This is a genomic window from Burkholderia sp. IT-111MI5 (genome assembly GCF_949752865.1).
In the GTDB taxonomy this organism is placed as follows: Bacteria; Pseudomonadota; Gammaproteobacteria; order Burkholderiales; family Burkholderiaceae; genus Burkholderia; species Burkholderia pyrrocinia_C.
The window spans coordinates 507,439-562,510 of sequence record NZ_CATKIF010000033.1 but is presented as its reverse complement, the minus strand read 5'-3'; the positions used below and the strand labels follow the sequence as shown (position 1 = coordinate 562,510).

Here is a 55,072-nt window from a genome sequence, read left to right as displayed (position 1 = left end):
CGCAGCGGCGAGCTCGTGTTCGTGAAGGTGCTGCACGAGTTGCTGCACGAAGGTAACCGGGTGCTCACCGAGTATCACGACATCGTCTACAAGGGCGCGACGGGCGCCGGTTCCGCGGCGGCCAATGTCGAGATGCCGGTCGCGCAGCGCAGCCGCCGGATCGAGCCGGATTCCACGATGCTGTTTCGCTATTCGGCGCTGACGTTCAACGGACACCGCATTCATTACGACGCCGATTATTGCCGCGAAGTCGAAGGCTATCCGAACCTCGTGATTCATGGCCCGCTGAATGCGACATGGCTTGCGGCGTTCGCGGAGGAGGTGAGCGGCAGACCCGTTAAAGCATTCGGCTATCGCGGCCTGAAGCCGTCGATTCTCGGCAACGCGCTGACCCTCAACGCCGCGAACGACGGCGATCGGCTCGTGCTGTGGGTTGCGTTACCGGACGGCAGCGTGTCGATGCGCGCCGAAGCCACTTTCTGAGTCGCCCGGCTTACGACGCGATTCGATTCAAAAAAATCAGGAGACAGACGATGCAACAGCAATCCATCCCGTATACATCGCCGTCGGGCGACGTCGGCGCAGCTCGCCGCATCGAGCGCAGGGCCGCGCTCGCGAGCGTCATCGGCACGACGATCGAATGGTACGACTTCTTCATCTACGGTACCGCCGCGGCGCTCGTGTTCCCGAAGCTGTTTTTCGCGCACGGCAGTGCCGACGGCTTGATGGCGTCGTTTGCAACGATCTTCGTCGGATTCGTTTCGCGTCCGCTCGGCGGGGCGCTGTTCGGTCACATGGGCGATCGAGTAGGGCGGAAGTCCACGCTCGTCGCCACCCTGAGCCTGATGGGCATCGCGACACTCGCCGTGGGTTTGTTGCCGACAGCGGAGACGCTCGGTCCGCTCGCGGCCTGGTTGCTCGTGGCGCTACGCTTTCTGCAGGGTATCGGCGTCGGCGGCGAGTGGGGCGGCGCGGTGCTGCTGTCGATGGAGTCGCATACCGGCAAGCGGCGCGGCTTCATGGCATCCCTGCCCAATATCGGCGTGCCGCTCGGTCTGGTGGTCTCGGTGATCGTGTGGAGCGCATGCAGCCATTGGTCCGGCGATGCGCTGCTCGACTATGGCTGGCGGATTCCGTTCCTCGCGAGCGGTGTACTGCTGCTCGTCGGCCTGCTGATCCGGTTTGGCGTGCCGGAGACGCCGGATTTCATCGAGGCGAACAAGCAAGCGGATCGATCGAAGGGACCGCTCGGGGAGGCGATCCGGACGGAGTGGCGCGCGATCCTGTTGTCGGCGCTGATTCGGCCGAGCGAGCAGACCGCCTTCTACATGCTGACGACGTTCGCGGTGTTGTACGGGTCGAAGAATCTTGCACTCGGGAAAGAATTCATTCTCAATGCAGTGCTGATCGCGGCAGTCGTCGCCTGCTTCGCGTTGCCGTTCTTCGGCTACATCGCCGATCGCATCGGCCGGGCCAGAACCTATACGGCGGGTGCGATCTGCATGATGCTTTTCGCGTTCCCGTACTTTGCGATGCTCAATACGCGGCTTCCCGCAGCGGTGGTCGCGGGGACGGTCATCATCATGGTGATCCACGCTTCGATGTACGGATCCCAGGCGTCGTTCATCGCGGAGTCGTTCCCTGCACATATCCGCTATAGCGGAGCCTCGCTGGGCTATCAAGGCGCTTCGATCATCGCGGGAGGCCCCGCGCCGATGATCTCTCTCTGGCTCTACGAGACGTTCCACACGGTCTACGCGGTCGCAGGCTACCTGGCCTTCATGTCGTTCGTGAGCGCCGTGGCGGCACTCTATCTGGGGCGGAGCAACGCGCAAGGCAGCGTTGGCGGTTCGTCATTGAAATAAGTATCCGGATACAGGAATCGGAAATGTCATCCTCATCGGTATGGACTCCTCAGTCTTATCTGTTTGTCCCGGGAAATAGGTCGGAACGGTTTCCGGGCGCCCTGTCGAGCGGTGCCGACGCGGTCATCGTCGATCTCGAGGACGCGGTCGAACCCGCTGCGAAGGACGTCGCGCGAGAGAACGTCGCCGCGTGGGCGTCGCGCAGTCGCCCGGTCCTGGTGCGTATCAACGGGCGAGGAACGCCATGGTTCGAGCACGACGCGATGATCGGCGCGCTGGACGGCATCGCCGGGATAGTCGTGCCGAAGGCCGAGGGGCCGGATGACATTGTCGAGGTCGTGAGAAGGGCCCGGCGCCGGATCCCGATTTTCCCGTTGATCGAAACCGCTCGCGGAATGTGGTCGGCGCTGGAAATCGCGAAGGCGCCGTGTGTCGCGCGATTGATGTTCGGCACGCTGGATTTCATTGCCGATATGGGTACCGATGACCCCGGCGCAGCGCTGAATCCGTACCGCACGCAACTCGCATTGGTGTCGCGTGTGGCGGAAATCGAATCGCCGGTCGACGGCGTGACAGCGGATATCCACGATACGGATCGACTGAGCGCCGACACGCGAAACGGGAAGCAGCACGGCTTCGGCGCGAAGCTTTGCATTCATCCGAAGCAGATCGCGGCCGTGCATGCCTGTTACGGGCCCGGCGATCACGAACTCGACTGGGCTGCCCGGGTCATGGACGCCGTGTCGCGCGAAAACGGCGCGGTCATCACCATCGACGGGAAGATGATCGACCGTCCTGTCGTGCTGCGCGCACAGCGACTGCTGGCGCTCGGGTCGTACCGCCAGCAGTCGTGTCCGGAATGAACGATGCTTGCCGTGCCGGACGCGCCCGTTCGTCGAACCCGGCTCCGGCACCTGTTCGACGCGGGTCCGACAACTGCCCGCACATTGCAGTGCCCGCCGCGCCCGCAACGTCCTTTACGCGCGTGCCAATCGCCGTGCAGCCAGCAACCCGAGCGCGAGCAGCACCGCGACATACGCGGCGACGCTCGCCCACGCGCCGTGTTGCCAGAACGACCCGCCGACCGAACCGAGCACGCTCGACCCGAGATAGTACGCAAGCAGGTACAGCGATGCGGCGTGCCCCTTCGCGGATCCCGCGAGCTGGCCGACCCAGCCGCTCGCGACCGCATGGGCGACGAAGAAGCCGATCGTGACGAGCACGATGCCGACGACGATCGCGGCGAGCGAATGCGACAGCGTCAGCGCGAGGCCCGCCGCGAATACGAGAATGCCGCTGACCAAAACCGGTGCTCGTCCGAGGCGGTCGGCGAGCGCGCCTGCGCTCGATGAAGACACCATCCCGAACAGGTAGGCGCCGAAGATCAGGCCGCACTCGGTCGAACTCAGGTTGAAGGGGGCCGCGGTGAGCCGGAACCCTGCGTAGTTGTAGATCGTCACGAACGCGCCCATCACCAGGAAGCCGATCGCGAACACGAACGGCAGCCGCGCGTGACGCAGTTGCGCGTTCCACAGCCCCAAATGGTGGCGCAGCGTCAGATCGGTGCGCTTCACGAAGCGTCGCGATTGCGGCAGCAGCATCACGAAGGCAACTGCCGCGACGAGATCGACGATGCCGATCGTCAGCATCGCCGTCCGCCACGAGAAGTGCTCTTCCAGTGCGCTCATGCCGATCCGGCCGACCATGCCGCCGAACGCGGTGCCGCCGACATAGAGCCCCATCGAGAAACCGAGCCCGTCGGACGCGATTTCTTCGGCGAGATAGGCCATCGCGACCGCCGGGACGCCGCCCAGCGCGAAACCTTCGAGCGCACGCCAGACCAGCAGCAGGTTCCAGTTGGGCGACAGCGCGGCGAGCACATTGAACAGTGCGGCCAACGTCATCGACGCGAACATCAGCCCGCGTCGTCCGACGCGTTCGGACAGTGCGCCGGCGCACAAAATCGAGACCGCCAGCATCCCGGTCGACAGCGACAACGACAGCGAACTCGATGCCGCGCCCAGCCCGAACTCCCGTGCGAACGCGGGAAGCAGCGGCTGGACGCAGTACAGCAGCGAGAAGGTGGAAAAGCCGGCGAGGAAGAGCGCCAGCGCGATGCGCTTGTACGCGGCCGAGCGCGGGGAAACGCCGGCAGGTAGCGCATCGGGCGCGGCGTTCTGCGTTCCGGGCATGGATCGGGAAATCGAGGGGGAGGACATGGGTGCACTCGATGTGCGTTGGAATGCCTGAATTCTTGCGCACCGTCATGTATATGTCCAATATATGAAAGAAACCGTAGCGATATGTTTAACCACTGGCTGACGAGCCAGCCCGGCTCACCGCGAGGTCACGTAGCGAATGGAACTCAGGCATCTCCGATACTTTCTGGCCGTGGCGGCCACGTCGAATTTCACCAAGGCTGCCGAAACGCTCGGCATCGGGCAGCCGCCGTTGAGCCAGCAGATCAAGGCGCTCGAGAGCGAACTCGGTGTGGAGCTGTTCAAGCGGACCGCGCGCGGCGCCGAGCTGACGCTGGCGGGCGAGGTCTTCGCGGAAGAGGCGCGCCGCGTGCTCGACGATGCCGAGCGTGCGGCACGGGCGGCAAGGCGGGCTGCGCGCGGGGAAACCGGCCACCTGCGGGTCGGCTTCACCGGGACGGCGGCGTTCAATTCGAAAGTGTCGGATCTGATTCGCCGCTTTCGGGAGGCGTTTCCGGATGCGGAGCTGACGTTGCAGGAAGCGACCTCGGGCGTCTTGCTGGACGAGCTGGATGCCGGGCGCCTCGACGTCGCGATCGTGCGGCCGGAACGCCGTGTCGCCGCGACGTTGCGGGTGACCGACTGGGACGAGGAGCCGATGTATGTCGCGCTGCCCGTCGCGCATCGGTTGGCGCAGCGTCGGCGCATCGATCTGGCCGAGCTGGCCGACGAGTCGTTCGTGCAAGTGCCGCGGGAAGCCGGCAGCGCGCTGTTCGACGATATCGTCGCCGCATGCAATGCCGCAGGATTCGAGCCGCGGATGGCGCAACCCGCGCCGCAGATCGCGTCCGCGGTGACGCTGGTCGCGGCCGGACTGGGCGTGTCGGTCGTGCCGAAGGCGATTACGCAGGTGCAGGTCGCCGGGGTCGTCTATCGACCGTTCGCGGGTAATGCGCTGCGTGCAAGGCTGGCCATTGCGTCGCGATGCGACGAGCCGTCGGCGGTCGTTCGCAATTTTCTGTTGCTGGCGTAGCGGGGTGCGCCGAGGTGCTTGGGGCAGATCCGTCCCGCGTTGAATTTCCCGGTGCGCGCCGGGCTTGCATCGGCATCGTGTCGTCGAGTGCGATAAAAACAAAAAACCCGCGAGGCCATGCGCTGTCGCGGGTTTTTGAAAATGCTCGAAACGCGGAGAAACCGCATCATCTGGTGCCGACGGCGAGACTCGAACTCGCACAGCTTTCGCCACTACCCCCTCAAGATAGCGTGTCTACCAATTTCACCACGTCGGCACTGCACTGCAAGGGGCGCAATTCTAGCGTCACATTGCGCGTTTGTGAAGGGGGTATGACACGGTTGCGGTGTGCGCGAAAGCGATCCCGGTAGAATTCGGGCGATCGGTCCGACGATCATCGCAACCGCAACCCGTTTTCTCCCAGTGACCACCACTCTCGAACAACTGCAGGCCGGACAACTGTCGGGCGCCCGGCAACTCAAGCTCGCGTGCGGGCTGACCGAATTTCCGCGCGAGATTTTCGATCTGGCCGACACGCTCGAAGTGCTCGACCTGTCCGGCAATGCGCTCGCCGCGCTGCCCGACGACCTGTCGCGGCTGCACCGCCTGCGCATCCTGTTCGCGTCGGGCAACCGCTTCACCGCCTTCCCCGAGGTGCTCGGCGCGTGTGCGCAGCTCGACATGATCGGCTTCAAGGCGAACCGGATTCGCACGGTGCCGCACGGATCGCTGCCGCGCGCGCTGCGCTGGCTGATCCTCACCGACAACGAAATCGATGCACTGCCCGCCGAGATCGGCGGCTGCTCGCGATTGCAGAAGCTGATGCTCGCGGGCAACCGGCTGCGCGCGCTGCCTGCCGAAATGGCCGCATGCCGTGCGCTCGAACTGGTGCGCCTGTCGGCGAACCGGCTGGACGAACTGCCCGACTGGTTGCCGCGCCTGCCGCGCCTTGCGTGGCTCGCATACTCAGGCAATCCGTTCAGCGCCGCGCCGGAAGCCGCGGCGTCGGCCGGGCCGGAGGTCGCGGACGTTGACTGGGCGTCGCTCTCGTGCGAGCAGAAGCTGGGCGAAGGCGCGTCGGGCGTCATTTACCGCGCGCAATGGCGTGCGGACGGTCATGCGCCGCGCGCGGTCGCGGTCAAGCTGTTCAAGGGCGCGGTGACGAGCGACGGGCTGCCCGACTGTGAAATGGCCGCGTGCCTGCACGCCGGCCGCCACCCGAACGTGATCCCGGTGATCGGCAAGGTGCGCGGTCATCCGGACGGCACGCACGGCCTCGTGATGGAACTGGTCGATCCGGCGCTCGCGAACCTGGCCGGGCCGCCGAGCTTCGCAACCTGCACGCGCGACGTGTATGCGGCCGACGCGCGATTCGAGCCGGAAGAGGCCGTGCGGATCGCACACGGCATCGCGTCGGCCGCACGCCATCTGCACGCGCGCGGCATCATGCACGGCGACCTGTATGCGCACAACATCCTGCACGACGGCGAGGGCGGCGCGCTGCTGGGCGACTTCGGTGCGGCATCGTTCTACGACACGAGCGATGCACGGCATGGCACCCGGCTCGAACGGCTGGAGGTCCGTGCGTTCGGCCATCTGCTCGGCGAACTGCTCGCGCATTGCGCGCCGCGCCCATGGAGCGGGGCGAGTGACCTGGCAGCGCTCGCTGCGGCTTGTGTGAGCGAGGACATCGACACCCGGCCATCGTTCGACGGGATCGTCGATGCGCTGGCCGCGTGGAAGGTCTGACGGGGAGGGGCTGCCCGCCGTGCGTGCGCTTGTTAAACCTGCCGTGCAGTCAGCAGCTTGATCCCGAGCCCGACGAACAGCAGCCCGCTGGCGCGCTTGAGCGCGCGCACCGCGCGGCTCATGCCGAAGCCGCGATGGAACCGGCGCACGCCGGCCGAATAGACGCTGTGAACGACCACGACGGTGCACGCGATCGTCGTGTACATCACGACGAACTGCAGCGCGAGCGGGCGGTCGTGCACGATGAACTGCGGCATGAACGCCGACAGGAAGATCATCGTCTTCGGATTGCTGCCCGACACGAACAGCGCTTCGCGGAACAGCTTCGCGCGGTCGGGCACGGCGCTCTCCGCTGCGCCGGTCGACCCGGCGGCCTTGCGGTCGGCGCGCAGTTGCCGGACGCCCAGCACCATCAGGTACGCGGCGCCGACGACCTTCATCGCGACGAACAGCGGCGGCATCGCGGCGAGCACCGCGCCGACGCCGAGCGCGACCAGCAGCACGACCACGCCCTGCGCGACGAGGTTGCCGGCGATCGTCGCGGCGGTGCCGTGCGTGCCGTAGCGCACCGTGTTGCGGATGACGAGCAGCACGTTGGGCCCCGGCGACAGCGTCGTGGCGAGATAGGCTGCGGCAAACAGCATCCAGGTCTGAATGGACATGCGTCGCTCCGAGAGGCGGTTCCGGCGGGAGGGGTGAAGCGATGATGCCACGCCAAAATGGCGCAGGCACCCGCCGGAACCGGCGCGGTGCGTCAGCGCGCGTCGCGCATGCAGTACGCGGGGATCGACGGCGGCGTATCGATCGCGGCGGGCCGCGTCATCCACGCGATCCACGCGGCCCATAACCCGCAGGCGATCAGCACGGCGACATTCAGCGGCGTCCGGTAGCGGACGATCAGGTCGGCCAGCGGCAGGCGGTTCTTCATGTTCGTCTCCATCGGTAGTTGCGCATGCAACGTTACTGATTACTGGCCGGTATACGACGGCGCCTTCGCGTCGCAGGTCACGGACACCGTCGAGCCGTCCGCGAAATGCAGCCGGAACGGCACCTTCGCGCCGGGCGCGACGGGCTGGCGCGGTTGCTCGAGCATCACGTGATAGCTCTTCGGCTTGAACGTCACGGTGCCGTGCGCGGGCACCACGACCGCGTCGACATGAACCATCTTCGCGGTGCTGCCGTTCGTCTGCGTTTCATGCACCATCGCCATCCCGTACGCGGGGGTGTCGATGCCTGTCAGGCTGGCGGGCGCATCGCCGTCGTTCTTCAGCGTGAAGTAACCGGACGACGGCACCGTCGCCGGCATCGCGCGGATCCAGCAGTTGTCGGCCTGCACGACCGGTGCGGCGAACGTGGCGGGGGCTTGCAGCGCCAGCAGCGCGAAGAGCAGGCCGGTCGGAATCGTGCGTTTCATCGTTTGTTCTCCTTATCGGATGTGCTGCATGGGGCATCGACGGCAATACGATCGGCGCGTCATGCCGAAGCGCATCGCGTGCATCACTTCAGCGTGAACGTGTAGCGGCCTTTCGTGCGATGGCCGTCGCTGGCTACGGCGATCCACGCGACCGTATACGTGCCGGCCGTCAGGCTGGCCAGCGCGACGTGCATCCGTTTCCGGTTGCCGGCGTCGACGGCCGATTTCCCGTCGGCGACCGACTGCCCGTGGCTGTCGGTGACGGCGATCGAGCTGAAGGACGGCTCGAGCGCTTCGCTGAAATCGATCGTCACCGCGTGCGGCGCGCTCGAAAGCGTGGCGCCGGCGGCCGGTTCCTGCGTCTTCGGGAGCGCGTGGGCCTGGGCGGCCTGGATGACGACGAAGCCGAGTGCGGCGAGTGCGCCGCGAACGAAAGGGGTGGTTTTCATGGCTGGTTGTGCGAGTGGCGAATCGGATGGACACACGGATTCGACGGACGGATGCGCGAGCGGGATCGCAGCGGCACCGATGCCGGCTGCGGTCGGCGCGACAGTACGCACCGGAAGCGGCCGACCGCACGCACGGCACGACGCCGCGCGCTACACGGTGACGCATGATCGTCCTTCGAAACGTGACACGTCACGCACGCCGGTGGCGTGCGCGGACCGCGCGATGCGCTACGGCATCACGCGTGACGACGACGGTTCAGGACGCGAGCGGAGGGGCGCGCGGCTGCGCGGCCGTGAGCGGCAGCGCGCGGCGCAGGCTGTCGAAGCGGGTCGCTTCGCGGTGCTGGATGACGCGCACGTTGGCCGCGAACGTCAGTTCGGGTGCGGGCAGTGCGGGCGTATGGGCAAGCAGGCTGCAGTAGCCGCATGCCTGGAGGTGAGCCTGCAGGCTCTTCGACGACGAATCGGCGGAGCGGTCGCCGGTGGTCGGCGCGGCCGTGCAGTAGCCGGCCAGCAGCGCATCGACGCGGCCTTGCGTCGTCAGCGCCTGCGAGATCGTCGGCGCGAGCGCCGTCATCAGGATGGTGAGCATCCCGATCAGACTGCCGATCTTCCGGAGACGACGACTCAGCATGCGATGCGCGGCGGCGTATGGGCGAGGATGGAGCGGATTATGCCACGCACGTCGATCCGCATGTCGGCAGGGGCGTGCGGCATCGCGGCGCGTTATGCGTGCTTCGCCAGATATTTCGTGATCAGCATCATCTGCGCGGCCCAGCCCTGATCGTTCATCTCGCGCGCCTTCGCGCGACGCGCTTCGATCAACTGGTCGAAACCCGTTTCGGTGACCGTCAGCAGTGTGCCGCCGGCCTGTGGGGCAAGCGTGAACGTGACGAGCGTCATCGGCTCGGACGTGTAATCGAAGTTCGGATCGATCGCGAACGGATGCCAGCGAAACGAGAACAGTTGCTTCGGCTCGATGCGGTCGACGACGATTTCGAACACAGTGCCGGCATAGGGCTCCTGTGCCTTGGCGATGTCGTCGTCGACGCGCGTCGGCGTGATGCGGCCGAACAGCGGCTGGTCGGCCGCGAACGGCCCGTCGAACGTGACGCCGAACCAGTGGCCGAATTCCCCGGAATTGCTGACGGCTTCCCAGGCGCGGTCGGGCGATGCCGCGAGCAGGGTCTGCTTTTCGATGCGATCGGTTTGCTGGGTCATCACGTTCTCCATGCAGGATCAACCGTTGCAGGACGGCGCGCGCGACCGTGCGCCGCGTCTAGTCGAGCATGACCGCGTCGGGCACGTCGAGCACGAGGTCGGACGTCGCGACGGCCACGCACGGCAGCGTATAGCCGTCGGCCTTTTCCTCGCGGCTCAACCCCGGCCATTCGATCGTATAGCGTACGCTGCCGCTGACGATCCGGCAAAGGCAGCTTCGGCACGTGCCGTTGCGGCACGAGCGCGGCAGCGACACGCGCGCGAATGCGGCGGCCTCGAGCAGCGTCAGCGAGTCGGGCGCATCGAAGGTCGTGCCGAGCGGCTCGATGCGCACGAGAGGAGGGTGTTCCGGGGTGGTCATGGCTGAAGCGGGCGGCGGTCGGGCAACGCGCCAAGCATACCCGAAGCCGCCTGCGGCCGGCGCCCGCCGGCCGCGGGCATCAGTGCCGGCGCAGGTACCGGTACACGGTATTGCGCGCGAGGCCGAGCTCGCGCGCAGCCGCCGACACGTTGCCGCCGTGCCGCGCGAGCACCGCGTCGATCACCGCGGCCTGATGGCTTTGCAGCGTCGTTCCTTCGCGCGGGTCGGCCGGTGCGGTCGCGGCCGCCGCAGCGGGTGCCGGCGTCGCATCGTCGCAGTCGAGCCAGAAATCGTCGGGCAAATGCGCGAGCGTGATTTCGGCTTCGTCTTCGGCGAGCATGCCGGCCGTGCGCAGCACGTTGGTCATCTGCCGCAGGTTGCCGGGCCAGCGGTGGCGCGTGAACGCGTCGAGCACGTCGGCCGCGATGCGGCGCGGCATCGGCTCGCTGCGGGCGAGCCGCGCGAGAATCCGGTCGACGAGCGCGGGCAGGTCGGTACGCGCGGCGAGCGCCGGCAGCGTGACCGCGAGCCCGTTGATCCGGTAGAACAGGTCTTCGCGGAACGTGCCTTCGGCGATCATCGCGCGCAGGTCGCGATGGGTCGCGCAGACCACGCGCACGTCGACCGGCACCGCGCGCGCGCCGCCGAGCGGCATCACCGCGCGTTCCTGCAGCACGCGCATCAGCCTGACCTGCTGCGCGAGCGGCATGTCGCCGATCTCGTCGAGAAACAGCGTGCCGCCGTCGGCCTGCGCGATCTTGCCGGGGCTGCCGCGCTTGCGCGCGCCCGTGAACGCGCCGTCCTCATAGCCGAACAGTTCGGCCTCGATCAGCGAATCGGGCAGTGCCGCGCAGTTGACCGCGACGAACGGGCCGTCCGCGCGCGGCGAGGCCTGGTGCAGCGCGCGGGCGAGCCATTCCTTGCCGGTGCCGGTCTGGCCGAGGATCAGCAGCGGCAGGTCGCGCCCGCGGATCTTCGCGACGCGTTCGAGCACGGCAGCCATGCGCGCGTCGCCGGTGTCGAGCGTCGCGAACGTGATCGCGTCGGGGTCCGGTGCGCGCACGCGCGCGGCCGGTGCGGGCGGCGTGACGGCGACGGTCGCGCGCTGCGCTTCCGCGAATTCGCAGCGCGCGAGTACGCGTACGCCGGTCGACAGCGTGAGGCGGAACGTCGCGCCGGGCGCGCGCGCCGCCTGCTGCGCGAGCTGGCCGAAGCGCATGCCGAACAGCGCGTCGCAGCCTTGGTGCTGCAATGCATCGAACGGTGCGCCGAGCTGGAATTGTGCGCTGCGGTTCGCGGCGATCAGCCCGCCGTCGGGGCCGAACGCGACGAGCCCCGCGAACAGCGAGTCGACGCAATCCTCGTGCGCGTGAAAGCGCAGCCGCAACGCTTCCGCACACTGGTTCGCGAACAGGTGGTTTTCGATCAGCTGCGCGGACATTCGCACGAGCGCGAGCGTATGCGGGCTCGAGCCGCGCGGGTCGCCGCTGACGTCGAGCGTGCCGAGCGTGCGGCCGAACGGATCGAAGATCGGCGCGCACGAGCAGGTGAGGATGTGATTGGCGCGCAGGAAGTGTTCGGCGCCGTGCACCGCGACGGCCTGGCCCGATGCGAGCGCGGTGCCGATCGCGTTGGTGCCGCGCGCGCCTTCGGCCCACGACACGCCGGTGCACAGCGCGACGCGGTTGGCTTTCTCGATGAAGTCCGCGTCGCCGATGCTGTGCAGGATCACGCCGTCGGCGTCGGTCAGCAGCACGAGGCTTTGCGTGTCGGCGATTTGCGCGTGGAGGTTCTCCATCACCGGGCGGGCGTGCGAGAACAGTGCGTGATTCGTATCGAGCAGTTCGCGCAGCGCGGTGTGCGACAGCGCCGAGAAATCGGGGCGCTCGTGCGCGCGCAGGCCGACCGCGGTCGAACGCGCATGCGCCTGCGCGAGCAGGTCGGTGCGACCCGCGGTGGCGGGCAGCACGAAGGGTTGCGGCATGACTTGTCTCCTGTCGACCAGAGTTGGCGCTTCAGCGCTTACTCTGGTCCCATGCTTCGCGGTCGGCCTCGGTCAGCGCTTCAGCGCTTACTCGGGCCCCATGCTCCTCGATCGGCCAATCCCGTGCCGCGGTACTTGCCGAAGCCATATCGCCGAAACCCTCTGCGGAATCCACGTTTCGCTTGCGGCGCACCATCGGGCACGAAGGCCGACCATCCGGGTACGCATCATCATACAAGCGCCACGTGCGATATGCGACCGCGAACAAAATCCACTTGCTTTTAAATGGCCGCATGCAATGATGGAAATGGAACACGCACGCGCCGTGTTCCGCATCGCAACATGCATGCGACGCGACATGCATCCGTTCGGGAGACGCATCATGGTTCGGACGGAACTGAGAGTCGTGCTGGCGGCCATCGCCACCTTCATCATGCTGGGCGGCATAGCCGTGGCGATCCACGGGTTGCTGTTCGATCTGACCGATGCGGTGCGATACGGGGCGGCCGCGATTGCGGTGGGCGTCACGACGGCCGCGATCGCGCTCAACGTCTGGCCCACCGATCCGCACTGATGCCCGTTTCCGAAACGGTGCCGGATGCCGCGCTGATCTGATGAAATGCGCGTCGGAACGACGCATGCCGGAAAATTTGTCTCCTGCGCGAAACCGTCTAAAGTGGAAAGCAACCAGCAGGCATTGTCCGCGCCATACCCCGCGGACGGTGCTTCCGCTGGCGAGCCCGCGTAGATTTCGTCCGGCCGGTAGCGGACGACGGACGCGGTCATTCGTGTTCTACCGGTCGAGGCGGCTTCATGCAGATCCATTTCACGAACGAGAAGCCTGAATATTCGGGGCGCGACCTGATGCTTGGGTTCACGGCGCTGGTCAATGGCGAGCGCGTCCAATGCCAGATCACTGCCGAGGCGCTGGAAGACCACTTCGGCGCGGCATCGCCGCGCTTCGAGGACATGGTCGGCGCATTCGACCAGCACCGCGATCGCATCGAGGCGGCCGCACGGCGCCTGCTGTCGGAGACGCGCGCGCAATGCGTGACGCTGCGCAGCGGTTATGTGCGCTTCTACGAGGCGAACTGGCGCTGAGCCGGACGACCGGACAGCGACTGAGCGGGCGCCGAATACCGGCGCCCGTGTCGTATCGGCGCATGCTCGTTCGACCGCACGCTGACGCCGCCTGATGCGCGGCCGATCCGATCGTCGTGCGGCGCGATGGCGTGCCCGTTGTTCCGTTTCGCTCAGTCCGCCCCGGTGAGCGCATACGCGCCACCTGTTTCGCCGTTCGTTCGCGCGATGCGTGCGAAGCCGGCTTCGGCGAGGTGCATTCCCGCAATCAGCAGGTTGTCCGAAGCGGCCTCGGCGAGTGTTGCCGCGCGCGTCGCAAACGCCTGCGACGGATCGTGATCGAACGCGATCGAGACGTCCGGGCGAGCCACCTGAATCGGCGCGAAATGCACGAGATCGCCCCAGATCAGCAGGCGCTCGCCACGCGATTCGACGCGGTAGCCTGTGTGGCCGGGCGTATGCCCCGGCAGCGGCACGGCTACGATGCCGGGCAGCACGTCGCCTGCTTCGATGGTGCGCAGCTTCGCCCGATAGACGTCGAAAGTGTGCCGCGCGATCCGGAAGTTGACGCGAGCCCGCTCGTTCGCGCGATCGTACGATTCATCGTCCAGCCAGAACGCGCGTTCCCGTTCGTGAATGACCACCTCCGCATCCGGAAAGGCCGGCTGCCCGCTCGCGTCGAGCAGGCCGCCGATGTGGTCGGGATGCGCGTGCGTCAGCAGGATCGTGTCGATGTCGCGCGTATCGATGCCGGCTCGCGACAGCGACGGAATCAGGTGGCCGCCCCAGTTCCGGATGCCGCCGGCGCCGGCATCGACAAGCACGGTGCGGCCGTTCCCGCGTATCACGTAACAGTTGATGTTCACGCTGGACGGCGTGTGGATGCCTGCCCGGTGCATGATGCCGGTCGCGTCGTCGAGCGCGATGTTCGAAAGCAAGTCGAGGCCGGCCGTCAGCGTGCCGTCGCTTATCGCGGTGACCGAGAAATCGCCGATCCGGCGGCACGGGAACGGGAAGCAGGGAAGTGGTTCGCTCATGGATCAATGTCGGGCGTGAAGGTGGATCGTGTCGTAGCCGAAGCAGCGGATGCGTGCGACGAATCCGGTGTGGCGGAGAATTTCGCGATCCAGCTCGGTCATGAATCGGTCCATTAACTCAGTGGTGCGAAATGATTCGAGGCGATAGCGGATCTCCGCGCTGACGGGATGTCCGCAGCCGTGCCTGACCGGGACATGAACGACATGGACCGTGCCGGGTGCGGCCCGCAACACGTCGGTGCAGAGGGTCGCGCAGGCCGATGAGAGCGCGTCGAGTGCGGCGTTCGACGGCATGCTCGCCTCGGGGATGAAAATCGTGACGCTGGGCATGACAGGGCTCCCGTCAGCGTGCGGCCGCCGACACCGGCGCGCCGAGGAGCTGGTCGCCCATCGGCGCGTAGAGCCGGATCGCGGTGTCGGACGGCTCGGACGCGAGCCGCGCCTGATCGTGCGTCAGGACGGCCAGCCAGCGATGGGCCGGCTGGCGGTCCAGCGCGATCGCATGAATCGCGCTGGCTGCGATGCCGGCTCGCGCGAATGGGGCCGCGTCGTCGCACACGGCCAGCCACTGATGGCCGGACACGGTCGGCGCGGGTGCTGCGCCGTCGTACACGTTGCGTCTCCACTCGACGATATGCGGCTGCCAGCGCGCGAAATTGCCGCCGCCCTTGTCGCGATACTCGGCCGACGTCAGCACGTCGGGGCTGTCGATCGTGTGAAGCGCGAGGTAGACGGGGCCGTCGCCGCCGAGGGCGCGAAAGCGTTGCGACGTGTGGAAGCCGGATACGGAGATCAGCGCCGGAAGTTTGATCCGGCTGTAGAAATCGTTCCACTCGGCTTCGGTGGCACGGTCGGCGAAGCTGCATTCAACGGCATAGATCATCACGCCTCCACGGGGAGCAAGCGGCCTTCGGGATTGATCGCCGCTCGACTGGTTGAGTTTTTGTCATGATAATCAGGCGTCGTAGTGGCGAAAAACGACAATTCGTCACCATTCATTGATATTTGATCAAGCTTTGACCGACGACCGTCGGACCGGGAGCAATCGTGACGCGACGCAGGATTCCGAGCAATTCGGCATTGATGGCATTCGAGGCCGCGGCGCGGCACGGCAGCTTCGCGCGCGCCGCCGACGAACTGGCGTTGACGGAAGGGGCGATCAGCAGGCAGATCGGCCGGCTGGAGACGTTTCTCGGCGTGGCGCTGTTCGAGCGTGTCGGCAACCGCGTTCGGGTTGCACCGAACGGCGCGCGCTATGCGGCGCAGGTTCGCGAAGTGCTGGACCGGCTCGAGCGCGACAGCCAGTACATGATGGGGCAGCCCGGCGACGGCGGCAGCGTCGATATCGCCGTGACGCCGACGTTTGCGACGCGCTGGCTGATTCCGCGGCTCAAGCGGTTCCAGGCGCAGCATCCGAACATCACGGTGCATTTCGCGGATCGCGCGGATCCGTTCGTGCTGGCCGGCAGCGGATTCGACGCAGCGATTCACTTCGAGCATCCTGCCTGGGCCGGCATGCATACGTACCGGCTATGCGAGGAGGTGCTGGTGCCGGTCTGCCACCCGTCGCTGCTCGCGGGCGGGCATCCGGACGCGTTGCTGGGCACGCTGCCGCGCCTTCACAAGCGCCAGACGCCCGACGCGTGGTCGGCGTACGTGCAGGAGACGGGGTTGCCGGTGAGCAATCCGGCCGCCGGCGCGCGCTACGATCTTTACTCGATGCTGATCGCGGCGGCCCAGGCCGGGCTCGGCGTTGCGCTGGTGCCGCGGCTGTATGTCGATACCGAGATTACGCAAGGGTTGCTCGCCGCGCCCTGGCCGGACGGTCGGGGCGTGGTCAAGCGCTTCTGTCTCGTGCTGCCCGAAGCGCTGGATCTTGGCGACGGGCCGCTGCAGACCTTTGCGCGCTGGGTGCTGGGGGAGGCGGGTACATGACGCGGCGTCGTCCGCGCCGAGCGCATTCGCAAACAAAAACGCCACCCGAAGGTGGCGTTTCTCATTGAGCATCGCGCCGAAGCGCATCCGTCATTCGCTGCCGAGATAGAAGTAGCGGAACAGGAACACGGCCGCGATGATCCACACGATCGGCTTGACCGAGCGGGCCTGGCCCGTCAGCAGCTTGAGGCCGCCGTATGCGATGAAGCCGAACGCGACGCCGTTCGCGATCGAGTACGTGAACGGCATCAGCAGCGCGGTCAGCGCGGCCGGCACGGCTTCCGTCGCGTCGTCCCAGGGCACGTCGACCATCTCGCGCAGCATCAGGCACGACACGTACAGCAGCGCAGGAGCCGTCGCATAGCCCGGCACGACACCGGCGAGCGGCGCGATGAACAGGCACGCGAGGAACAGCACCGCGACGGTGATCGCCGTCATGCCCGTGCGGCCGCCGGCCTGCACGCCCGATGCGCTCTCGATATACGCGGTGGTCGACGACGTGCCGAGCACCGAGCCCGCGACGATCGCCGTGCTGTCGGCGAGCAGCGCCTTGTTCAGGCGGTTCATCTTGCCTTCGACGAGCAGGCCCGCGCGGTTCGCGACACCCATCAGCGTGCCGGTCGCGTCGAACAGCTCGACGAGGAAGAACACCAGGATCACGTTGATGATGCCGGTCGACAGCGCGGCGCCGATGTCGAGCTTGAACAGCGTCGCGTCGATCGACGGCGGTGCGGAAAACACGCCGTGGAACTGGTTGTCGCCGAAGAAGAACGACAGGATCGTGACGCCGATGATGCCGATCAGGATCGCGCCGCGCACGCGCAGATGGTCGAGCGTGACGATCGTGAAGAAGCCGACGATCGCGAGGATCGTGTCGTGCTTGTGCAGGTCGCCGAGCGTGACGAGCGTGGCCGGGCTGCCGACGATCACGCCCGACGTCTTCAGCGAGATGATGCCGAGGAACAGGCCGATGCCGGCGGTGATCGAGATCCGCAGCGATTTCGGAATGCCGTTGACGATCGCCTCGCGCACGCGGAACAGCGTGACGAGCAGGAACAGGCAGCCGGAGATGAACACCGCGCCGAGCGCGGCCTGCCACGTGAAGCCCATGCCCTTGACGACCGTGTACGCGAAATACGCGTTCAGGCCCATGCCCGGCGCACATGCGATCGGGTAGTTCGCATACAGCCCCATGATGATCGAAGCCAGCGCCGCGACGAGGCAGGTCGCGACGAACACGGATTCCTTCGGCATGCCGGCGTCGCCGAGGATCGCGGGGTTGACGAAGATGATGTAGGCCATCGTCAGGAACGTGGTGACGCCCGCGAGTATTTCGGTGCGGAAGTCGGTGCCGGCTTCAGCGAAGCCGAAATACCGCTTGATGGATTCCATTAGGGCGTTTCTCCGGTCGGGTTGTCGTGTTGCTTGTTGTGCCGAATTGTTGTAGAGGCGTAAAGGCAGCGGCCGGCTTAATGTAACCAGCCACTATTGCCCGGCTATCGGCGGATTGTAATAGCGCGGATAGCTCGGACGATATAGTTGGAGGGCACGATCGACTGCCTGCGCGCGAACGGTCTGGCAGCCCGGCCGCGCGACGAAGGCGCGCATTTTACCGGTTCGGGCGGAACGGGCAGGCGGAAAGGGTAAAAACGGGAGCGTGACGAACAGGCGGGGGCCGGCCGATGCATGCGCAACGGCACGTCGGCCACATTGCGCGCGGCCGGCACGCGATGACATTCGACTGAAACGGAGCGCACGCATGCTGCACGAATACGGTGCAGGCATGACGTGCACGATGACGTGCGCGCGGACGCGCGTGCATGGCCGATGCGAGAGCGCAGCGGCGTGCAGCAGCCATTCGTCAGTCCGGGCAGTCGCAGATAACGAGCTATCCTGCGCCGAAGCCGTCCCGCCCGCAACTGTCATTTCGCGATGCGTGGGCGACTGTGGTTTCTGTGTAAAAGATTGCAAGACCCCATCGCATAAACCGGCAAGTCTTTCTAGGATAGATACACCGCGCATGCACACGCCGGCCGGTAATTGCCGACGCGGGGGAGTCGCAGTCCGTGCAGGCCAGGCGGTGAATGGCGGTCAAGGCCGTTGCGCGTTTGGGCAGGCACGGCCGATTGCGATTGCCCGATGCGGGTTCGTCCGTAATCACGGAGGTCAGCATGTTGAACTGGATCAGCCGTTGGGCGATGCGACACGCCCCCACGCCGGAAAAAACCGCTGCGTCGATGCTCGTGACGGCGCGCATGGAACTGTTCACTGCGGAACAGCGCGTCATCGATGCGAAATTACAGGCGGATTACTGGCGTACACGTGTGTCATTCCTCGAAGAGGTGCAGAAGCAGGGCATCGATCCGTGGGTGACCTCGCAGGCTGCGCTACGCCCCGAGCTCGATTCAGCTCCCCGAAGCACGGGCCCGCGTCTCGCCGCCAGCACCTGATGCACCTGCTGCATCCGATAGCTGCGCACGGCGCGCGATCGCTCGCGGCACGCATTGGCGTGCCGCGTCATTCGATGCGCACCTGCGGCGGTTAGCGCCGCAGGTGCGTCTGTTTCCGGTCGCGGCCGTTCCGCGTCTCGCGTGCGTGACGGCGCGTCAATCATCCACTCCTTCTCCATACCCCGACGAGCAAACGTTGCACTTGCGCGAGCGTGCGTCTGAAGCGCTCGCCGCGCCGCACGTAGGCGGTCGTGATCGACGCTTCGGCCGATCGGTCGGCATCGGTGCTGAGCCAGATGCGGTCGCCGCGTGCGATGCGCAGCACGTCGCCGGGCTGCACCCAGTAGTCGTCGACGCTCGGCGGGCGCGTGATCCACAGCGCCGCGCCGTGTGCGCGGATTTCCGCGTCTTGCGGCGCGCGCCAGGTCATCGTCGTGCGCGGCGCGACCGCGAAACGGATCACGACGGTCGGTAATGCGATCGTGCCGGCGCGGCGCCGGTCGGGACGGTCAAACAGCTGGCTTGCCTGGTCCATCGTCTTCTCCATTCAGTGAGCCGGACGGATGACGCGCACCAGAACAAAAAGGCCTCATCCGTTTCCGGCGAGGCCTTGTGTGACATGCGGTACTGCTCGATTGCTAACGCACAAGCGCCTCCCGTGATCCATTCTTTCGAATGTTCACCGGGCAATGATTCGCGATGGCGATGAGCTTGAACGTAGGCATGCGAACGAGTGTGTCGTGGCAGCGCGGCGCTGTCAACGACATTTTCGAGAGGCGTGGCGGTTACGCGTCGCGTTGCGCGAGACCGTTCACGAGCAGTTCGGACAGCAGGCCCGTCATCCCTTCGGGATGCGTGGCCGCGCGCGCCTTCAGCTGCTCGACGAGCTCGGCGTTGAGCTTGCACGCAAACGGCACGAGCCCTTGTTCCTGGTCGAGCTTGCGCTGCGCGCGGCGGTCGAGCTTTGCCGCGTCTTCGGCGCCCTTGCCGAAACGGGCGGCGCCCGACTGCTTCATCGCGTGCGTCAGCTTGAGCGCCTTGTTCTTTTCGAGATCGGTTTTCTTCATGGCCATCGCGGCACCTCCGGGAAATGAAGCCGCGATTGTACGCATTTCGGCGGGCGCCGCCCGCCGCGCCCGCCGGAAACCCGGTTACGCGCCCTTCGTGGTGCGCCAGTTGCCGCCGTGCGCGGCCGCCTGCGCGGCCGGCGAGCGCGCGAGGTATTCGAGCGCCTGCTCGGTCGAGCCTTCGTGATGCGGCGTATAGCCCGGCTTGAAATAGCGCAGCGCCGCGCCGATCACCTTCCAGAACGACGGCAGGTGCCCGCGCCGCGAGCCCTGCCACCACGCGAGCACGAAGCCCGGGTAGCGGCCGGCCGCCGGGTCGCGTCTGTACATGAACTTCGCGCCGGTCGTGATGTAGTAGAGCAGCAGCAGGATCACGAACGCCATGTGCACGCAGCGCTCCGGATAGGTGCCGCCCAGGTGCCGGTAGATGTCGAACGCGACGGTGCGGTGCTCGACTTCCTCCGCGCCGTGCCAGCGCAGCAGGTCGACCATCGTCGGGTCTGCCTTGCCTTCGTCGAGCGCGTGCGCGTTGAGCACCCAGTTGCCGAGATAGCCGAAGAAATGCTCGAGCGACGCGATCACCGCGAGCTGCTGCCGCAGCCAGAAACGCGTATGGCCGATCTTCAGCCCGAGCGGCTGTTCGCCGAGCGCGCGCGTGAACAGCCGGTTGAGCTTCTGCGTGAACGGCTTCGTGTCGATCCCGTGCCGGTCGTAATAGTGCTTGAGTACGCCGCCGTGCGAGCGCGAGTGCACGGCTTCCTGCCGCAGGAAGCCTTCGGCCTCGTCGCGCAGGCGTGCATCGGTGATCAGCGGCAGCGCCTTGTTGTACACGCGGCAGAACCACAGCTCGCCTTCCGGGAACAGCAGGTTCAGCGTGTTGATGATGTGGGTGCTGCCCGGATCGTTCGGCACCCAGGTGATCGGCGTGTCGCTGAAGTCGAACTTCACGTGCCGGGCCTTGATCTTGTGGTAGTCGGCGGTAGCGGTCATTTGTGTCTGTCTCCCTGTGCGGCGTCATGCGCCGTCAATGCGATGCCATGCTGACGCGGGCGATCATCCGGCCGAGCCACGGCATGAAGCGGCCGACCAGGCGCATCGCGTGCGCCTCGCCGCCGACCGCGACGACGGGGCGGTTGCGCAGCACGCCGTCGACCATCGCCTGCGCGACGGTCTCGGGTTTCAGGCCGCGCATCTGGTACAGCTTCGTCGCGCGCTTGCGCAGCCGCGCTTCGTCCTGCGCGTTGGCGCCCGCGTATTGCGTGGACGCCATGATTCCGGTTTCCGCGAAGCCGGGGCACACGGCCGTCACGCCGATGCCCTTTTCCGCGAGTTCCGCGCGCATGCATTCGCTGAGCATCAGCACGGCGGCCTTGGTCGTCGCATACGCGGGCAGGTCGCGCGACGGCCCGAACGCGGCGGCCGACGCGGTGTTGACGATGTGGCCGCCGGTGCCGCGCGCGGCCATCTGCTGCGCGAACAGCCGCGAGCCGTGGATCACGCCCCACAGGTTCACGTGCAGGATGCGCTCCCAGTGCCGCGTGCTCGTGTCGAGGATGCCGCCGGCCATGCCGATGCCCGCGTTGTTGATCACGACGTCCGCGCCGCCGAGTTCGCTGCCGACCCATGCCGCGAGCGCTTCCATCTCGTCGGCGGACCCGACGTCGACGCGCTTCGCGTGCGCCTGCGCGCCGGTCAGCCCGATCAGCAGCGCGGTGCGCTCGGCGCTCGCGATATCGATGTCGCAGGCGACGACCGTCGCGCCTTCGCGGGCGAACGCGAGCGCCGCGCAGCGGCCGATGCCGCTGCCCGCGCCGGTGACGACTGCGACCTTGCCGCTGAAGCGCCCGCTCGTTGCGCGGCGGCGTGCATTCGCGAGCGCGGGCGGTTCGTGGCCCGATTCGACCGCGTCGATCAGTTGCCCGGCGAGATCCGCGAAGCGCGCGGGATCGGCGAGCGGCAGCCAGTGGCCGGCCGCAACCTCGCGCCGGTAGTACTGCGGTACCCAGCGCGACAGGTTCTCGGACAGCGCGGGGCTCACGTACTTGTCGCCGAGCGGCACGATCGTCTGCACGGGCGCATGCGCGTAGCGTTCGCGCGGCGCGAACAGGCAGCGGATGAAGTTCGCGCGATAGAGGCGCACGCCGTGCGCGCCGTCGTCGGCCTGCGTCGCGCGCGGCGCGGCGGGCGTCTTTTCGAGGCGGCGCAGCAGGCGCGGCCATGCGCGGCCGAGCCACAGCCGCCAGCCGAGCTCGGGGATGAACGGCAGGTGGAACAGGTACACGTACCACGACCGCACGAGCTGGCCGCCCAGCTTGGCCAGCGACGCGGGCGTGGGGCGCAGCACGCGTTCGCGCAGCCAGAAGCCGACGTGGTCGAGGCACGGCCCCGAGCACGACGTGTACGACGCGATGCGGCCGGAAAGGCGCGGATCGGTGACGAATTCCCAGCCCTGGATCGAGCCCCAGTCGTGCGCGATCAGGTGTACCGCGCGGCCGGGGCAGAGCGCATCGATCACCGCGACGAAGTCGTCGGTCAGCTTCGCGAGGTGGTAGTCGGCCGTGCGCTTCGGCACGCCGGACAGTCCTGCGCCGCGCACGTCGTAAGCGATCACGTAGTGCTTGCACGCGAGCAGCGGCGCGACGTGCCGCCAGACGCTGCTGTCGTCGGGATAACCGTGCACGAGCACGACCGGCGAACGGGCCGGGTCGCCCCAGGTCTTGACCGCGAGCGTCAGGTCACCCGAGGCGACCGCCGTCTCGTTATGAACCGATTCGAACAGGGCCAGCGGCGCTTCGTCGGAAAGAGGCTGCATCGTGAGTCCGTCGTTCAGGGATTCGGGAGGAAAGGCGCGGGTGCGTCAGGCGGCGGCCGGCACGGTCGCGGCGGCCTGCGCGCGTTCGGCCTGGCGGCGCTGCCAGCGGCGCACGTGCGGCAGGTCGTCGTCGAGCCAGTACGCGTCGTCGTCGGTGATCACGAGCAGCTCTTCGAATTTCGCGCCGACGCCGGCGAAGCCGAGGTGCGGCTCGACGGCCCACAGGCCCGGCACGGGCGCATGCTCGGAGCGGCGGTCGATCGACCACAGCGGCGACCAGCCCTGCTGCTTCGCGGCGCGGCCCTGGTCGAGCAGCAGGTTGCGCGTTGCGTTCAGCCCGAAACGCGCGACGAAGCGCGGCTTCGACAGCTTGTGGATCTTCGCGACGCGATGCGCGAGCACCTTGAACGGATAGGCCTTGTGGCGCGGCTCGACGCCCTGGCGGCGGCACAGCGCGTCGACTTCCTGCGCGACCTCGGCCATCGATCGGCGCGCCTTCACGAGCCGCACGATCATGTCGCGATGGTCCATCAGGTCGTCCTGCAACTGTTCGAGGATCGGGTTCTCGCCGAGGCAGTGCGCGTAGCCGACGTCGGCCACGATGCCGTCGAGCACGGGCGCGACGTCGAGGATCACCGGCATGTCGGTTTCGAGCTGCCGGTTGCTCGGGAAGAACGCGAGATTGAAGCCGCCCATGTGCTTGAGGCCCGAGAAGCCCTCGAACGCGGTGCGGTCGCCGAACCACGCGAACGGCTTGTGCAGCCAGTCGTGCACGCCGTTGTCCTGCAGCCATTCGGTCAGCAGGCGCGCGGCCTCCTTTTCGGTGATGCCGGGGTAGAGCATCGCACCGACGGTTTCGACGCAGCGGTAGGCAAGCTGCTGGACCGCGCGGAATTGCGGCAGCTCGGCGAGGTGGACTTCCGGCAGCGGGTGGTGGTCGGCCATGATGCGTCTCCAGAGGGTCGCTGATCTCGAACGCGCCCGCCGGCATCGCAGTCGCGGGTTATTCAGTCAGCATTTAATGTTCCATTGAACAATGTAATCATCATAGACGGTTCCGTGACGCTCGCCAGCTCCCTGGGATGAGGAATTGTCCTAATGAATGAGGGAAATGGAGGGGGCGCTCTAGCGTGCCGGGATTTGCTTTTCGAGCGGGGACGAGCCTAAACTATTCAAAGGTAATACCTCTGGATACTCGTCATCATGGCAACTTCGATCAAACTCGATCCGACCCTTCAGGATCGCGTGCGTCATCTGGCCGAGCAGCGCCGCCGCACGCCGCACTGGATCATGCGCGAGGCCATCGCCCAGTATGTGGAGCGCGAGGAAAAGCGCGAATCATTCAGGCAGGAAGCGATGCAGGCATGGGAAGACTATCAGTCGACGGGCCTGCATGCGACGCATGAGGAAATGGACGCATACCTCGAGAAGCTCGAGGCCGGTGAAGCAGCGGAGCCGCCCGAGTGTCACGACTGATCTGGACTCGACCCGCCCAGCAAGCGATTGTCCGTCTTCATCGTTTTCTCGCCGATCAGGATCCGGCCGCCGCGCGTCGCGCGATCAAGGCGATTCGCGCCGGCGTCAATGTGCTCGTTCGACAGCCTCGACTCGGGCGCCCGGTCGACGAACTCGACACCGTGTTTCGCGAATGGCCGATCGATTTCGGCGATAGCGGATATGTGGTGATATACCGGGTCGACGATGAAGGCGTCGCGATTCTCGCGATACGGCATCAGCGCGAAGCAGGGTACTGAACGCGGGTTCCGAATCGACTCACCCCGACGAAATCGTGCATCGGCCCGTTGCACGATTGGCGGCCCGGCCTCCGACCGAGGGGGCGTCGTCCGGAGGCCGGCACGAGCAGTCCCGGCGCCGACCCGGATGGCGGCGCGTGCAGCCGCGTCGTGACGACCCGGCAGGTCGCACCGGATCAATTCCCCGTCGCGTCTTGGCGAGACGCCGTCATATTGTCGAAATAATTTCGTCACATCATCCGCCCCCAGTTCGGAGCCGTCCCGGCTTCGCTGCGTCGATGAGCCGCCGGTGCGCCGCGCGGGATAGCGACCGAAACCGATTCGACACCCCACGGAGAGAGAGACCATGCAACGCCGCAAGTTCATGAATACCCTTGCCGCGGCGACCGCCGCGACGTCGCTGCTGCTCAAGGCCGGCACGGCCGACGCGAAGAGCGCCACCGCGCCGGATGCGCTGGACCCGGGCCGCTGGTCGCCGTTCAATGCCGCGCGCCTGCAGGCGGTGCTCGACCGGCACGGCGTCGCGAGCGCGCGCTACGACGCAAAGCGCCGCCCGTACGCGGTGTTCGACTGGGACAACACGTGCATCATGAACGACTGCGAAGAGGCGTTGCTGATGTACCAGATCAACCATCTGCAGTACAAGCTGACGCCGGACGAATTCGTCGACGTGATGTGGAAGGACGTGCCGAAGGGCGCGTTCGCGAAGGACTACACGACGGTGGACGGCAAGCCGGTGACGATGGAGGACCTCGCCGCCGACGTCGAATCCGACTATCGCTGGCTCTACGCGAACTACCAGGGCTTCGGCGGCAGCAAGAGCCTCGACGAGATTCGCGAGACCGATCAGTTCAAGGATTTCCGCGCGAAGCTGTACTACATGTACGACGCGATCTGCGATACGCATCCGCTCGAGATCGGCTACAAGTGGATCATCTACTTCTACAAGAACATGACGACCGCCGAGCTGCAGGCGATGGCGCAAGCGTCGAACAACTACGGCATCGGCGACGCGCTGCGCAAGGTGAAGTATGAAAGCCCGAAGACGCTGCCGGGCAAGGCGGGCGTCGTCGCCGCGACGCATTTCCACGGTATCCGCATTCACGAGGAGATCCGCGCGGTGATGCATACGCTGCGCGCGAACGGCATCGACGTGTACGTGAGCACCGCATCGATCGACGATGTCGTGCGCGTGTTCGCCGGCCACCCGAACTACGGCTACGGCGTGCCGCCGGAGAACGTGATCGGCCTGCGTCTCGACATGCGCGACGGCAAGTACGTCAGCCACTACCCGGACGGCTGGCACTTCAACTATGGCCCGGGCAAGACAGTGGGCATCCGCAACGTGCTCGAATCGAAGAAGGGCTACGGCCCGCTGCTGGTGTTCGGCGATAGCGACGGCGACGCGTGGATGCTGCGCGACTTCAAGGACACCGCGGCCGGCGTGATCGTCAACCGGATGAAGAAGGGCGAGATCGGCGCGGACAGCAAGCTCGCGGCCGAGCAGATCGGCAAGCCGGACGCACGCTTCCTGCTGCAGGGCCGCGACGAGCACACGGGCCTGATGATCCCGGACGAGAAGTCGATCAAGTACGGCAAGACCGAGCGCAAGCTGCTGGCCTGACGTATGCACCGTACGCCGGGCGCCGGGCCGTCGCGGCCCTGCGTCCGGCGGGATCGACGGCCGCGTCGCGCGGGCCGGGAAACGCGCGTGTCAGCGCTCGTGCGGCTTGCCCAGCCGCTCCAGCATCGCCCCCAGAAAATCGACCGGCAGCGGAAACACGATCGTCGAGTTCTTGTCCGCCGCGATCGTCGTCAGCGTCTGCAGATAGCGCAGCTGCATCGCCTGCGGCTCCTGCGCGAGCCGCTGCGCGGCCTGCAGCAGCTTCTCGGACGCCTGCAATTCGCCTTCCGCATGAATCACCTTCGCGCGCCGCTCGCGCTCGGCCTCGGCCTGCCGCGCGATCGCGCGCACCATCGTCTCGTTCAGGTCGACGTGCTTGATCTCGACCGTCGATACCTTGATCCCCCACGCATCGGTCTGCGCGTCGAGCGTCTTCTGGATGTCGGCGTTCAACTGCTCGCGCTCGGCCAGCAGCGCATCGAGCTCGTGCTTGCCGAGCACCGAGCGCAGCGTCGTCTGCGAGAGCTGGCTCGTCGCGTCGAAGAAGCGCGCGACCTGGATCACGGCCTTCTCCGGATCGACGACGCGGAAATACACCACTGCATTCACCTTCACCGACACGTTGTCGCGCGTGATCACGTCTTGCGGCGGCACGTCGAACACGACGGTGCGCAGGTCGATCCGCACGACCTGCTGGACGATCGGGATGATCAGCACGAGCCCCGGGCCCTTCACTTTCCAGAACCGGCCGAGCATGAACACCACGCCGCGCTCGTACTCGCGGAAGATGCGGATCGACGACGCGACGAGCACCACGACGAAGACGATCAGGACGCTGCTGAAGCCGAAGGTGTAGCCCATCATGTTGGTTCTCCGTGGTGTTGTTGTTCCTGAACCGGCACGTCGTAGAGCGGTGAGACGGTGAGCAGCAATCCCTGGCGGCCGGTGACGCGCACGCGGCAGCCCGCGGCGAGCGGCACGCTGCTCGCGACGCGCCAGCGCTCGCCATGCACGCGCGCCCAGCCCGCGGCCGATGGCGCGGGGCCGGCCGCGCCGTACGGCTGGTCGGCGCACAGGCCGTCGTCGAGCACTTCGCCGATGCTGCCGACCATCGCCTCGGCGCCCGTCACGACCGGCCGCCGCCGTGCGCTCAGCGCAACGCTCGACACGCCCGCGACGAGCAGCCCGCCGCCGAGCGCGAGGCTCGCGATCACGGGCCACGGAATCCCGTAGCCGGGCACTTCGGTATCGATCAGCATCAGCGCGCCGATCGTGAACGACACGATTCCGCCGAAACCGAGCACGCCGAAGGTCGGCAGGAACGCTTCGGCCACCAGGCAGCCGAGACCGAGCAGCACGAGGCCGAGACCCGCATAGCTGATCGGCAGCAACTGCATCGCGAACAGCCCGATCAGCAGGCAGATCGTGCCGGCGACGCCCGGCAGCACGAAGCCGGGGTTCGCGAATTCGAAGAACAGGCCGTAGATGCCGATCGTCAGCAGGATCAGCGCGACATTCGGATCGGTGATGATCGACAGGAAGCGGCTGCGCCAGTCGGGTAGGACCACGACGAGCGGCGCATGCGCGGTCGCGAGCCGCAGCGTGCCGGCGGTGGTCGTCGCGCTGTGGCCGTCGAGCTGGCGCGCGAGGTCGGCCGGATCCTGCGCGATCAGGTCGACGACGTGCTGCGCGCGCGCCTCGGTCGCCGACAGGCTGACGGCCTCGCGCACCGCGCGCTCGGCCCATTCGGCATTGCGCCCGCGCAACTGCGCGAGGCCGCGGATGTAGGCGGCGGAGTCCTGCATCGCCTTGCGGATTTCGGTCGATTGCGTGTCGGTCGGCAGCGCGACCGGCAACGTGCCCGAGGCTCCCGATGCACCCGGCGTCCCGGCCGGCGGCGCTCGCGGCGCAGCGGGGTTGGTGCCCGGCGCCGGCGCGCCGCCGCCGATGCCGAACTGCACGGGCGACGCCGCGCCGAGATTGGTGCCGGGCGCCATCGCCGCGAAGTGGCTCGCATAGACGATGTAGGTGCCCGCGCTCGCGGCCCGCGCGCCGCCCGGCGCGACGAACGCGGCGACCGGCACCGGCGAGCCGAGGATGGCCTTGATGATCTGCCGCATCGACGTGTCGAGGCCGCCGGGCGTGTCGAGCTGCAGGATCGCGAGCGGCGCGTGCTCGTGCGCGGCGCGATCGAGCGAGCGAACGATGAAGTCGGCGCTGGCCGGCCCGATCGCGCCGTTGATGGGGATCACGACGACCGGGCGCACGGCTGCGGGTGCCGCGGCGGGCGGCGCTGCGGCGACGGCCGCACATACGACGAGCAGCGCCGCGAACAGCGCGGCGCGCGCGACCCGCGCGGGCAGCGGGTGAAGGGGGCGGCCGTCTGGCGCGGCAGGCGCCGGCGGCGGCCCGTGACGGTGGAGGCGCATCGGGGCGTCCGGGCGGTGCACATGCGCACGCCGTCCGGCTCGCGGAAAGGGCGTTGGCCCGATGCTTAAAGATTAGGCGGTTTCGGCGGAAAGCGCGAAGGCGGGGCCGGATTCAGCCCGCGCCGCCGCCCCGCGCGAGCACTTCGTCGCGATAGTCGGCCGGGCTGCGCCCGCTCCATTTGCGAAACGCACGATAGAACGCGCTCGGCTCCGCGAAGCCGGTCGCGGCCGCGACGTCGGCGATCGTGCGCGCGGGGTCGGCCAGCGCCTCGAACGCGAGATCGCGCCGCAGCGCGTCCTTGATCGACTGGTACGCATGGCCTTCCTGGTGCAGCTTGCGGCGCAGCGTGGCCTCGGCCACGTGCAGCCGCGCGGCCATCCCGCCCGCGCCCGGCCACGCGGCGGGCGGCATCCCGCGCAGCACCGCGCGCACCCGCTGCGCGAGCGCGTTCGGGTTGCGGTACTTGACGATGAAGCTCGCCGGCGCGTTGCGCAGGAACGTCTTCAGCGTCTTCGCGTTCTGCACGACCGGCAGCGTCGCGAATTCGGGATCGAAATCGACATACGAATCGGGTTCGTTGAAACGCATGTCGTCGCAGAACATCGACGGGTATTCGTGATCGGCGGGCGGCGTGTCGCAGCGGAAGCTCGCATGCAGCAGCGGGATGCGCCGCCCGATCAGCCAGCAGGTCAGCCCGTAGACGATGATGAAATAGGTCGCGTACGTGAACATCGCGGGCGTCGCGCCGTTGTTGCGGTGCACGAAGCGCAGCCGCACGCGCTGCGGGTTCGCGTCGAGTTCCGCATGCAGGTCGTCGAGCACGCAGTGCATGAAATTCACCGCGCGCGCCATTGCATGCAGCCCGTCGCGCGCGGACAGCGCGGCCTGGCTCATCGCGATGAAGCTGCCGCTGCGCATCGGGTGGCGATCCTGCCCGAAAAACTCGTCGTCGAGCGCGCGCGCAATTGCGTTCCACAGCGCGCCGTATTGCTGCGCGGATACACGTGCGCGCGGCTGCCCGAGCAGCGCGGGCGCGATGCCGGCCCGCGCGAGCAGCGGCTCGGCCGCGACGCCGCGCCGGGTCGCGAGCGCGACGCTGTAAGCGACGAGGCTGATCGCGACGGTTCCCTTGTCTTCCTGCTTCATCGTGCCGCCGGTGTGGCAAAAACGCTCAGTGTAAATGAGCGACGCGAGCATCGAACAGTCGCGCGCGCTTGCCTACACTTGTTGCATCGAAACGCAAGGACGGTCGCGCCCGGCGGCCGCGGGAGACAGCAGCACCATGGACGAGCTTTACACCGAAGACCAGCGGATGATCCGCGACGCCGCACGCGCTTTCGCCACCGAGATGCTGGCGCCGAACGCCGCGCAGTGGGACCACGATGCGCAGTTGCCCGACGCCGTCGTCGCGCAGCTCGGCGAACTCGGCCTGCTCGGGATGATCGTGCCGCAGGAGCTGGGCGGCTCGTATACGGACTACGTCGCGTATGCGCTGGCGATGGAGGAAATCGCCGCCGGCGACGCCGCGTGCGCGACGCTGATGAGCGTGCACAACTCGGTCGGCTGCGGCCCGATCCTCGGCTTCGGCACGCCGGCGCAGAAAGAGCGCTGGCTGGCCGACATGGCGTCCGGCCGCGTGATCGGCGCGTTCTGCCTGACCGAGCCGCAGGCCGGTTCCGAGGCGCACAACCTGCGCACGCGCGCGGAGCTGCGCGACGGCAAATGGGTGCTGAACGGCGCGAAGCAGTTCGTGACCAACGGCAAGCGCGCGGGTGTCGCGATCGTTTTTGCCATGACCGACCCGGAAGCCGGCAAGCGCGGCATTTCCGCGTTCCTGGTGCCGACCGACACGCCGGGCTTCATCGTCGGCAAGCCCGAGAAGAAGATGGGTATCCGCGCATCGGATACGTGCCCGATCACGTTCGAGAACTGCGCGATTCCGGAAGAGAACCTGCTCGGCAATCGCGGCGAAGGGCTGAAAATCGCGCTGTCGAATCTCGAGGGCGGCCGGATCGGCATCGCCGCGCAGGCGCTCGGCATCGCGCGCGCCGCGTTCGACAAGGCGCGCCGTTATGCGGGCGAGCGCGTGCAGTTCGGCAAGCCGATCGCCGAGCATCAGGCGATCCAGCAGAAGCTCGCCGACATGGCCACGCAGATCAACGCCGCGCGCCTGCTCGTGCATCACGCGGCGAAGCTGCGCACGGCCGGGCTGCCGTGCCTGTCGGAAGCGTCGCAGGCGAAGCTGTTCGCATCCGAGATGGCCGAGCGCGTGTGCTCGGACGCGATCCAGATCCACGGCGGCTACGGCTACCTGGTCGATTACGAAGTCGAGCGTCATTATCGCGACGCGCGCATCACGCAGATTTACGAAGGCACCAGCGAAGTGCAACGGATGGTGATCGCGCGGCAGCTTTGAGTCGCGGCGGTCGCGTCGACAGAACGGAAGCATCACGCAGGGCACGAGGGCAGCGCGGTGAACGCGGCACGCAACGACGTGACCGTGCGCCGCGCGACACGGAATCGGGCATGGGCATGCTGCGCATGCGCCGGTTGACCGCGAGGCATGGAGACTGGAGGAAACGATGACGGTACAGGCATTCCTGGACGCACGCGACTTTCTGCTGCGCCATCGCACCGACTACGAAACCGCGTATCGCGATTTCGAGTGGCCGGTGCTCGATGCGTTCAACTGGGCGCTCGACTACTTCGACCCGATGGCGCGCGGCAACGACCGGCCCGCGCTATGGATCGTCGACGCGGCGACCGGCACGGGCGATCCGTATTCGTTCGCGCAGATGTCCGAGCGTTCGGCGCGGATCGCGAACTGGCTGCGCTCGATCGGTGTCGTGCGTGGCGATCGCATCCTGCTGATGCTGCCGAACCGTGTCGAGCTGTGGGACGCGATGCTCGCCGCGATGAAGCTCGGCGCGATCGTGCTGCCCGCCACCACGCAACTGTCGGCCGACGACGTGCGCGACCGCGTGCAGATCGGCGGCGCGAAATACGCGATCGTCGACGAGAACGAAACCGCGAAATTCGAACAGCCCGACCTCGGCCTCGCGCGGAAGATCGTCGCCGGCGCGCCGCGCGCGGGCTGGCTCGCGATGAACGACGGCTATGCGGCGAGCGCCGCGTTCGAGCCGGACGCCGTCACGCACGCAAACGATCCGATGCTGCTGTACTTCACGTCGGGTACGACGTCGAAGCCGAAGCTCGTCGAGCATACGCATCGCACCTATCCGGTCGGCCATCTGTCGACGATGTACTGGGTCGGCCTGCAGCCAGGCGACATCCACTGGAACATCAGCTCGCCGGGCTGGGCGAAGCACGCGTGGAGCTGCTTCTTCGCGCCGTGGAATGCGCAGGCGTGCGTGTTCGCATTCAACTACGCGCGCTTCGAGCCGAAGGTCGTGCTCGATGCGCTCGTCAAATACCAGGTGACGACGCTGTGCGCGCCGCCGACGGTATGGCGGATGCTCGTGCAGCAGCCGCTCGCGTCGTTCGACGTGAAGCTGCGCGAGATCGTCGGCGCGGGCGAGCCGCTGAATCCCGAGATCATCGAACGCGTGAAGAAGGCGTGGGGCATCACGATCCGCGACGGCTACGGCCAGACCGAGACGACCTGCCTGATCGGCAACTCGCCGGGCCAGCCGGTCGTCGCGGGCTCGATGGGCCGGCCGCTGCCCGGCTACCGGATCACGCTGCTCGATCCGGACGGCGCGCCCGTGACCGAAGGCGAGGTCGCACTGCCGATCGGCCCGGACGTCGCGCGCCCGGTCGGGCTCATGAACGGCTATGCGAACAACCCCGACGCGACGGCCTATGCGATGCGCGACGGCCATTACCGCACGTCGGACATCGCGATGCGCGGCGACGACGGTTATTACGTGTATATCGGCCGCGCGGACGACGTGTTCAAGTCGTCCGACTACCGGTTGAGCCCGTTCGAACTCGAGAGCGTGCTGATCGAGCATCCGGCGATCGCCGAGGCGGCGGTCGTGCCGAGCCCCGACCCCGTGCGGCTGTCGGTGCCGAAGACCTTCATCACGCTGCGGCAGGGCTACGAGGAAAGCCCCGCGCTCGCGCTGGAAATCTTCCGCTTCTCGCGCGAGAAGCTCGCGCCGTACAAGCGCATTCGCCGCCTGCAGTTTGCGGAGCTGCCGAAGACGATCTCGGGGAAGATCCGCCGCGTCGAGCTGCGCCGCCGAGAAATCGAGCGCGGCGACGACGCGGCCGCGCGAATGCCCGGCGAATACTGGGAAGAAGATTTCGCCGCCGAACTGAAATGAAATGACCGACCGCGGGCCGCGCGCGCTGCATTCCGCGGCCGCCGCCCGCAGCCGAATTGAACCGGCCGCGCGGCGGGATTGCGCTTCGCGGCCCTCTGCAAGGAGAAACGATCGATGAACGCGAATCCGACGCCCCGAACGGGGCAAGACGTGCCGACGGTCAAGCTGCTGATCGACGGCGCCTTCGTCGAGTCCGCCACGAAAGAGTGGCGCGACATCGTCAACCCGGCCACGCAGCAGGTGCTCGCGCGCGTGCCGTTCGCGACCGTCGAGGAAGTCGACGCGGCCGTGCAGGCCGCGCACGCCGCGTATGCGACGTGGAAGAACACGCCGATCGCCGCGCGCATGCGCATCATGCTGAAGTTCCAGGATCTCGTGCGTACCAACCAGCAGCGCATCGCGAAGACGCTGACGGCCGAGCAGGGCAAGACGATTCCCGATGCCGAAGGCGACATCTTTCGCGGCCTCGAAGTAGTCGAGCACGCCTGTTCGATCGGCTCGCTGCAGCTCGGCGAATTCGCGGAGAACGTCGCGGGCGGCGTCGACACGTACACGCTGCGCCAGCCGCTCGGCGTGTGCGCGGGCATCACGCCGTTCAACTTCCCCGCGATGATTCCGCTGTGGATGTTCCCGATGGCGATCGTCTGCGGCAACACGTTCGTGCTGAAGCCGTCGGAGCAGGACCCGATGTCGACGATGGAACTCGTCCAGCTCGCGATCGAGGCCGGCGTACCGAAAGGTGTCCTGAACGTCGTGCATGGCGGCAAGGAAGTCGTCGATGCGATCTGTACGCATCCGCTCGTGAAGGCGATCTCATTCGTCGGCTCGACGGTGGTCGGCACGCACGTGTACAACCTCGGCAGCGCGCACGGCAAGCGCGTGCAGTCGATGATGGGCGCGAAGAATCACGCGGTGGTGTTGCCCGATGCGAACCGCGAGCAGACGATCAATGCGCTCGTCGGCGCCGGCTTCGGCGCGGCGGGGCAGCGCTGCATGGCGACGTCGGTCGCGGTGCTGGTCGGCGAAACGCGCGACTGGCTGCCCGATCTCGTTGCGAAGGCGAAGCTTCTGAAGGTGAATGCGGGCGCGGAAGCCGGCACCGACGTCGGCCCGGTCGTGTCGAAGGCCGCGAAGGAACGCATCCTGTCGCTGATCGAAGCGGGCGTGAACGAAGGCGCGAAGCTCGAGCTCGACGGCCGGGGCGTGACGGTGCCCGGCTACGAAAGCGGCAACTTCATCGGCCCGACGATCTTCTCGGGCGTGAATACCGACATGTCGATCTACACGCATGAAATCTTCGGCCCGGTGCTCGTCGTGCTCGAAGCCGACACGCTCGACGAAGCGATCGCGCTCGTCAACCGCAACCCGATGGGCAACGGCGTCGGGCTGTTCACGCAAAGCGGCGCGGCCGCGCGCAGGTTCCAGAGCGAAATCGACGTCGGCCAGGTCGGCATCAACATCCCGATTCCGGTGCCCGTGCCGTTCTTCAGCTTCACCGGTTCGCGCGGCTCGAAGCTCGGCGATCTCGGTCCGTACGGCAAGCAGGTCGTGCAGTTCTACACGCAGACGAAGACGGTCACCGCGCGCTGGTTCGACGACGACACGACGGCCGGCCCGGTGAATACGACGATTCGGCTGCATTGAGCGGCGGAGGACACGACCATGAAAATCGGATTTATCGGCCTCGGCCACATGGGTGCGCCGATGGCGCTGAACCTGTTGAAGGCCGGCCACGAAGTGCATGCGTTCGACCTGAGCGCCGATGCATTGCGCGCGCTGCAGGACGCCGGCGCGCAGGTTGCCTCGTCGCCGCGCGACGCTGCGTCGGGCGCGACGTTCGTGATCACGATGCTGCCGGCCGCGCCGCACGTGCGTTCGGTGCTGTCCGGCGAGAACGGCGTGCTGGCCGGCCTCGACGCGGGCGCGACCGTGATCGATTCGAGCACGATCGACCCGGCGAGCGCGCAGGCATTCGGCGCGCTGGTGCGCGAGCACGGCGGCGCGTTCGTCGATGCGCCGGTATCGGGCGGCACCGGCGGCGCGGCGGCCGGCACGCTGACCTTCATGGTCGGCGGCAGCGACGCCGATTTCGAGCGCGTGAAGCCGGTGCTCGCGGGCATGGGCAAGAACATCGTCCACTGCGGCGCGACGGGCATGGGGCAGGTCGCGAAGGTCTGCAACAACCTCGTGCTCGGCATCTCGATGGCGGCCGTGTCGGAGGCGATGTCGCTCGGCGTCGCGCTCGGCATCGACCCGAAGGTGCTGGCCGGCATCGTCAACACGTCGACGGGCCGCTGCTGGAGCTCGGACACGTACAACCCGTATCCGGGCGTGATCGACACGGCGCCGTCGTCGCGCGGCTATTCGGGCGGCTTCGGCACCGACCTGATGCTGAAGGATCTCGGCCTCGCGAACGACGCGGCGAAGCAGGCGCGCCAACCCGTCTATCTCGGCGCGCTCGCGCAGCAGCTGTACCAGACGATGAGCAGCCGCGGCGACGGGCAGCTCGATTTCTCGGCGGTGATCCGCCTGTACCAACCGGCAACGAAGAAGGACGCGACATGATCGAACTGGACTACGTCGACGACGGCGCGATCGCGTGCGCGACGCTCAAGCGTCCGCCCGCGAACGCCTTTACCGCCGACGGGCTGCAGCAACTGCAGGAAACCGTCGCCGAACTGAATGCGAACCCGCGCGTGCGCGCGCTGGTGATCACCGGCGACGGCCCGAAGTTCTTCAGCGCGGGCGCCGACCTCAACACGTTCGCCGACGGCGACCGCGCGGTCGCGCGCGCGATGGCGTCGCGTTTCGGCGCGGCGTTCGAGGCGCTGCACGATGCGCGCGTCGTGACGATCGCGGCGATCAACGGTTATGCGATGGGCGGCGGCTTGGAATGCGCGCTCGCGTGCGACCTGCGGATCGCCGAGGCGCATGCGCAGATGGCGCTGCCCGAGCCGTCGGTCGGCCTGCTGCCGTGCGGGCTCGGCACGCAGACGCTGCCCTGGCTCGTCGGCGAAGGCTGGGCGAAGAAGATCATCCTGACCGGCGCACGCGTCGACGCGGCGACGGCGCTCAGGATCGGCCTCGTCGAAGACGTGGTGGAAAGCGGCGCCGCCCGCGACGCGGCGCTGGCATTGGCGCGCAACGTCGCGCGGCAAAGCCCGCACGCGGTTGCATACAGCAAGGAGCTGATCGGCCTCGCGCGCCGCGGCGTGCCGCGCAGCGCGGCGCTCGCGGTCGAGCGCGAACGCTTCGTCGACCTGTTCGACACGAACGATCCGCGCGAAGGCGTGGCCGCGTTTCTCGGCAAGCGCGCGCCGCAATGGCACACCGACGGAGAGCCGCAACGATGAGCACGCCGGTCACGAATCACGACGCGTTCGCGGAAGCCGCGCCCGAGGTGCTGTTCCGCGTGGTGAACCGCGTGGCGCTGATCACGCTGAACCGTCCGGCCGCGCTCAACGCGCTGTCGTACGCGATGATCGGCGAGCTGGCCGCGCTTTTCGAGCGCTGCCGTCACGACGACCAGATCGTCGCGGTCGTGCTGCGCGGCGCGGGCGAGAAGGGCTTCTGCGCAGGCGGCGACGTGCGCGCGCTGTACCGGATGGTGGCGCAGCGCGACACCTGGCTGCCGTTCTTCGTCGACGAATACCGGCTCGACCATGCGATCCACACGTTCCCGAAGCCGGTGGTCGCGCTGATGGACGGCGTGACGATGGGCGGCGGCATGGGCCTCGCGCAAGGTGCGGCGCTGCGCGTCGCGACCGAGCGCAGCAAGATCGCGATGCCGGAAACGCGCATCGGCCTCGTTCCCGACGTCGGCGCGACGCATTTCCTGTCGCGCATGCCCGTCGAGCTCGAGCTGTACGTGGGGCTGACCGGTGCGATGCTGTCGGGCGCCGACGCGCTGACCGCGAAGCTCGCGGACCTGTGCGTGCCGTCCGCGTGGCTCGACACGTTCGAGACGCGCATCGAAAGCGTCAAGTGGGACGGCGACGTGCTGCCGGCGCTGCGCAAGGTGTTCGAACCGCCGTGCAATGTAGTGCCGCATGCGGCGCTCGACAGCCAGATGCCGTGGATCGTTCGTCACTTCGACAAGCGTTCGACCGTCGAGCGGATCGTCGCGACGCTGACGCAGGAGTTCGCACGCGACGAGCTGACGCGAGAGCACCGTCAATGGCTGCAGGCGACGCTCGATGCGCTCGCCGGCCATTCGCCGACGATGCTGCAGGTGACGCGCGAAGCGCTGCTGCGCGGCCGGCAGATGACGCTTGCCGAATCGTTCCGGATGGAGCTCGGCATCGTCGCGCGCGCGATCGAGGAAGGCGACTTCTGCGAAGGCGTGCGCGCGCATCTAGTCGACAAGGATCGCAAGCCGCGCTGGGCGCCCGCATCGCTCGTCGAGGTGCGTGCCGAACGCGTGCGGCATTTCCTGACGTCGCCGTGGAAGCTGTTCGCGCATCCGCTCGCCGATCTCGGCGTGGCGTGATGCACCCGACGCGCCGTGCGGCGCGTCGGTTTCATTTCATCTCGTTGAGCTCATCGCGGCGCTCGATCATCGGCGGAATCGCCTGTGCGAGCGCGTCGATCACGCAGCGCGTCTTGCGCGGCAGGTAACGCGTCTTCGGCCAGATCGCGTGAATGTCGCCTTCGCAGACGAAACAGCGGTCTAGCACGACCGCCATTTCGCCGCGCTTCACGTAGTAGTCGAGCAGCCAGCTTGGCACCCATGCGATCCCGAACCCCGCCGCACCGGCCGCCGCGATCGCCTGCACGTCGTCGAAACTCAGCTGGTGCTGCATGTCGACGCGCACCGTCGAGCCGTCCGGCGCGCGCAGGTCCCACGGCTGCGGCACGCCCGAGCGTGAATACGCGATGGTCCGGTGGTGCTTCAGATCGTCGAGCGACTTCGGCATCCCGTAGCGCGCGAGATACGACGGCGCTGCGCCGAGGCTGCCGTATTGCGTGCCGAGCCGCCGCACCGCGAGGCTCGTGCTGTCCGCGAGCGTGCCGATCCGCACCGCGAGATCGATGCCTTCCTCGACGAGATCGACGAAGCGGTCGGTGATCGACACGTCGATCCGCAGATGCGGATAGGTGCGCGCGAGGTCGAGCACGATCGGCGTCACGCAGTGATGCCCGAACGCGAGCGGCACGCTCAGCCGCAGCTTGCCGCGCGCCTCGTTGCGGCCGCAGTCGAGATCGGCTTCCGCCGCTTCCAGTTCCGCGAGCGCGCGCACGCAGCGGTCGTAGTACGCCTGGCCATCGTCGGTCAGGCTCTGGCTGCGCGTCGTGCGCTGCAACAGCCGTGCGCCGAGCCGCTTTTCGAGCCGCGCGATCGCCTTGCCGACGGCCGAGCGCGTCATGTCGAGCCGCTCCGCGGCGAGCGCGAAGCTGCCCGATTCCACCACCTGGACGAAGGTCGTTACGCCGTCGAGTCTGTCGGTCATGACTGGTTGGGTTGATTGGGTCCTGTAATTCCCCAGTTCGTGGAAACGTGTGCGTCAATGGGGAGTGAAATTCTCACTATAGTACCGATTCCCGTTCAGCGTGCGTCGCCGGCCGCGCGCGGCGAACCCTTCTCACCTGGAGGCGCGCGGCCTGTTGCCGGGCCGCCGCGCAATACGCATGACGCTATCCGACTCCCGCAGGAATGCGGTCGCGCTCGCGGCCGTCTGTCTCACGTCGCTGATGTTCGGCCTCGAAATCTCGAGCGTGCCGGTGATCCTGCCGACGCTCGAACACGTGCTGCATGGCGATTTCAACGGCATGCAGTGGATCATGAACGCGTACACGATCGCGTGTGCGACGGTGCTGATGGCGGCCGGCACGCTCGCGGACCGGTTCGGCCGCAAGCGCGTGTACGTGATCGGCACCGTGCTGTTCGGCGCGACGTCGCTGCTGTGCGGGCTCGCGCCGAACGTGCCGGTGCTGGTCGCGGGCCGGCTGCTGCAGGGTGCGAGCGGCGGCGCGATGCTGATCTGCCAGATCGCCGTGCTGTCGCATCAGTTCCGCGAGGGCCGCGAGCGCGGCCGTGCGTTCGGGATCTGGGGGATCGTGTTCGGCATCGGGCTCGGCTTCGGGCCGATCGTCGGCGGCGCGATCGTCGCGCTGGCGAGCTGGCCGTGGGTGTTCCTCGTCCATGCGCCGCTCGCGGCCGTCGCGCTCGCGCTGATCGGCGGGGCAGTGCAGGAGTCGCGCGATCCGCATGCGGGCACGCTCGACGTCGCGGGTATCGTCACGCTGTCGCTCGCGGTGCTCGGCCTCGCGTTCTACATCACGCAGAGCGCGGAGCTCGGGCTGACGAGCGCGGCCGGCCTCGGCGTGCTCGGCGCGACCGTGCTGGCGCTCGTGGGTTTCTTCGTTGCGGAACGCGCCAGCGCGCGGCCGATGTTCGATTTCTCCGTGTTCCGGATTCGCGCGTTCACCGGCGCGATCTTCGGGTCGATGGGGATGAACTTCAGCTTCTGGCCGTTCATGATCTACCTGCCGATCTGGTTCCAGGTCGCGCTCGGCTACGACAGCGTGACGGCCGGCGTCGCATTGCTCGCATACACGCTGCCGACGCTGGTCGCGCCGCCGTTCGGCGAACGGCTCGCGCTGCGCTACGGGCCGGGCGTCGTGATCCCGGGCGGCCTGTTCACGATCGCGGCCGGCTTCGCGCTGATGCGGGTCGGCAGCGCGGCCGAACACGCGAGCTGGCTCACGATGCTGCCCGGCTGCGTGATCGCCGGCATCGGGCTCGGGCTCACGAACACGCCGGTCACCAACACGACGACGGGCGCGGTGCCGAGTTCGCGGGCCGGGATGGCATCGGGCATCGACATGAGCGCGCGGATGATCTCGGTCGCGCTGAACATCGCGACGATGGGCTTCGTGCTGGTCGCGGGGATTGTCGCGAGCCTGAAGGGCGGCGCTGCGGGCGCGATCGGCGACGCAGCGCTGCGCCGGCTTGCGCAGGAGATCGCGTCGGGCCGCACCGACGGGCTGCAGCAGATCGCACCGGCGCTCGCGCAGGCCGACCCGAGCGGCGCGGCGCTGCACGCGGCGCTCGTGCACGGGTTCGGCTGGGTGATGGTGTACGGCGCGGCGGGCGTGGCCGTGCTCGCGACCGCGAGCGCGGTGGCGTTCGCGCCGGCGCGGCGCAGGGCGGCCGTGTGCGAGTGATACGGCCGGCCCGTTCCGCGAGCGCGGTGGCATTCGCGCCGGCGCGACGCAGGGCCGCCGTGTGCGAATGACGCGGCGTGCCTATTGCGGCGTTTGTACGCCGGTCAGGACGTGCCGCCGCCGAGCGCGCGATACAGCGTCATCTGGTTGTTGAGCCGGTTCAGCCGCGTCAGCTCGTCGGCGCTTTGCGCGTCGCGCAGCCGCTGCTGCTGGTCGAGCCACGGCTGCACGGCGGTCGCGCCGGCCGCGAACCGGGCGGCGGCAAGCTGCTCGGCGCGCTGCGCCTGGGCCAGCGACAGCGCGCGCTGTTCGGCCTCGCGTTCGAGCTGCACGCGCGCCGACAGCGCATTCTCGACTTCCGCGAGCGCCGTGTAGAGCCGCTGGCGGAACCCGACCACCGCTTCCTCGTACTGCGACTTCGACACCTTGATCTGCAGTTGCATCGTGTTCCACTGGATGAACGGCAGTGCAAGGCCGAGCCCGAGCGTGCCGACCGGATTCGTCAGCACGCGCTCGAGGCTCGTGCTCGTCGTGCCGGCGCTGCCGGTCAGCGTGAAGGTCGGGTAGAAGCTCGTGCGCGTCGCGTCGACCTGCGCGAGCGATTCGCGCAGCCGGAATTCCGCCGCGCGCAGGTCGGGGCGCCGGCCGAGCAGGCTGGCCGGCAGGCCGGCGGCTACTTCCGGTGGCGGCGCGTCGGGCAGCGCCGACGGTTCGGCCGCGAGTTGCTGCGGCGGCCGGTCGAACAGCAGCGCGAGCGCGTGGCGCTTCTCGGTGCGCTGCTGGATCAGCTGCGTCTGCGCGGCGCGTTGCGCGGACAGGCTCTGCTCGGCCTGCGCGAGATCGAGCCCCGACACGGCGCCGGCCGCATGCCGCGACCGGACGACCGCGAGCGTGCGCACCGCATACGCGATGTTCGCGTCGCCGAGCGCGATCTGCCGGTTCAGATAACCGATCTGCCAGTACAGCGACGACGTCGTGCCGATCAGCGACAGCCGCGCGGCCTCGAGATCGGCGGCCGTTGCGTCGGCTTCCCAGTGCGCGGCATCGCGCAGCGCGGCCAGTCGGCCCCACAGGTCGATTTCATAGCTGAGCGAACCGTTGATGCCGCTCGACCGGCTCGTCCGGTGCGTATCGAGCGTGCGCGACACGGCGCCGTTCGCGCCGAGCGATACGGCGGGCGTCAGGTTCGTGTCGACGAGCCCGGCCTGCAGTTGCGCGCGGTACACGCGAATCGCCGCGATCGCGAGGTCGTTGTTGGCGCGCAGCGCGTCGTCGATCAGCGCGTCGAGTTGCGGATCGCCGAAGCTGCGCCACCAGTCGCGCGTGGTGGCCGGCGCGTCGGCCGCGACCGGCGCGGCCCAGTTCGCGGGCATCGCGACGGCCGGCAGCGGCGCGTGGCGCGCGGATGTGCAGCCGGCCAGCAGGGCGGCCGCGCATGCGAATGCGCCGAGGCGGCGAAGCGGTGAGGAATGCGTCATGGCAGGGCTTTCGTCAGTCGCGCGCGAGCGCATCGATCGGATCGAGCCGCGACGCGTTGCGCGCGGGCATGAAACCGAATATCACGCCGGTCAGCGTCGAGCAGACGAACGCCGTCACGATCGCGCCGACGGAGAACACCATCTTCCATTGCGTGACGAACATCGAGAACACCGCGCCGAGCCCGAACGACAGCACGATGCCGATCGTGCCGCCGAGCAGGCAGACGAGCACGGCCTCGACGAGGAACTGCTGCAGGATGTCGGACTGGCGCGCGCCGACCGCCATCCGGATGCCGATTTCGCGCGTACGCTCGGTGACCGACACGAGCATGATGTTCATCACGCCGATCCCGCCGACGACGAGCGAGATCACCGCGATCAGCGACAGCAGCAGCGTCAGCGACTGGCCGGTTTTCTCGACGGTCTTGACCACGCTGTCCATGTTGTACGTGAAGAAGTCCTTGCGGCCGTGGCGCTGGATCATCAGCTTTTCGAGGCTTTTCTCGGCGGCGGCGCTCGGCTGCCCGTCGCGCACGCGCACGGTGATGCTGTCGAGATGGCGCTGGCCGAACAGGCGCCCGCTCGCCGTCGTGTACGGCACCCATACGTTCAGGCTCTTCACGCTGCCGAACGCGCTCTTCTTGTCGGCCGTGACGCCGATCACGACGCACGGCACGTTGTCGACCAGGATCGCTTCGCCGACCGGATTGCGCGTCGCGCCGAACAGCTTGCGGCGCGTGTTCTGGTCGATCACGGCCACCTGCGCCTGGCGGCGCACCGCATCCTCGTCGAACGCGACGCCCAGCGCGAAACGCATCCCGCGCGCCTGGAAGAAGCGGTCGCCGACGCCGCTCACGAGCGCGTTGACGTCGATGTTGCGGTAGCGCAGCAGCAGCGTGCGCGACGTTTCGGGCGTCGCGCTGTCGACGTACGGCTGCTCGGCGAGCGCGGCGACATCGGCGGGCACGAGCGTCTGGATCGCGTCCGCGCGGCTGTCGCCCCAGTCGGTGCCCGGATAGACGTTGATCGTGTTCGTGCCGATGCTGCCGATCTCGTCGAGCATGTAGCGCTTCGCGCCTTCGCCGATCGCGACGATCGACACGACCGACGTGATGCCGATGATGATGCCGAGCATCGTCAGCAGCGTGCGCAGCCGGTGCGACACGAGCGCGATCCACGCCATCCGGCAGGCTTCGGCGAAGCGGCCGGTGCCTGCCGCGAAGCGGCGCGCGCGCGTGTCGGTATCGGCATGGGCGTCGGCGGGCGGCCCGTCGTCGTGCCGATCGTGCGCGGACGGCGCGCCGGCCGTCGCTTCGGCCGCGTCGACGAAGGCTTCCGCGAGCGCTTCCGCATAGTGGCGATTCCGCCGGTCGGCGACGATTGCGCCGTCGCTGATCTCGATGATGCGCCGCGCATGGCGCGCGACGTCCTTGTCGTGCGTGACGATGACGATCGTATGGCCGAGCGCGTTCAGCTCGTGCAGGATGCGGATCACGTCCTGGCCGCTTTTCGTGTCGAGCGCGCCGGTCGGTTCGTCGGCGAGGATCACTTGGCCGCCGTTCATCAGCGCGCGCGCAATGCTCACGCGCTGCTGCTGGCCGCCGGACAGTTGCCCGGGCCGGTGGTGCGCGCGATCCGCGAGCCCGAGGCGCGCGAGCAGCCCGCGGGCGCGTTCGTGCCGCTCCGCGCGCGTGGTGCCCGCGTAGATCGCCGGCATTTCGAGGTTCGCGGCTGCGTCGACGTGCGGCAGCAGGTGATAGCGCTGGAACACGAAGCCGAAGTGCTCGCGGCGCAGCTGCGCGAGCTCGTCGCTGTCGAGCATGTGCGTGTCGCGTCCGCCGACCGTGTAGGTGCCTTCGCTCGGATGATCGAGGCAGCCGAGGATGTTCATCAGCGTCGACTTGCCGGAGCCCGACGCGCCGACGATCGCGACGATCTCGCCCGCGTCGATCGACAGGTTGACGTTGTTCAGGACGACGACATCCTTGTCGCCGGCCGGAAAGCGCCGCGTGACGCTCGAGAGTTTCAGCAGGGGCCGGCTCATCGTCACACCACGTCCGCCAGCGGCGCGTGCTCGTCCGCGGCGGCTTCGCCGATCACGACGCGCTCGCCGTCCTTCAGGCCGGCCAGCACCTCGACGCGTACGTTGTTGTTGATGCCGATGCGGATGTTGCGCGTTGCCGTGCTGCCGTCGGCGCGCAGCACGCGGACCGCATAGGTGCCGTCCTTGCGCTTCTCGCCGAGCGCGGCGGCCGGGATGCTGAGCGCGTTGCGCGCGTTGCCGAGCACGATGCTGACCTGCGCGGTCATCGCGATGCGCAGCCGGTGCTCGGGATTCGGCACTTCGAACAGCGCGTTGTAGAACACCGCGGCGTTCGGTTTCGTGCCGCCGCCCGTGCCGCCGCCGAGCGTGCTCTGAGCGTCGGCGAAGTTCTGCGGCGCCGGCTCGATCGCGCGCAGCCTGCCGTAGTGGCGCTTGTCCGGTTCGCCGAGGATCGTGAAATACGCGGTCTGGCCGGCGCTCACGCGGATCACGTCGGCTTCCGACACCTGCGCCTTCACGGTCATCGTGTCGAGATCGGCAAGCTTCAGGATCACCGGCGCCTGCTGCTGCGCGATCACGGTCTAGCCTTCCTGTGTGACGATCGCGACGACCTCGCCATCGATCGGCGCGACGATGCGCGTGTAGCCGAGGTTGGCCTGAGCGGTCTCGATCTGGATGCGGGCCGAGCGGATCTGCGCGGCGAGCGACGCGAGCGTCGCGCGCTGCACGTCGAGCGTCGCACGCGCGGCCTCGAACGACTCGCGCGACGTCGCGTCGTCGGGCAGCATCGCCTGCTGGCGCCGGAAGGCGAGTTCCGCCTGCGTCAGTTGCGCGGCGGTCGATTGATGCTGCGCGCGCAGGCTTTCTTCGCTCGCGCGCGCCTGGCGCAGCGCGTTTTCGGAGATCACGGGATCGATCTCGGCGAGCCACTGGCCCTTCGCGACCTTGTTGCCGAGCTTCACCTTCAGCGACTTCAACTGCCCCGACACTTGCGCGCCGACGTCGACCTGCTTGAACGCCTGCAGCGCGCCGGTCGCGAGCACCGCGTTCTCGAGATCGCCGCGCGTGACGGGCGCGGACAGGTACTGCGGATGCTTGTCGGGCGCGAATACCATTAACGAGACGCCGGTGACGATCGCGACGACGGCGATGATGGCCAGCACGATGCGCCGGCGGCGATGGGGCTTCTGAGTCATGAGAATGCGGCGAGGGTGAAGCGATGCCGGCGATGCGTGCGGCCGGGCGGGACGATCCGGTCGGCGTCGCATGCCGGGCGTGTTGCCCGCGACGGCATCCGCGTACGCATCGCGCGGGCGTGCCGAGTCGAATCAGGCGCTCATGGTAAGCGAGGATTTCGCGACAAATCGTGTGGAAATTGTGCTGAATTGTGCGAGCGCCGTGCCGGAGCGGGGGGCGGGCGATGCGTCATTGTTGCGATCTGTGAAAAGGGGCGAGCGGTGCCGCGCGCCCGATTCCGCGAGCTTATGCGCGCGACCCGCCTGCGTCGATCCGGCGTTGCGTGTCGGCGTCGACGATGTCGCGGATCGCGCTGAACAGCGGCGCGGCATCGGTATAGCGCCGGCCGTAGCCGAGATTGAACGCGTAGTCGAAATCGGGCGGATTGCTGCCCTGGTTGTGCTGCAGGATCGTCTCGAGCTTGTCGAGCGCCTTCGCCGCGCGGGCTTCCGGCGACGCCGCTGCCTCGTATTCATCCCACAGCGTGACGATCTCGTCGCGCAGCGTGCGATCGAGCGACGCTGTCAGCGTCAGCAGGTCGTCGCGTTCGTGCGCGCTTTTGTCGGGGTGCGCGGCCTGCTCGATCGCGGGAATGTCGCCGTGCAGCGCCTCGCCGAGATCGTGGACGACGCACAGTTTCAGCAGCTTCAGCGTATCGATGCCGGGCAGTGCGTCGGCGAACACGAGCGCCATCAGGCACAGCCGCCAGCTATGCTCGGCCGTGCTTTCCGCGCGCCCGGCCGACGTGTGGCCGCTGCGCAGCACATCCTTCAGGCGTTCGGCTTCGCGCAGGAAATCGAGCCGCGCGTGGATCGTGTCGGGGTTCATGGTCGGCGTCCTTGCGATGAGTCTTCGAGCGTAAGGTGGCCAGGCGAGGTTCGTCCACGCATGAAATATGCGCGGTGCGCTAAAGCGTTTCCACCAGCCGCGCAGCCGAACCGTCCGACAGCGTCATCCGCGTCCACCGGCACCTGCTGCCGCGAATCGGCACGACGCGCGACGCATTCGCGCCGGTATCGAATTCGACGCTCGGCGGCCCCGCGCGGTCGTGCCAGCCGAGCGTGTCGAGCGCGGCTTCCATGCGGACGATTTCAGGCGTCGCGTAGCGCCACAGCGACGTGCCGAGCAGCATCGAAAGCGGCTGCGAGAACTCGGCCGCGCGCGCCGGCGAGCTTGCGAGCAGGCGGTGCGTGAGGTCGCACACCAGATGCATGCGGCCCGCGCTGCCCGCGATGAGCCGCGCGAGCGCGTGGTCGCCCGCGGAATCGAGGCGCGCGGCGAGCAGCCGCTCGGCCGTCGCGCGCTCGTCGGGCGACATCTGCTGGATGCCGGCTTCCCAGCGGGAGATCGTCGATTGCGCGACGCCGAACAGTTCGGCCGCGTGGCTTTGCTTCACGCGGTGCAGCGCGCGCCAGCGCTTGAGCTGCGGGCCGAGAGGTGGCGTGTGAAGCGGTGAGGCGGGCATGGCGATGCTCCGGTTGCGGTCGTTGTGTGCGCTCGCGTGTCGCGGGTTGCTGCCGCCGGCGCTGCAGGGGCGCCGCGCGCCTTTACATGATCCGGATGCCGCCGTTTGCCTGGATTGCGATGGCCGCGAACGGCACGAGCACGATGCCGCCCAGCACAAGCACGCCGTCGGCGGCAACCGTGATCGGCGTGGCGAGAATCCGCAGACCCATGCCGACAACGGATGGCGACTCCTTGATGTAAACCGAGTACGGCCGGTTGAACGGCTGCGCGGCCGCCTTGTCCTTCGCGGCGAAGCCTTCCGTCGAATAGCGCTTGCCGTCGATGTCGCCTTCGAGCACGAGGCCGGCCGGCGCAGTGGTGAATCCGTCGGTTGCTGCTGCCTGTCGATCGTCTTCCGACGCGTCCTTCGGCAACACGATCCGGTAGTGGCCGGTGACGCCGCCGCCGCTCGCATGAAAGCCGGCAAACGTCGTGCGCAGCGATTTCCGGTAGCCGGACTGCAGTACCGGCCGCAATTGGGCCGGCAGATCGAAGATGTAGTGGTAGCGCGTGCCGAGGACGACCAGCTTCTTGCCGTCCTCGGTGATCATGAATCCGGACACTTCTTCGCTGTATGCGTCGTCCTTGTACAGCTTCGGCGTGAAACAGCCCGACAGCGCGACGCTGCTCGCGGCGATGCCGGCGGCCAGCAGGCGCCGGCGCGTGATCGATATGCTCATTCTTGTTGTCCCGTCTGGTGCGGTTCGGTTCAGTGGCTTTCGCCCTCGGAAGCAGGATTCTGGCGCATCCGCCGCGTGTTGTCGAACGGGAAATCTGCCATGGCAGCGTTGTCGATCGCACCGCATCCGGCGGAGCGCCGGGACGCCCGGGCCCGCCGAAAACGTTTTCGGCAGGCTTTCACCCGACTCCGCCATATCTTATTATTCGGCCAGAGCGGCGTGCGCCGGCCGCCATCGGTCATGTCGACAGCATGACGCGCCGGCAACGATTGCCGCGTTCCGACAGGCGCGTCGCACAACGCACGGTCGACAAGACAGGAAACGCGAGGCCGCGCGTTTCCCAAAAATGACACGAGGGCACGATGGTACGACTGATCTTGCTGCTGCTGGGCATCGAATACCTGCGAACCCGCTGGCGCGGGCTGACCGTGCTTGGCTGGCTGTGGGTCGTCGCGGGCGTCGTCATCTTCGTCGACGCGCTCGACGGCGCGCTGCATTTCCCGATCGAGCTGTTTGCGTGGCTGTTCCTGATCGAGGGGCTCGCGACGCTCGCGGTGGCCGGCAGCGGCGTCGGCGGGCAGCGCATCCTGCGCTACGTGAAAGGCATCGTGGTCGTGGCGGCCGCGGGGCTCGTGTTCGCCGGGCATCACCATGGCCACTTCCTGCTGTCGATGATCTTCGGCACGCTGTTCCTCGTCGACGGGCTGCTGCAGTGCACGTCCGCATGGATGGTCCGCTACCGCCGCTGGAACGTCGCGTTCGCGTGGGGTGTCGTCGAGATCCTGCTGGCGATCTTCTTCTTCCAGCCGTACCCGACGCACTACGTGGGCACCGTGCCGTACTGCCTCGGCCTCCTGCTGATCTTCGGCGGGATGCACATGCTGAACCTCGCCGCGCGCGTGCGGCGGCTCACGCGCAATCCCGCGTTCGCGACGTCGCCCGCACCGGCACTCGCGCCCGACCTCGACGATGCGCGCGGCCAGCCGAGTTTCGCGCAGTCCGAATGGGACGGCCCGCCGGCCGACGGCGAGCGCGCGCTCACCGTGCACGTATGGACGCCGACCGGCACGTCGAAGGCCGAAGCGCAGCGCTATCCGGTGATCGACCGCTATATCGCGGCAGTGGACGTCAACGGCGTGATCTCGACCGGGCACGCGGCGCTGGAGTCGCCGGAGGGCATCTATATCAGCCTGTATCCGGGCGTCGAAATCGATCGTTCTCCGGACGAATTCACGCGCATCCTGCGCGCCACGCGCGAAAACGACGTGCCGGGCCTGTTCCAGCCGGACTACGCGACCGAGTCGAAGGCGTGGTGCCCGTCGACCGTGCGCGTGCGCATCCGCAACTACGATCCGGCGAAGCTCGACGCATTCTGGTCCGCATACCGGCAGAACGTGACGTACAACCTCACGCACCGCAATTGCTCGAGCACCGTGTCGAACGCGCTCGAGGCCGCGCTCGACGGCGCGGTGTGGCGGCTCAAGGGCGCGCGGGCCGGGTGGGGCGCGTTCGTGCGGCTGCTGCTCACGCCCGAGCTGTGGGTCGCCGCGCAGATCCGCAAGCGCGCGGTGACGATGGCATGGACGCCCGGCCTCACGCTCGACTATGCACGCGCGCTCAGCATGCTCGCCGACCCGCGGCCGTTCGCGTGGTGGAAGGTCGCACGCTCGGCGGTGAAGGCGATCGTGGCGTCGCGCCGCGCGTGGCGCGAGCAGGACAGCGCGGCGCTGTCGTCCGGCGGATCGGAAGCCGCGTCGATGAAGTGATCGCGTGGCGCCGGACGAGGGCCCGGCGCCGCAGGAGCCGCGACCGTGCGGCCCGGCGAGGTTGCCCGCCATCAGAACCCACAGACAAACGACGATGAACAAGACGAGCGCTTTCCGCATCCTGATTCCCGCTGCGCTGGCGCTGGCAAGCGCCGGCCTCGCGCAGGCGAGCACGGACGAAGTGCCGCGCATGAGCAACGACGTGTACCGGGTTTCGGTGTCGTTCTGCTCGAAAGTCGCGGCCGCCGAGAAGATCGAGTGCCAGGGCGACATGATCGCCTCGGGCAGCCGGATCGTTGCGGCGATGGGCGGGCTGCCGCCGGCGTCCGCCACGTCCATCGACGAAGGCGCGCGCAGCAAGCTGCCGGAGGCGGAGCGCAACGGGCTCGCACCGGTCGAGCCGGGTGCGATCGACAAGGACGACGACGCGGCCGGCCTCGCCGGCATGGTGCGTCTGTGCGACGTCTACGAATCCGGGCCGGCGTCGCGCGCGCGGCATCACGCGGCGCTGAAGCAGCAGGCGCCGGATGCCGCGCCGCGCGTCGAGGCGTTGCTGGCGGATGCGTCGACGGCGGCGCGCCGGCGCATCAGCATCGGCGTGTGGCAGATCCTCGTGCTCGAAGGTCCCGAATCGGTTGCGCGCGCATGCAAGCAGCTGGGGGCTGGATCGTGAGCAACGGCGTGCGGCGGCCGGAGTCGCGGCACGCGTCGGCCGTGAGCGATATCGGGAAGGCCGCGCCCGTGCCTGCTTTTCTCGATGGTTCCACGCGACGTGACGGTGCGTGCCCGCGCCACCGCACATAATTCGTCCACCTTCACATTCGTGCCACGTTGCGGCAGCAACAATCGCGGGCAGACATTCGACAATCTTGCGGCGCATCCCGCGACCGCAAGCCTTTTCCGAGGAAACGCCATGCTCAAGACGCTCGCCCGCGCCGTTGCCGCACTCGCCGTCGCTTCCGCTTCACTGCACGCCACCGCGCAGACCAGCTACGACTACCTGTTGCTCGCCGCGTCGTGGGAGCCCGGCTTCTGCGCGTCGCACGACACGCCCGAATGCACGAACCTCGCCGGCTCGTATGCGGCGACGAGCCTGTCGCTGCATGGCCTGTGGCCGAACCGGTACGACGGCAACCAGCCGTTCTACTGCGGCGTGCCGCAGAACGACGTTGACCTCGACAACGCGCACCAGTGGTGCAGCATGGATGCCTACCCGATCAGCAGCGCGACCCGCAACACGCTGTCGACGTACATGCCGGGCGTCGCGTCGTGCCTCGACAAGCATGAATGGTTCAAGCACGGCACCTGTTCGAATTCGGCGTCGCCCGATGCGTACTGGAACCAGGCGTCCGGCATGATCAGCCGGCTCGGCAACACGTCGTTCAATGCGTACCTGCAGGCGAACGCGGGCAAGACGGTCACGCGTAACCAGTTGCTGTCCGCGTTCGAAGGCGCGTTCGGCAGCAATACGCGCAGCGCGGTGTCGCTGAAGTGCACGAAGACGAATGGCGTCAGCTATTTTACGGAAGCGTGGATCGCGGTGAAGACGAATGCGACCACGCAGTTCCCGAGCGCCGCGTCGCTCGTGACGGATGGCAATACGCAGGGCACGTGTCCGACGTCGGGGGTTTATATCGCGAAGTAAGAGGGAAGGCGGTCGACGTGCGTGATATCGCGCACGTCGTCGCCCGTTGCGGTTTCGACGGGATGACTGACCACGCAGCAGCCGGGCCGGTTCCGGCGCGTCGAGTGGTGCTCGTGGTCGTCGATCATGTCGGGCAGCGCATGTCGCGACACCGCCCCATGAGACATCCGCGACGCGCTGCTGGCCGGCGGTCGGTACCGTTCCCGCCAGCAGCGAGCTCTACGTGACGAACAATCGGTCCGCTACCCGAGCAGCCGCAACGCATCCGCGAGCGCCAGCACCGTCGTGCGCGATTCGAACGCGGTGGAGAACAGATGCTCGTGGACGATCGGGTCCGGGTCGTAGCAGCAGTCCTTGACCGTATACAGGCGGAAGTCCGCGTCGCTCGCATGCGCGATCGACGACAGCATCACGCCGGTCGACGCGATGCCGACCATGATCAGCGAATCGACGCCTTGCGCGACCAGCCGTGCCTGCAGATTGGTGCCGAAGAACACGCTCGCGCGATGCGCGGCGATCAACGGTTCGTCGGGCTGTCGCGCAAGCTCCGGGCACGTGTCGTCGTCGACGAACAAGCCGAGCTGTTTGATGCCTTGGCCGTTCTTGTTGCGCGGGCTGACTTCCGGATAACCGGGGCTGAACCGGAGATTGGCGAACCAGACGCCGATGCCGCCGGCCCGCGCCGCGTCGCACAGCCGGCGCGTATTGGCGAGCAATTCGAGGGCAACCGACGGAAAGAGTCCGAGGATGTCCGTCTGGTAATGCATGACGAGCAGCGCGGTTTGGGACGGCACGATGGCCGTTGCGTGATCCGATGTGTTTTCCTGATTCATGACTGACGGCCCTCGATCATTGTTGGTTTTACCGCTGCATTTCTCGGTATCTGCGAATGCGTGCATCAGCATAGCAGCGGTCGCCGTCGCGCGAGTTCCGACTGGCGATCGATCCGCCGTGCGTTGACCGGGCTTGTCGAACCATCGCGTCACAGCCCGAGCGGCATCTGAAGCGTTCTGCTTCGCCTCTCGTGGAAGCTGGCGTTTCGCGCCTCAAAAGATCGACCGTCCCGAATAGGTCGTCAACCACTCCAGCGCCAACGTGCTGGAACTCCGGCAATATAAACTGACATGTAATCCGTCCTGCACTGACCGCGCGCAAGTGCCACGCCTCTCTCGATGACCGAATTCGGCTGCGGATTCAACCCGAGCCGTTGGAAGGTCATTCGAGAGTCCGTTTTCGCGCCGGTCGCAGACGCTATAGGGGACGCGTTGTGGCGCCTATGCCGAGGATTGTCCGACGACGTTCTGTCAAAATATCCGCCTAATCCTTCTGACCGGTCACGGAATGGAACTCAGACAGCTACGCTATTTTCTCAGCGTCGTGGAACACGGAAGCATGGGCAAGGCAGCGCTGGAACTCGGCGTGGTGACCTCGGCATTGAGTCAGCAGATCAGCCGTCTCGAAGGCGAACTGTCCACGCGTCTGCTGCAACGCACCTCGGGCGGCGTCGTTCCGACCGACGCAGGTCTGGCGTTCTGGCGTCAGGCGCAACTCGCGCTGCGTCATATCGACGATGCAGCGCTCGCTGCACGCTCAGCACGTCTTTCGGGCCATGTCAGCGTCGGCATGGCGCCGAGCACGGCGAGCGTGCTAGGTGTCGCATTCATGCAGGCCATGCGCTCGCGCTATCCCGATGTGCGGCTGCACATGGTCGAAAGTCTCTCCGGCTATCTTGCGTCCATGCTGAGTGCGCGTCAGATCGATCTCGCCGTGCTGTTCCGTGAGGAGTCCGCGCAACGCTGGAGCGTGCTGCCGCTGCTGGACGAGCGGCTGTTCCTGATCGGCATGGGCGATCTCGATGGCATGCCGACGAGCGCATCCGTCCGGCTGAAAAATCTCGGCAGGCTTCCGCTCATTCTTCCCAGCGGCACGCACGGGCTGCGTTCGCTGCTGTTATCAGCGTTCAGGCGCGCCGAATACGAGCCGAACATCGTCGCCGAAGTCGATGGCCTTGCGCTCCTGATGGACTTCGTTCGCACCGGCATCGGCGCGACGATACAGCCGGGCGCGGCGCTCGCAAGGCCCGAGAATGTGATACTGACGAGCGTGCCCGTCGCGGAGAAATACGCCACGCGGCCCAACATGCTTGCCAGCATCTCCGACGACGAACTGTCTCCCGCCGGTCTCGCTGCGCGCGTGGTGCTCGCCGATGTCGCCCGTCAACTGGTGCGGGAAGGCCGTTGGCCCGGTGCGCGGCTGCGGGAGCCTCCGCCTTCACAAAAAGTGAAGACCCCTTGACGGCTGGCTGGTAGCGACGCGGGCACGAGACCTTTACGATTTGTCCAAAAGGAGACAAGTCTGATGGTCGATGTGCTCGTAATCGGAGGAGGCAATGCCGCGCTGTGTGCCGCATTGATGGCGCGCGAAGCGGGCGCCTCGGTCCTGCTTCTCGAATCCGCGCCGCGCGAATGGCGCGGCGGCAACTCGCAACACACGCGCAATCTGCGCTGCATGCACGATGCGCCGCAAGACGTTCTCGTCGATGCCTATCCGGAAGAGGAATTCTGGCAGGACCTGTTGAAAGTCACCGGCGGCATCACGAATGAGCATCTCGCACGCCTGACGATCCGCGCGTCGTCGTCGTGCCGACCGTGGATGCAGAAGCACGGGGTGCGCTTCCAGCCGCCGCTGTCCGGCGCGCTGCACGTGGCACGCACCAACGCATTCTTCATGGGCGGCGGCAAGGCACTCATCAACGCGTATTACCGCAGCGCCGAAGCGCTCGGCGTCGATATCCGCTATGAAACGCCCGTCGATTCGCTTGAACTCGACGGCAGTCTCTTCATCGCGGCGCGCAGCGGCAGCCAGCGCTTCGAGGCGCGCGCCTGCGTGCTAGCGGCGGGCGGCTTTGAATCAAATCGCGAATGGCTGCGCGAAGCGTGGGGGAAAAACGAGCGCGGCGAGTGGCCCGCTGACAACTTCCTGATTCGCGGCACGCGCTTCAACAAGGGCGTGCTCATCAAGCATATGACCGACGCCGGTGCGGACATGATCGGCGACCCGTCGCAGTCGCACTGCGTCGCCATCGATGCACGCGCGCCGCTGTATGACGGCGGCATCTGCACGCGCATCGACTGCGTGTCGCTGGGCGTCGTGGTGAATCGTGACGCCGAGCGCTTCTACGACGAAGGCGAGGATTTCTGGCCGAAGCGCTATGCAATCTGGGGACGGCTCGTTGCGCATCAGCCGGGGCAGATCGGCTATTCGATCATCGACTCGAGGGCAATCGGCCGCTTCATGCCGCCGGTGTTTCCGGGCGAAAAGGCCGACACGCTGCCGGAACTCGCGCGCAAGCTCGGCCTGCCGGAAGCGCGCTTCATGGAAACGCTTACGCGCTATAACGATTCATGCCGCGACGGCACCTTCGACCACACCGCGCTTGACGACTGCCACACCGAAGGCCTCGCGCCGCCCAAAACACACTGGGCGCGCCGCATCGAGACGCCGCCGTTCTACGGTTATGCGTTGCGGCCAGGCATCACGTTCACGTATCTCGGACTAAAGACCAATGACCGCGCGCAGGTGCACTTCGGCGGCAAAGCCAGTGAGAACCTGTTCGTGGCCGGCGAAATGATGGCTGGCAACGTGCTCGGTAAGGGCTATACAGCGGGCGTCGGCATGTCGATCGGCACGGCCTTCGGGCGCATTGCCGGGACGCAGGCCGCGCGCGCCGCACTCAAAACAACGGAGGCAACCAGTGCAGCAGTCTGACCCGCTCGCGCCCGAACGCACGCGCACGGCGTTATCGGTCGATACGAAAAAAACTTCACACGGCAGCACGGCGCGCGTGATCCCCATTGTGGCGATGAGCGCCGGCGAAACCGAAGTGGCACGGCAGATGCAGATCTGCAACGCCTGCCGCTACTGCGAAGGCTTTTGCGCCGTGTTCCCGGCCATGACGCGCCGCCTGGAATTCGGCAAGGCGGACGTCAACTATCTGGCGAATCTCTGCCACAACTGCGGCGCGTGCTATCACGCGTGCCAATACGCGCCGCCGCACGAATTCGGCGTGAATGTGCCGAAAGCGATGGCCCAAGTCCGGCTCGAAACCTACACCGAATACGCGTTTCCCGCGTCGTTCGGTGCGCTGTACAAGCGCAACGGCCTGACTTTGTCGGTTGCACTGGCGGCCGGACTCGCGCTGTTTCTGCTGCTCGGTACTGCATTGCACGGCGGCTTGTCGGGCGATGTCGCACCAGCGAACTTCTACTCGATCTTCCCGCACAACCTGCTCGCGGCGATGTTCGGCATCGTTTTCCTGTTCGCCATTCTCGCGCTCGGTATGGGCGTCACGCGCTTCTGGCGCGACGTGTCGGCAGGAACGGCGAGCGCGAGCGCGCCGGCCGTCGCGGAAGCGGCCAGGAACGCGCTGACGCTCAAGTACCTGGACGGCGGCCACGGCGACGGCTGCAACGAAGAGAACGATGCCTTCACGCTGGCGCGGCGCCGTTTCCATCACCTGACGTTCTACGGCTTCATGCTGTGCTTTGCGGCAACCGCAGTCGCGACGCTCTATCACTATGCATTCGGTCTGGAAGCGCCGTATCCGTTTCTGAGCGTGCCGGTGCTACTGGGAACGGTGGGCGGCATCGGACTGATTGCGGGGCCGGCGGGACTGCTGTGGCTGAACCTGAAACGCGTTCCGGAGCGGGGCGATACCCGTCAGCGTCCGATGGACCGCGGCTTCATCGCGCTCCTGCTGCTGACGAGCGCATCCGGTCTCGCGCTGCTCGCGCTCCGCACGACCTCGGCGATGCCGTCG

At 67.4% G+C, this 55,072-nt stretch carries 53 protein-coding genes, 1 tRNA gene and 1 pseudogene (2 of these 55 running past the window's edge); 25 read left to right on the top strand and 30 right to left on the bottom strand.

Annotated elements, in window-relative coordinates:
• The 3 genes in view from ACM6JT_RS24480 to ACM6JT_RS24470 are tightly spaced (at most 50 nt apart) and all read left to right on the top strand, a layout consistent with a single transcriptional unit that may run on beyond the window.
• Positions 1-483 carry the 3' portion of an FAS1-like dehydratase domain-containing protein gene (locus tag ACM6JT_RS24480; RefSeq protein WP_034180663.1) on the top strand. It extends 357 nt beyond the left edge of the window, so the window shows 483 of its 840 coding nt (coding positions 358-840); the start codon falls outside the window, past its left edge; it ends in the stop codon at positions 481-483.
• Between the two features lie 50 nt (positions 484-533).
• A complete protein-coding gene (locus ACM6JT_RS24475; protein WP_414857478.1) occupies positions 534-1,865 on the top strand; it encodes an MFS transporter in 1,332 nt (443 codons plus the stop codon).
• A 23-nt stretch (positions 1,866-1,888) separates the two neighbouring features.
• Positions 1,889-2,728, top strand: coding sequence for an HpcH/HpaI aldolase/citrate lyase family protein (locus tag ACM6JT_RS24470; protein ID WP_131946037.1), 840 nt, complete (start codon positions 1,889-1,891; stop codon positions 2,726-2,728).
• Between the two features lie 114 nt (positions 2,729-2,842).
• On the opposite strand, the gene ACM6JT_RS24465 is transcribed toward ACM6JT_RS24470, so the two are convergent.
• Positions 2,843-4,084 carry an MFS transporter gene (locus ACM6JT_RS24465; protein WP_414857477.1) on the bottom strand — a complete coding sequence of 414 codons (1,242 nt, stop codon included), beginning with the start codon at positions 4,082-4,084 and terminating at the stop codon, positions 2,843-2,845.
• Between the two features lie 139 nt (positions 4,085-4,223).
• Here ACM6JT_RS24465 and ACM6JT_RS24460 point away from each other — a divergent pair, with 139 nt between their 5' ends.
• The gene (locus ACM6JT_RS24460) at positions 4,224-5,096 is read left to right on the top strand and encodes a LysR family transcriptional regulator (protein WP_034180660.1); all 873 of its coding nucleotides are present in this window, start codon (positions 4,224-4,226) and stop codon (positions 5,094-5,096) included.
• A gap of 171 nt (positions 5,097-5,267) precedes the next feature.
• Here ACM6JT_RS24460 and ACM6JT_RS24455 read toward each other — a convergent pair.
• Positions 5,268-5,352: transfer RNA gene (locus ACM6JT_RS24455), tRNA-Leu, on the bottom strand.
• A 146-nt stretch (positions 5,353-5,498) separates the two neighbouring features.
• On the opposite strand from ACM6JT_RS24455, the gene ACM6JT_RS24450 reads away from it, so the two are divergent.
• A complete protein-coding gene (locus ACM6JT_RS24450) occupies positions 5,499-6,824 on the top strand; it encodes a leucine-rich repeat-containing protein kinase family protein (protein WP_105392217.1) in 1,326 nt (441 codons plus the stop codon).
• Between the two features lie 32 nt (positions 6,825-6,856).
• Here ACM6JT_RS24450 and ACM6JT_RS24445 read toward each other — a convergent pair whose 3' ends face one another.
• The 8 genes from ACM6JT_RS24445 to ACM6JT_RS24410 all read right to left on the bottom strand — a co-directional run bounded on the left by ACM6JT_RS24445 (position 6,857) and on the right by ACM6JT_RS24410 (position 12,253).
• A complete protein-coding gene (locus ACM6JT_RS24445; RefSeq protein WP_414857476.1) occupies positions 6,857-7,486 on the bottom strand; it encodes a LysE family translocator in 630 nt (209 codons plus the stop codon).
• 92 nt (positions 7,487-7,578) lie between these two features.
• Complete coding sequence (locus ACM6JT_RS24440) at positions 7,579-7,752, bottom strand: hypothetical protein (RefSeq protein WP_165948044.1); 174 nt, start codon at positions 7,750-7,752, stop codon at positions 7,579-7,581.
• A gap of 39 nt (positions 7,753-7,791) precedes the next feature.
• On the bottom strand, positions 7,792-8,238 hold the full coding sequence (locus ACM6JT_RS24435) for a copper chaperone PCu(A)C (protein ID WP_034180653.1): 447 nt from the start codon (positions 8,236-8,238) through the stop codon (positions 7,792-7,794).
• An 83-nt stretch (positions 8,239-8,321) separates the two neighbouring features.
• A complete protein-coding gene (gene copC, locus ACM6JT_RS24430) occupies positions 8,322-8,687 on the bottom strand; it encodes a copper homeostasis periplasmic binding protein CopC (protein ID WP_175747217.1) in 366 nt (121 codons plus the stop codon).
• Positions 8,688-8,943: 256 nt separating this feature from the next.
• Positions 8,944-9,321: a DUF2946 domain-containing protein gene (locus ACM6JT_RS24425; protein WP_414857475.1), complete on the bottom strand. Its 378-nt coding sequence runs from the start codon at positions 9,319-9,321 to the stop codon at positions 8,944-8,946.
• Positions 9,322-9,413: 92 nt separating this feature from the next.
• A complete protein-coding gene (locus ACM6JT_RS24420; protein ID WP_034181004.1) occupies positions 9,414-9,908 on the bottom strand; it encodes an SRPBCC family protein in 495 nt (164 codons plus the stop codon).
• Positions 9,909-9,966: 58 nt separating this feature from the next.
• Positions 9,967-10,269 carry a 2Fe-2S iron-sulfur cluster-binding protein gene (locus ACM6JT_RS24415; RefSeq protein WP_034180650.1) on the bottom strand — a complete coding sequence of 101 codons (303 nt, stop codon included), beginning with the start codon at positions 10,267-10,269 and terminating at the stop codon, positions 9,967-9,969.
• 79 nt (positions 10,270-10,348) lie between these two features.
• Positions 10,349-12,253: a sigma-54-dependent Fis family transcriptional regulator gene (locus ACM6JT_RS24410; RefSeq protein ID WP_414857474.1), complete on the bottom strand. Its 1,905-nt coding sequence runs from the start codon at positions 12,251-12,253 to the stop codon at positions 10,349-10,351.
• 298 nt (positions 12,254-12,551) lie between these two features.
• On the opposite strand from ACM6JT_RS24410, the gene ACM6JT_RS24405 reads away from it, so the two are divergent.
• A complete protein-coding gene (locus ACM6JT_RS24405) occupies positions 12,552-12,827 on the top strand; it encodes a DUF2964 family protein (RefSeq protein WP_235212474.1) in 276 nt (91 codons plus the stop codon).
• A gap of 239 nt (positions 12,828-13,066) precedes the next feature.
• Entirely contained in the window at positions 13,067-13,354 is a 288-nt protein-coding gene (locus tag ACM6JT_RS24400) for a DUF1488 domain-containing protein (protein WP_034180648.1), read from the top strand.
• Between the two features lie 152 nt (positions 13,355-13,506).
• Here ACM6JT_RS24400 and ACM6JT_RS24395 read toward each other — a convergent pair whose 3' ends face one another.
• From ACM6JT_RS24395 to ACM6JT_RS24385, 3 genes are read right to left on the bottom strand one after another with little or no spacing between them, the layout of a single operon-like run.
• Positions 13,507-14,370, bottom strand: a complete 864-nt coding sequence (locus ACM6JT_RS24395; RefSeq protein WP_414857473.1) for an MBL fold metallo-hydrolase — start codon at positions 14,368-14,370, stop codon at positions 13,507-13,509.
• Between the two features lie 3 nt (positions 14,371-14,373).
• The gene (locus ACM6JT_RS24390) at positions 14,374-14,700 is read right to left on the bottom strand and encodes a hypothetical protein (RefSeq protein WP_105392210.1); all 327 of its coding nucleotides are present in this window, start codon (positions 14,698-14,700) and stop codon (positions 14,374-14,376) included.
• A gap of 13 nt (positions 14,701-14,713) precedes the next feature.
• Positions 14,714-15,253: a sugar ABC transporter gene (locus ACM6JT_RS24385; RefSeq protein WP_414857472.1), complete on the bottom strand. Its 540-nt coding sequence runs from the start codon at positions 15,251-15,253 to the stop codon at positions 14,714-14,716.
• 200 nt (positions 15,254-15,453) lie between these two features.
• On the opposite strand from ACM6JT_RS24385, the gene ACM6JT_RS24380 reads away from it, so the two are divergent.
• A complete protein-coding gene (locus ACM6JT_RS24380; protein WP_034180644.1) occupies positions 15,454-16,305 on the top strand; it encodes a LysR substrate-binding domain-containing protein in 852 nt (283 codons plus the stop codon).
• A 90-nt stretch (positions 16,306-16,395) separates the two neighbouring features.
• Here ACM6JT_RS24380 and ACM6JT_RS24375 read toward each other — a convergent pair whose 3' ends face one another.
• A complete protein-coding gene (locus ACM6JT_RS24375) occupies positions 16,396-17,697 on the bottom strand; it encodes an NCS2 family permease (protein WP_034180643.1) in 1,302 nt (433 codons plus the stop codon).
• A gap of 779 nt (positions 17,698-18,476) precedes the next feature.
• Here ACM6JT_RS24375 and ACM6JT_RS24370 point away from each other — a divergent pair.
• A complete protein-coding gene (locus ACM6JT_RS24370; protein WP_414857471.1) occupies positions 18,477-18,755 on the top strand; it encodes a hypothetical protein in 279 nt (92 codons plus the stop codon).
• A 160-nt stretch (positions 18,756-18,915) separates the two neighbouring features.
• Here the strand turns inward: ACM6JT_RS24370 and ACM6JT_RS24365 are convergent, their stop codons facing one another.
• The 5 genes from ACM6JT_RS24365 to ACM6JT_RS24345 all read right to left on the bottom strand — a co-directional run bounded on the left by ACM6JT_RS24365 (position 18,916) and on the right by ACM6JT_RS24345 (position 23,579).
• Complete coding sequence (locus ACM6JT_RS24365) at positions 18,916-19,290, bottom strand: DUF2917 domain-containing protein (RefSeq protein ID WP_105392206.1); 375 nt, start codon at positions 19,288-19,290, stop codon at positions 18,916-18,918.
• 250 nt (positions 19,291-19,540) lie between these two features.
• Positions 19,541-19,828, bottom strand: coding sequence for a hypothetical protein (locus ACM6JT_RS24360; RefSeq protein WP_105392205.1), 288 nt, complete (start codon positions 19,826-19,828; stop codon positions 19,541-19,543).
• Between the two features lie 78 nt (positions 19,829-19,906).
• The gene (locus ACM6JT_RS24355) at positions 19,907-20,812 is read right to left on the bottom strand and encodes a metal-dependent hydrolase (RefSeq protein WP_414857470.1); all 906 of its coding nucleotides are present in this window, start codon (positions 20,810-20,812) and stop codon (positions 19,907-19,909) included.
• Positions 20,813-20,846: 34 nt separating this feature from the next.
• Positions 20,847-22,634, bottom strand: coding sequence for an SDR family oxidoreductase (locus ACM6JT_RS24350; RefSeq protein WP_414857469.1), 1,788 nt, complete (start codon positions 22,632-22,634; stop codon positions 20,847-20,849).
• Positions 22,635-22,679: 45 nt separating this feature from the next.
• Complete coding sequence (locus ACM6JT_RS24345; protein ID WP_414857468.1) at positions 22,680-23,579, bottom strand: M24 family metallopeptidase; 900 nt, start codon at positions 23,577-23,579, stop codon at positions 22,680-22,682.
• Positions 23,580-23,837: 258 nt separating this feature from the next.
• Here ACM6JT_RS24345 and ACM6JT_RS24340 point away from each other — a divergent pair, with 258 nt between their 5' ends.
• From ACM6JT_RS24340 to ACM6JT_RS24330, 3 genes are all read left to right on the top strand, one after another.
• Positions 23,838-24,110 (top strand): CopG family ribbon-helix-helix protein, encoded by a 273-nt coding sequence (locus tag ACM6JT_RS24340; RefSeq protein ID WP_034180637.1) that lies wholly within the window; start codon positions 23,838-23,840, stop codon positions 24,108-24,110.
• Positions 24,098-24,388, top strand: coding sequence for a type II toxin-antitoxin system RelE/ParE family toxin (locus tag ACM6JT_RS24335; RefSeq protein ID WP_414857467.1), 291 nt, complete (start codon positions 24,098-24,100; stop codon positions 24,386-24,388). Before ACM6JT_RS24340 ends, ACM6JT_RS24335 begins: the two co-directional genes overlap by 13 nt.
• A 346-nt stretch (positions 24,389-24,734) precedes the next feature.
• On the top strand, positions 24,735-26,012 hold the full coding sequence (locus tag ACM6JT_RS24330; protein WP_131946291.1) for an HAD family hydrolase: 1,278 nt from the start codon (positions 24,735-24,737) through the stop codon (positions 26,010-26,012).
• Between the two features lie 90 nt (positions 26,013-26,102).
• Here the strand turns inward: ACM6JT_RS24330 and ACM6JT_RS24325 are convergent, their stop codons facing one another.
• From ACM6JT_RS24325 to ACM6JT_RS24315, 3 genes are all read right to left on the bottom strand, one after another.
• Positions 26,103-26,876, bottom strand: a complete 774-nt coding sequence (locus ACM6JT_RS24325; protein ID WP_034180634.1) for a slipin family protein — start codon at positions 26,874-26,876, stop codon at positions 26,103-26,105.
• Entirely contained in the window at positions 26,873-28,441 is a 1,569-nt protein-coding gene (locus ACM6JT_RS24320) for an NfeD family protein (RefSeq protein WP_414857466.1), read from the bottom strand. The genes ACM6JT_RS24325 and ACM6JT_RS24320 overlap by 4 nt, the downstream gene beginning before the upstream one ends.
• A gap of 112 nt (positions 28,442-28,553) precedes the next feature.
• Positions 28,554-29,588 carry an AraC family transcriptional regulator gene (locus ACM6JT_RS24315; protein ID WP_407972063.1) on the bottom strand — a complete coding sequence of 345 codons (1,035 nt, stop codon included), beginning with the start codon at positions 29,586-29,588 and terminating at the stop codon, positions 28,554-28,556.
• A 136-nt stretch (positions 29,589-29,724) separates the two neighbouring features.
• Between ACM6JT_RS24315 and ACM6JT_RS24310 the strand changes: the two genes are divergently transcribed.
• The 6 genes from ACM6JT_RS24310 (at position 29,725) to ACM6JT_RS24285 (ending at position 37,220) form a co-directional block, all read left to right on the top strand.
• Positions 29,725-30,858, top strand: a complete 1,134-nt coding sequence (locus ACM6JT_RS24310; RefSeq protein WP_131946287.1) for an acyl-CoA dehydrogenase family protein — start codon at positions 29,725-29,727, stop codon at positions 30,856-30,858.
• Positions 30,859-31,024: 166 nt separating this feature from the next.
• The gene (locus ACM6JT_RS24305) at positions 31,025-32,731 is read left to right on the top strand and encodes an AMP-binding protein (RefSeq protein ID WP_407972064.1); all 1,707 of its coding nucleotides are present in this window, start codon (positions 31,025-31,027) and stop codon (positions 32,729-32,731) included.
• Positions 32,732-32,845: 114 nt separating this feature from the next.
• Positions 32,846-34,375, top strand: a complete 1,530-nt coding sequence (locus tag ACM6JT_RS24300; protein WP_034180630.1) for a CoA-acylating methylmalonate-semialdehyde dehydrogenase — start codon at positions 32,846-32,848, stop codon at positions 34,373-34,375.
• Between the two features lie 18 nt (positions 34,376-34,393).
• Positions 34,394-35,296: a 3-hydroxyisobutyrate dehydrogenase gene (mmsB, locus tag ACM6JT_RS24295; RefSeq protein ID WP_034180629.1), complete on the top strand. Its 903-nt coding sequence runs from the start codon at positions 34,394-34,396 to the stop codon at positions 35,294-35,296.
• Positions 35,293-36,084, top strand: coding sequence for an enoyl-CoA hydratase (locus tag ACM6JT_RS24290; RefSeq protein WP_105392196.1), 792 nt, complete (start codon positions 35,293-35,295; stop codon positions 36,082-36,084). Before mmsB ends, ACM6JT_RS24290 begins: the two co-directional genes overlap by 4 nt.
• Positions 36,081-37,220 carry an enoyl-CoA hydratase/isomerase family protein gene (locus ACM6JT_RS24285; RefSeq protein WP_414857465.1) on the top strand — a complete coding sequence of 380 codons (1,140 nt, stop codon included), beginning with the start codon at positions 36,081-36,083 and terminating at the stop codon, positions 37,218-37,220. Before ACM6JT_RS24290 ends, ACM6JT_RS24285 begins: the two co-directional genes overlap by 4 nt.
• A 31-nt stretch (positions 37,221-37,251) precedes the next feature.
• Here ACM6JT_RS24285 and ACM6JT_RS24280 read toward each other — a convergent pair whose 3' ends face one another.
• The gene (locus ACM6JT_RS24280; RefSeq protein WP_414857464.1) at positions 37,252-38,181 is read right to left on the bottom strand and encodes a LysR family transcriptional regulator; all 930 of its coding nucleotides are present in this window, start codon (positions 38,179-38,181) and stop codon (positions 37,252-37,254) included.
• 178 nt (positions 38,182-38,359) lie between these two features.
• Between ACM6JT_RS24280 and ACM6JT_RS24275 the strand changes: the two genes are divergently transcribed.
• Complete coding sequence (locus tag ACM6JT_RS24275; protein ID WP_414857463.1) at positions 38,360-39,898, top strand: MFS transporter; 1,539 nt, start codon at positions 38,360-38,362, stop codon at positions 39,896-39,898.
• 104 nt (positions 39,899-40,002) lie between these two features.
• Here ACM6JT_RS24275 and ACM6JT_RS24270 read toward each other — a convergent pair whose 3' ends face one another.
• The 6 genes and pseudogenes from ACM6JT_RS24270 to ACM6JT_RS24245 all read right to left on the bottom strand — a co-directional run bounded on the left by ACM6JT_RS24270 (position 40,003) and on the right by ACM6JT_RS24245 (position 46,842).
• Positions 40,003-41,376, bottom strand: coding sequence for an efflux transporter outer membrane subunit (locus ACM6JT_RS24270; protein WP_414857462.1), 1,374 nt, complete (start codon positions 41,374-41,376; stop codon positions 40,003-40,005).
• Between the two features lie 13 nt (positions 41,377-41,389).
• Positions 41,390-43,420: a MacB family efflux pump subunit gene (locus ACM6JT_RS24265; RefSeq protein ID WP_414857461.1), complete on the bottom strand. Its 2,031-nt coding sequence runs from the start codon at positions 43,418-43,420 to the stop codon at positions 41,390-41,392.
• Between the two features lie 2 nt (positions 43,421-43,422).
• A pseudogene (locus tag ACM6JT_RS24260) lies at positions 43,423-44,616 on the bottom strand (efflux RND transporter periplasmic adaptor subunit).
• Positions 44,617-44,902: 286 nt separating this feature from the next.
• Positions 44,903-45,484: an HD domain-containing protein gene (locus ACM6JT_RS24255; protein ID WP_034180621.1), complete on the bottom strand. Its 582-nt coding sequence runs from the start codon at positions 45,482-45,484 to the stop codon at positions 44,903-44,905.
• A gap of 79 nt (positions 45,485-45,563) precedes the next feature.
• On the bottom strand, positions 45,564-46,121 hold the full coding sequence (locus ACM6JT_RS24250; protein ID WP_105392190.1) for a helix-turn-helix domain-containing protein: 558 nt from the start codon (positions 46,119-46,121) through the stop codon (positions 45,564-45,566).
• 82 nt (positions 46,122-46,203) lie between these two features.
• On the bottom strand, positions 46,204-46,842 hold the full coding sequence (locus ACM6JT_RS24245) for a hypothetical protein (protein WP_131945971.1): 639 nt from the start codon (positions 46,840-46,842) through the stop codon (positions 46,204-46,206).
• A 362-nt stretch (positions 46,843-47,204) separates the two neighbouring features.
• Between ACM6JT_RS24245 and ACM6JT_RS24240 the strand changes: the two genes are divergently transcribed.
• The 3 genes from ACM6JT_RS24240 to ACM6JT_RS24230 all read left to right on the top strand — a co-directional run bounded on the left by ACM6JT_RS24240 (position 47,205) and on the right by ACM6JT_RS24230 (position 50,253).
• On the top strand, positions 47,205-48,608 hold the full coding sequence (locus ACM6JT_RS24240; protein ID WP_414857460.1) for an HdeD family acid-resistance protein: 1,404 nt from the start codon (positions 47,205-47,207) through the stop codon (positions 48,606-48,608).
• Between the two features lie 94 nt (positions 48,609-48,702).
• Positions 48,703-49,281, top strand: a complete 579-nt coding sequence (locus tag ACM6JT_RS24235; RefSeq protein ID WP_414857459.1) for a hypothetical protein — start codon at positions 48,703-48,705, stop codon at positions 49,279-49,281.
• A gap of 240 nt (positions 49,282-49,521) precedes the next feature.
• Complete coding sequence (locus ACM6JT_RS24230; protein ID WP_034180616.1) at positions 49,522-50,253, top strand: ribonuclease T2; 732 nt, start codon at positions 49,522-49,524, stop codon at positions 50,251-50,253.
• A gap of 242 nt (positions 50,254-50,495) precedes the next feature.
• Here the strand turns inward: ACM6JT_RS24230 and ACM6JT_RS24225 are convergent, their stop codons facing one another.
• Positions 50,496-51,086, bottom strand: a complete 591-nt coding sequence (locus ACM6JT_RS24225) for an isochorismatase family cysteine hydrolase (RefSeq protein WP_414857458.1) — start codon at positions 51,084-51,086, stop codon at positions 50,496-50,498.
• Positions 51,087-51,594: 508 nt separating this feature from the next.
• Between ACM6JT_RS24225 and ACM6JT_RS24220 the strand changes: the two genes are divergently transcribed.
• The 3 genes from ACM6JT_RS24220 to tcuB form a co-directional block, all read left to right on the top strand.
• Positions 51,595-52,548 (top strand): LysR family transcriptional regulator, encoded by a 954-nt coding sequence (locus ACM6JT_RS24220; protein WP_034180607.1) that lies wholly within the window; start codon positions 51,595-51,597, stop codon positions 52,546-52,548.
• Between the two features lie 63 nt (positions 52,549-52,611).
• Positions 52,612-54,021, top strand: a complete 1,410-nt coding sequence (tcuA, locus tag ACM6JT_RS24215; RefSeq protein ID WP_414857457.1) for an FAD-dependent tricarballylate dehydrogenase TcuA — start codon at positions 52,612-52,614, stop codon at positions 54,019-54,021.
• Positions 54,008-55,072 carry the 5' portion of a tricarballylate utilization 4Fe-4S protein TcuB gene (gene tcuB / locus ACM6JT_RS24210; protein ID WP_034180605.1) on the top strand. Its footprint extends 150 nt past the window's final position, so only the first 1,065 of its 1,215 coding nucleotides appear in the window; its start codon is at positions 54,008-54,010; its stop codon lies off the right edge, out of view. The genes tcuA and tcuB overlap by 14 nt, the downstream gene beginning before the upstream one ends.

What these genes read in the sequence shown, in the direction of transcription:
- ACM6JT_RS24340 (WP_034180637.1), top strand. Translation starts at nt 23,838, where the DNA reads ATGGCAACTTCGATCAAACTCGATCCGACCCTTCAGGATCGCGTGCGT.
- ACM6JT_RS24395 (WP_414857473.1), bottom strand. Translation starts at nt 14,370, where the DNA reads ATGAGCGAACCACTTCCCTGCTTCCCGTTCCCGTGCCGCCGGATCGGC.
- ACM6JT_RS24415 (WP_034180650.1), bottom strand. Translation starts at nt 10,269, where the DNA reads ATGACCACCCCGGAACACCCTCCTCTCGTGCGCATCGAGCCGCTCGGC.
- tcuA (WP_414857457.1), top strand. Translation starts at nt 52,612, where the DNA reads ATGGTCGATGTGCTCGTAATCGGAGGAGGCAATGCCGCGCTGTGTGCC.
- ACM6JT_RS24410 (WP_414857474.1), bottom strand. Translation starts at nt 12,253, where the DNA reads ATGCCGCAACCCTTCGTGCTGCCCGCCACCGCGGGTCGCACCGACCTG.
- ACM6JT_RS24240 (WP_414857460.1), top strand. Translation starts at nt 47,205, where the DNA reads ATGGTACGACTGATCTTGCTGCTGCTGGGCATCGAATACCTGCGAACC.
- ACM6JT_RS24255 (WP_034180621.1), bottom strand. Translation starts at nt 45,484, where the DNA reads ATGAACCCCGACACGATCCACGCGCGGCTCGATTTCCTGCGCGAAGCC.
- ACM6JT_RS24370 (WP_414857471.1), top strand. Translation starts at nt 18,477, where the DNA reads ATGTTGAACTGGATCAGCCGTTGGGCGATGCGACACGCCCCCACGCCG.
- ACM6JT_RS24280 (WP_414857464.1), bottom strand. Translation starts at nt 38,181, where the DNA reads ATGACCGACAGACTCGACGGCGTAACGACCTTCGTCCAGGTGGTGGAA.
- ACM6JT_RS24320 (WP_414857466.1), bottom strand. Translation starts at nt 28,441, where the DNA reads ATGCGCCTCCACCGTCACGGGCCGCCGCCGGCGCCTGCCGCGCCAGAC.
- ACM6JT_RS24435 (WP_034180653.1), bottom strand. Translation starts at nt 8,238, where the DNA reads ATGAAACGCACGATTCCGACCGGCCTGCTCTTCGCGCTGCTGGCGCTG.
- ACM6JT_RS24465 (WP_414857477.1), bottom strand. Translation starts at nt 4,084, where the DNA reads ATGTCCTCCCCCTCGATTTCCCGATCCATGCCCGGAACGCAGAACGCC.
- ACM6JT_RS24325 (WP_034180634.1), bottom strand. Translation starts at nt 26,876, where the DNA reads ATGATGGGCTACACCTTCGGCTTCAGCAGCGTCCTGATCGTCTTCGTC.
- ACM6JT_RS24405 (WP_235212474.1), top strand. Translation starts at nt 12,552, where the DNA reads ATGATGGAAATGGAACACGCACGCGCCGTGTTCCGCATCGCAACATGC.
- ACM6JT_RS24365 (WP_105392206.1), bottom strand. Translation starts at nt 19,290, where the DNA reads ATGGACCAGGCAAGCCAGCTGTTTGACCGTCCCGACCGGCGCCGCGCC.
- ACM6JT_RS24300 (WP_034180630.1), top strand. Translation starts at nt 32,846, where the DNA reads ATGAACGCGAATCCGACGCCCCGAACGGGGCAAGACGTGCCGACGGTC.
- ACM6JT_RS24400 (WP_034180648.1), top strand. Translation starts at nt 13,067, where the DNA reads ATGCAGATCCATTTCACGAACGAGAAGCCTGAATATTCGGGGCGCGAC.
- ACM6JT_RS24270 (WP_414857462.1), bottom strand. Translation starts at nt 41,376, where the DNA reads ATGACGCATTCCTCACCGCTTCGCCGCCTCGGCGCATTCGCATGCGCG.
- ACM6JT_RS24445 (WP_414857476.1), bottom strand. Translation starts at nt 7,486, where the DNA reads ATGTCCATTCAGACCTGGATGCTGTTTGCCGCAGCCTATCTCGCCACG.
- ACM6JT_RS24315 (WP_407972063.1), bottom strand. Translation starts at nt 29,588, where the DNA reads ATGAAGCAGGAAGACAAGGGAACCGTCGCGATCAGCCTCGTCGCTTAC.
- ACM6JT_RS24420 (WP_034181004.1), bottom strand. Translation starts at nt 9,908, where the DNA reads ATGACCCAGCAAACCGATCGCATCGAAAAGCAGACCCTGCTCGCGGCA.
- ACM6JT_RS24345 (WP_414857468.1), bottom strand. Translation starts at nt 23,579, where the DNA reads ATGGCCGACCACCACCCGCTGCCGGAAGTCCACCTCGCCGAGCTGCCG.
- ACM6JT_RS24285 (WP_414857465.1), top strand. Translation starts at nt 36,081, where the DNA reads ATGAGCACGCCGGTCACGAATCACGACGCGTTCGCGGAAGCCGCGCCC.
- ACM6JT_RS24390 (WP_105392210.1), bottom strand. Translation starts at nt 14,700, where the DNA reads ATGCCCAGCGTCACGATTTTCATCCCCGAGGCGAGCATGCCGTCGAAC.
- copC (WP_175747217.1), bottom strand. Translation starts at nt 8,687, where the DNA reads ATGAAAACCACCCCTTTCGTTCGCGGCGCACTCGCCGCACTCGGCTTC.
- ACM6JT_RS24305 (WP_407972064.1), top strand. Translation starts at nt 31,025, where the DNA reads ATGACGGTACAGGCATTCCTGGACGCACGCGACTTTCTGCTGCGCCAT.
- ACM6JT_RS24460 (WP_034180660.1), top strand. Translation starts at nt 4,224, where the DNA reads ATGGAACTCAGGCATCTCCGATACTTTCTGGCCGTGGCGGCCACGTCG.
- ACM6JT_RS24265 (WP_414857461.1), bottom strand. Translation starts at nt 43,420, where the DNA reads ATGAGCCGGCCCCTGCTGAAACTCTCGAGCGTCACGCGGCGCTTTCCG.
- ACM6JT_RS24350 (WP_414857469.1), bottom strand. Translation starts at nt 22,634, where the DNA reads ATGCAGCCTCTTTCCGACGAAGCGCCGCTGGCCCTGTTCGAATCGGTT.
- ACM6JT_RS24310 (WP_131946287.1), top strand. Translation starts at nt 29,725, where the DNA reads ATGGACGAGCTTTACACCGAAGACCAGCGGATGATCCGCGACGCCGCA.
- mmsB (WP_034180629.1), top strand. Translation starts at nt 34,394, where the DNA reads ATGAAAATCGGATTTATCGGCCTCGGCCACATGGGTGCGCCGATGGCG.
- ACM6JT_RS24330 (WP_131946291.1), top strand. Translation starts at nt 24,735, where the DNA reads ATGCAACGCCGCAAGTTCATGAATACCCTTGCCGCGGCGACCGCCGCG.
- ACM6JT_RS24245 (WP_131945971.1), bottom strand. Translation starts at nt 46,842, where the DNA reads ATGAGCATATCGATCACGCGCCGGCGCCTGCTGGCCGCCGGCATCGCC.
- ACM6JT_RS24470 (WP_131946037.1), top strand. Translation starts at nt 1,889, where the DNA reads ATGTCATCCTCATCGGTATGGACTCCTCAGTCTTATCTGTTTGTCCCG.
- ACM6JT_RS24475 (WP_414857478.1), top strand. Translation starts at nt 534, where the DNA reads ATGCAACAGCAATCCATCCCGTATACATCGCCGTCGGGCGACGTCGGC.
- ACM6JT_RS24425 (WP_414857475.1), bottom strand. Translation starts at nt 9,321, where the DNA reads ATGCTGAGTCGTCGTCTCCGGAAGATCGGCAGTCTGATCGGGATGCTC.
- ACM6JT_RS24290 (WP_105392196.1), top strand. Translation starts at nt 35,293, where the DNA reads ATGATCGAACTGGACTACGTCGACGACGGCGCGATCGCGTGCGCGACG.
- ACM6JT_RS24275 (WP_414857463.1), top strand. Translation starts at nt 38,360, where the DNA reads ATGACGCTATCCGACTCCCGCAGGAATGCGGTCGCGCTCGCGGCCGTC.
- ACM6JT_RS24360 (WP_105392205.1), bottom strand. Translation starts at nt 19,828, where the DNA reads ATGGCCATGAAGAAAACCGATCTCGAAAAGAACAAGGCGCTCAAGCTG.
- ACM6JT_RS24385 (WP_414857472.1), bottom strand. Translation starts at nt 15,253, where the DNA reads ATGATCTATGCCGTTGAATGCAGCTTCGCCGACCGTGCCACCGAAGCC.
- ACM6JT_RS24230 (WP_034180616.1), top strand. Translation starts at nt 49,522, where the DNA reads ATGCTCAAGACGCTCGCCCGCGCCGTTGCCGCACTCGCCGTCGCTTCC.
- ACM6JT_RS24355 (WP_414857470.1), bottom strand. Translation starts at nt 20,812, where the DNA reads ATGACCGCTACCGCCGACTACCACAAGATCAAGGCCCGGCACGTGAAG.
- ACM6JT_RS24225 (WP_414857458.1), bottom strand. Translation starts at nt 51,086, where the DNA reads ATGAATCAGGAAAACACATCGGATCACGCAACGGCCATCGTGCCGTCC.
- ACM6JT_RS24250 (WP_105392190.1), bottom strand. Translation starts at nt 46,121, where the DNA reads ATGCCCGCCTCACCGCTTCACACGCCACCTCTCGGCCCGCAGCTCAAG.
- ACM6JT_RS24440 (WP_165948044.1), bottom strand. Translation starts at nt 7,752, where the DNA reads ATGAAGAACCGCCTGCCGCTGGCCGACCTGATCGTCCGCTACCGGACG.
- ACM6JT_RS24380 (WP_034180644.1), top strand. Translation starts at nt 15,454, where the DNA reads ATGGCATTCGAGGCCGCGGCGCGGCACGGCAGCTTCGCGCGCGCCGCC.
- ACM6JT_RS24235 (WP_414857459.1), top strand. Translation starts at nt 48,703, where the DNA reads ATGAACAAGACGAGCGCTTTCCGCATCCTGATTCCCGCTGCGCTGGCG.
- ACM6JT_RS24375 (WP_034180643.1), bottom strand. Translation starts at nt 17,697, where the DNA reads ATGGAATCCATCAAGCGGTATTTCGGCTTCGCTGAAGCCGGCACCGAC.
- ACM6JT_RS24220 (WP_034180607.1), top strand. Translation starts at nt 51,595, where the DNA reads ATGGAACTCAGACAGCTACGCTATTTTCTCAGCGTCGTGGAACACGGA.